This window comes from Massilia alkalitolerans DSM 17462, from assembly GCF_000427785.1.
Classification (GTDB): Bacteria; Pseudomonadota; Gammaproteobacteria; order Burkholderiales; family Burkholderiaceae_D; genus Telluria; species Telluria alkalitolerans.
Genome location: NZ_ATYR01000018.1, coordinates 1 through 57,064, shown reverse-complemented (window position 1 = coordinate 57,064; position 57,064 = coordinate 1). Strand labels below are relative to the sequence as shown.

Annotated in this window: 48 protein-coding genes (1 of these 48 cut by a window edge); 15 read left to right on the top strand and 33 right to left on the bottom strand. The window is 66.4% G+C overall.

Features of this window, described 5'->3' with window-relative positions; translation table 11 throughout:
- The 3 genes from pyrR to YWC_RS0118095 all read right to left on the bottom strand — a co-directional run.
- On the bottom strand, positions 1 to 221 hold the 5' portion of the coding sequence (gene pyrR, locus YWC_RS0118105; RefSeq protein ID WP_027866653.1) for a bifunctional pyr operon transcriptional regulator/uracil phosphoribosyltransferase PyrR. 310 nt of this gene lie to the left of the window's left edge; 221 of the gene's 531 nt are visible here — the first part of the coding sequence; it begins with the start codon at positions 219 to 221; its stop codon lies beyond the left edge, outside the window.
- Complete coding sequence (gene ruvX / locus YWC_RS29945) at positions 208 to 546, bottom strand: Holliday junction resolvase RuvX (RefSeq protein WP_051306548.1); 339 nt, start codon at positions 544 to 546, stop codon at positions 208 to 210. Before ruvX ends, pyrR begins: the two co-directional genes overlap by 14 nt.
- A gap of 83 nt (positions 547 to 629) precedes the next feature.
- Entirely contained in the window at positions 630 to 1,286 is a 657-nt protein-coding gene (locus tag YWC_RS0118095; protein WP_027866652.1) for a YqgE/AlgH family protein, read from the bottom strand.
- A 246-nt stretch (positions 1,287 to 1,532) separates the two neighbouring features.
- On the opposite strand from YWC_RS0118095, the gene YWC_RS0118090 reads away from it, so the two are divergent.
- Complete coding sequence (locus YWC_RS0118090) at positions 1,533 to 2,987, top strand: cryptochrome/photolyase family protein (protein ID WP_036214965.1); 1,455 nt, start codon at positions 1,533 to 1,535, stop codon at positions 2,985 to 2,987.
- Between the two features lie 158 nt (positions 2,988 to 3,145).
- Here YWC_RS0118090 and YWC_RS0118085 read toward each other — a convergent pair whose 3' ends face one another.
- The 6 genes from YWC_RS0118085 to YWC_RS0118060 all read right to left on the bottom strand — a co-directional run bounded on the left by YWC_RS0118085 (position 3,146) and on the right by YWC_RS0118060 (position 12,343).
- Positions 3,146 to 8,389: a hybrid sensor histidine kinase/response regulator gene (locus tag YWC_RS0118085; protein WP_027866650.1), complete on the bottom strand. Its 5,244-nt coding sequence runs from the start codon at positions 8,387 to 8,389 to the stop codon at positions 3,146 to 3,148.
- 28 nt (positions 8,390 to 8,417) lie between these two features.
- Positions 8,418 to 10,658, bottom strand: a complete 2,241-nt coding sequence (locus YWC_RS0118080; protein WP_229413132.1) for a methyl-accepting chemotaxis protein — start codon at positions 10,656 to 10,658, stop codon at positions 8,418 to 8,420.
- A 56-nt stretch (positions 10,659 to 10,714) separates the two neighbouring features.
- A complete protein-coding gene (locus tag YWC_RS0118075; protein ID WP_027866648.1) occupies positions 10,715 to 11,251 on the bottom strand; it encodes a chemotaxis protein CheW in 537 nt (178 codons plus the stop codon).
- The gene (locus tag YWC_RS0118070) at positions 11,248 to 11,637 is read right to left on the bottom strand and encodes a response regulator transcription factor (protein WP_027866647.1); all 390 of its coding nucleotides are present in this window, start codon (positions 11,635 to 11,637) and stop codon (positions 11,248 to 11,250) included. The genes YWC_RS0118075 and YWC_RS0118070 overlap by 4 nt, the downstream gene beginning before the upstream one ends.
- Positions 11,638 to 11,661: 24 nt before the next feature.
- Positions 11,662 to 12,057, bottom strand: coding sequence for a response regulator (locus tag YWC_RS0118065; protein WP_027866646.1), 396 nt, complete (start codon positions 12,055 to 12,057; stop codon positions 11,662 to 11,664).
- 133 nt (positions 12,058 to 12,190) lie between these two features.
- Positions 12,191 to 12,343: a rubredoxin gene (locus YWC_RS0118060; RefSeq protein WP_029755924.1), complete on the bottom strand. Its 153-nt coding sequence runs from the start codon at positions 12,341 to 12,343 to the stop codon at positions 12,191 to 12,193.
- A 91-nt stretch (positions 12,344 to 12,434) separates the two neighbouring features.
- Between YWC_RS0118060 and thiD the strand changes: the two genes are divergently transcribed.
- On the top strand, positions 12,435 to 13,253 hold the full coding sequence (thiD, locus tag YWC_RS0118055; protein ID WP_027866644.1) for a bifunctional hydroxymethylpyrimidine kinase/phosphomethylpyrimidine kinase: 819 nt from the start codon (positions 12,435 to 12,437) through the stop codon (positions 13,251 to 13,253).
- A 19-nt stretch (positions 13,254 to 13,272) separates the two neighbouring features.
- Positions 13,273 to 14,565, top strand: a complete 1,293-nt coding sequence (hemL, locus tag YWC_RS0118050) for a glutamate-1-semialdehyde 2,1-aminomutase (protein ID WP_027866643.1) — start codon at positions 13,273 to 13,275, stop codon at positions 14,563 to 14,565.
- 72 nt (positions 14,566 to 14,637) lie between these two features.
- Here hemL and corA read toward each other — a convergent pair whose 3' ends face one another.
- From corA to mpl, 9 genes are all read right to left on the bottom strand, one after another.
- Positions 14,638 to 15,603 (bottom strand): magnesium/cobalt transporter CorA, encoded by a 966-nt coding sequence (gene corA / locus YWC_RS0118045; protein ID WP_027866642.1) that lies wholly within the window; start codon positions 15,601 to 15,603, stop codon positions 14,638 to 14,640.
- Between the two features lie 99 nt (positions 15,604 to 15,702).
- On the bottom strand, positions 15,703 to 17,508 hold the full coding sequence (locus tag YWC_RS31695) for a DUF4214 domain-containing protein (RefSeq protein ID WP_027866641.1): 1,806 nt from the start codon (positions 17,506 to 17,508) through the stop codon (positions 15,703 to 15,705).
- A 95-nt stretch (positions 17,509 to 17,603) separates the two neighbouring features.
- Positions 17,604 to 18,323 (bottom strand): monofunctional biosynthetic peptidoglycan transglycosylase, encoded by a 720-nt coding sequence (gene mtgA, locus YWC_RS0118035; RefSeq protein WP_027866640.1) that lies wholly within the window; start codon positions 18,321 to 18,323, stop codon positions 17,604 to 17,606.
- A gap of 34 nt (positions 18,324 to 18,357) precedes the next feature.
- Positions 18,358 to 19,167 carry a shikimate dehydrogenase gene (gene aroE / locus YWC_RS0118030; RefSeq protein ID WP_027866639.1) on the bottom strand — a complete coding sequence of 270 codons (810 nt, stop codon included), beginning with the start codon at positions 19,165 to 19,167 and terminating at the stop codon, positions 18,358 to 18,360.
- Complete coding sequence (locus YWC_RS0118025; protein WP_051306547.1) at positions 19,164 to 20,018, bottom strand: TonB family protein; 855 nt, start codon at positions 20,016 to 20,018, stop codon at positions 19,164 to 19,166. Before YWC_RS0118025 ends, aroE begins: the two co-directional genes overlap by 4 nt.
- A 139-nt stretch (positions 20,019 to 20,157) precedes the next feature.
- The gene (locus tag YWC_RS0118020; protein WP_027866637.1) at positions 20,158 to 22,209 is read right to left on the bottom strand and encodes a ribonuclease catalytic domain-containing protein; all 2,052 of its coding nucleotides are present in this window, start codon (positions 22,207 to 22,209) and stop codon (positions 20,158 to 20,160) included.
- 1 nt (position 22,210) lies between these two features.
- Positions 22,211 to 22,807 carry a chorismate--pyruvate lyase family protein gene (locus tag YWC_RS0118015; RefSeq protein WP_027866636.1) on the bottom strand — a complete coding sequence of 199 codons (597 nt, stop codon included), beginning with the start codon at positions 22,805 to 22,807 and terminating at the stop codon, positions 22,211 to 22,213.
- Entirely contained in the window at positions 22,804 to 23,385 is a 582-nt protein-coding gene (locus tag YWC_RS0118010; protein WP_027866635.1) for a YqiA/YcfP family alpha/beta fold hydrolase, read from the bottom strand. The genes YWC_RS0118015 and YWC_RS0118010 overlap by 4 nt, the downstream gene beginning before the upstream one ends.
- Complete coding sequence (gene mpl / locus YWC_RS0118005) at positions 23,382 to 24,749, bottom strand: UDP-N-acetylmuramate:L-alanyl-gamma-D-glutamyl-meso-diaminopimelate ligase (RefSeq protein ID WP_084416481.1); 1,368 nt, start codon at positions 24,747 to 24,749, stop codon at positions 23,382 to 23,384. Before mpl ends, YWC_RS0118010 begins: the two co-directional genes overlap by 4 nt.
- 89 nt (positions 24,750 to 24,838) lie before the next feature.
- On the opposite strand from mpl, the gene YWC_RS0118000 reads away from it, so the two are divergent.
- From YWC_RS0118000 to YWC_RS0117965, 8 genes are all read left to right on the top strand, one after another.
- On the top strand, positions 24,839 to 25,468 hold the full coding sequence (locus YWC_RS0118000; RefSeq protein ID WP_027866633.1) for a hypothetical protein: 630 nt from the start codon (positions 24,839 to 24,841) through the stop codon (positions 25,466 to 25,468).
- Positions 25,465 to 26,019, top strand: coding sequence for a TlpA family protein disulfide reductase (locus YWC_RS0117995; protein WP_027866632.1), 555 nt, complete (start codon positions 25,465 to 25,467; stop codon positions 26,017 to 26,019). Before YWC_RS0118000 ends, YWC_RS0117995 begins: the two co-directional genes overlap by 4 nt.
- Positions 26,020 to 26,283: 264 nt before the next feature.
- The gene (aroQ, locus tag YWC_RS0117990; protein WP_027866631.1) at positions 26,284 to 26,721 is read left to right on the top strand and encodes a type II 3-dehydroquinate dehydratase; all 438 of its coding nucleotides are present in this window, start codon (positions 26,284 to 26,286) and stop codon (positions 26,719 to 26,721) included.
- Positions 26,722 to 26,812: 91 nt separating this feature from the next.
- The gene (gene accB / locus YWC_RS0117985; protein ID WP_027866630.1) at positions 26,813 to 27,283 is read left to right on the top strand and encodes an acetyl-CoA carboxylase biotin carboxyl carrier protein; all 471 of its coding nucleotides are present in this window, start codon (positions 26,813 to 26,815) and stop codon (positions 27,281 to 27,283) included.
- Positions 27,284 to 27,391: 108 nt separating this feature from the next.
- Positions 27,392 to 28,807, top strand: a complete 1,416-nt coding sequence (gene accC, locus YWC_RS0117980) for an acetyl-CoA carboxylase biotin carboxylase subunit (RefSeq protein WP_027866629.1) — start codon at positions 27,392 to 27,394, stop codon at positions 28,805 to 28,807.
- Positions 28,804 to 29,760, top strand: coding sequence for a 50S ribosomal protein L11 methyltransferase (gene prmA, locus YWC_RS0117975; protein ID WP_027866628.1), 957 nt, complete (start codon positions 28,804 to 28,806; stop codon positions 29,758 to 29,760). Before accC ends, prmA begins: the two co-directional genes overlap by 4 nt.
- A 3-nt stretch (positions 29,761 to 29,763) precedes the next feature.
- The gene (locus YWC_RS0117970) at positions 29,764 to 31,182 is read left to right on the top strand and encodes a DUF3426 domain-containing protein (RefSeq protein ID WP_084416480.1); all 1,419 of its coding nucleotides are present in this window, start codon (positions 29,764 to 29,766) and stop codon (positions 31,180 to 31,182) included.
- 18 nt (positions 31,183 to 31,200) lie between these two features.
- Positions 31,201 to 32,142 (top strand): carbohydrate kinase family protein, encoded by a 942-nt coding sequence (locus YWC_RS0117965; protein WP_027866626.1) that lies wholly within the window; start codon positions 31,201 to 31,203, stop codon positions 32,140 to 32,142.
- Between the two features lie 73 nt (positions 32,143 to 32,215).
- Here the strand turns inward: YWC_RS0117965 and YWC_RS0117960 are convergent, their stop codons facing one another.
- The 3 genes from YWC_RS0117960 to YWC_RS0117945 form a co-directional block, all read right to left on the bottom strand.
- Positions 32,216 to 32,743, bottom strand: a complete 528-nt coding sequence (locus YWC_RS0117960; RefSeq protein WP_027866625.1) for a YggT family protein — start codon at positions 32,741 to 32,743, stop codon at positions 32,216 to 32,218.
- A gap of 87 nt (positions 32,744 to 32,830) precedes the next feature.
- Positions 32,831 to 34,240, bottom strand: a complete 1,410-nt coding sequence (locus YWC_RS34120; RefSeq protein ID WP_084416479.1) for a hypothetical protein — start codon at positions 34,238 to 34,240, stop codon at positions 32,831 to 32,833.
- Positions 34,241 to 34,911: 671 nt separating this feature from the next.
- On the bottom strand, positions 34,912 to 36,558 hold the full coding sequence (locus YWC_RS0117945; RefSeq protein WP_027866623.1) for a glycosyltransferase family 4 protein: 1,647 nt from the start codon (positions 36,556 to 36,558) through the stop codon (positions 34,912 to 34,914).
- A 174-nt stretch (positions 36,559 to 36,732) separates the two neighbouring features.
- On the opposite strand from YWC_RS0117945, the gene YWC_RS33370 reads away from it, so the two are divergent.
- Positions 36,733 to 37,134, top strand: coding sequence for a response regulator (locus YWC_RS33370; RefSeq protein WP_027866622.1), 402 nt, complete (start codon positions 36,733 to 36,735; stop codon positions 37,132 to 37,134).
- Here YWC_RS33370 and YWC_RS0117935 read toward each other — a convergent pair.
- Together YWC_RS0117935 and YWC_RS0117930 are read right to left on the bottom strand one after the other, a co-directional pair.
- Entirely contained in the window at positions 37,131 to 37,775 is a 645-nt protein-coding gene (locus tag YWC_RS0117935) for a hypothetical protein (protein WP_027866621.1), read from the bottom strand. The genes YWC_RS33370 and YWC_RS0117935 overlap by 4 nt on opposite strands.
- 111 nt (positions 37,776 to 37,886) lie before the next feature.
- Positions 37,887 to 39,572, bottom strand: a complete 1,686-nt coding sequence (locus YWC_RS0117930) for a PQQ-dependent sugar dehydrogenase (protein ID WP_027866620.1) — start codon at positions 39,570 to 39,572, stop codon at positions 37,887 to 37,889.
- Between the two features lie 164 nt (positions 39,573 to 39,736).
- Between YWC_RS0117930 and YWC_RS31680 the strand changes: the two genes are divergently transcribed.
- Positions 39,737 to 42,193, top strand: a complete 2,457-nt coding sequence (locus YWC_RS31680) for a PAS domain S-box protein (protein ID WP_051306546.1) — start codon at positions 39,737 to 39,739, stop codon at positions 42,191 to 42,193.
- A gap of 4 nt (positions 42,194 to 42,197) precedes the next feature.
- Here YWC_RS31680 and YWC_RS0117920 read toward each other — a convergent pair whose 3' ends face one another.
- The 10 genes from YWC_RS0117920 to YWC_RS0117875 form a co-directional block, all read right to left on the bottom strand.
- Complete coding sequence (locus tag YWC_RS0117920; protein WP_027866619.1) at positions 42,198 to 42,743, bottom strand: DUF4256 domain-containing protein; 546 nt, start codon at positions 42,741 to 42,743, stop codon at positions 42,198 to 42,200.
- A gap of 129 nt (positions 42,744 to 42,872) precedes the next feature.
- Positions 42,873 to 43,982: a ribonucleotide-diphosphate reductase subunit beta gene (locus YWC_RS0117915; protein ID WP_027866618.1), complete on the bottom strand. Its 1,110-nt coding sequence runs from the start codon at positions 43,980 to 43,982 to the stop codon at positions 42,873 to 42,875.
- Positions 43,983 to 44,173: 191 nt separating this feature from the next.
- Entirely contained in the window at positions 44,174 to 47,122 is a 2,949-nt protein-coding gene (locus YWC_RS0117910; protein ID WP_027866617.1) for a ribonucleoside-diphosphate reductase subunit alpha, read from the bottom strand.
- Between the two features lie 498 nt (positions 47,123 to 47,620).
- The gene (locus tag YWC_RS0117905) at positions 47,621 to 49,087 is read right to left on the bottom strand and encodes a sigma-54-dependent transcriptional regulator (RefSeq protein ID WP_027866616.1); all 1,467 of its coding nucleotides are present in this window, start codon (positions 49,085 to 49,087) and stop codon (positions 47,621 to 47,623) included.
- Positions 49,088 to 49,120: 33 nt separating this feature from the next.
- On the bottom strand, positions 49,121 to 50,773 hold the full coding sequence (locus tag YWC_RS0117900) for a two-component system sensor histidine kinase NtrB (protein ID WP_027866615.1): 1,653 nt from the start codon (positions 50,771 to 50,773) through the stop codon (positions 49,121 to 49,123).
- Between the two features lie 8 nt (positions 50,774 to 50,781).
- Positions 50,782 to 51,033: a PP0621 family protein gene (locus YWC_RS0117895; protein WP_027866614.1), complete on the bottom strand. Its 252-nt coding sequence runs from the start codon at positions 51,031 to 51,033 to the stop codon at positions 50,782 to 50,784.
- Positions 51,030 to 51,833 carry a cytochrome C assembly family protein gene (locus tag YWC_RS0117890; protein ID WP_027866613.1) on the bottom strand — a complete coding sequence of 268 codons (804 nt, stop codon included), beginning with the start codon at positions 51,831 to 51,833 and terminating at the stop codon, positions 51,030 to 51,032. Before YWC_RS0117890 ends, YWC_RS0117895 begins: the two co-directional genes overlap by 4 nt.
- 80 nt (positions 51,834 to 51,913) lie before the next feature.
- Positions 51,914 to 52,741, bottom strand: coding sequence for an ABC transporter ATP-binding protein (locus tag YWC_RS0117885; RefSeq protein WP_051306545.1), 828 nt, complete (start codon positions 52,739 to 52,741; stop codon positions 51,914 to 51,916).
- 1 nt (position 52,742) lies between these two features.
- The gene (locus tag YWC_RS0117880; RefSeq protein WP_027866611.1) at positions 52,743 to 53,591 is read right to left on the bottom strand and encodes an ABC transporter permease; all 849 of its coding nucleotides are present in this window, start codon (positions 53,589 to 53,591) and stop codon (positions 52,743 to 52,745) included.
- A gap of 11 nt (positions 53,592 to 53,602) precedes the next feature.
- Entirely contained in the window at positions 53,603 to 54,574 is a 972-nt protein-coding gene (locus YWC_RS0117875; protein ID WP_027866610.1) for an ABC transporter substrate-binding protein, read from the bottom strand.
- Between the two features lie 265 nt (positions 54,575 to 54,839).
- Between YWC_RS0117875 and ffh the strand changes: the two genes are divergently transcribed.
- Complete coding sequence (gene ffh, locus YWC_RS0117870; RefSeq protein WP_027866609.1) at positions 54,840 to 56,207, top strand: signal recognition particle protein; 1,368 nt, start codon at positions 54,840 to 54,842, stop codon at positions 56,205 to 56,207.
- Between the two features lie 232 nt (positions 56,208 to 56,439).
- Positions 56,440 to 56,832, top strand: a complete 393-nt coding sequence (locus YWC_RS32165; protein ID WP_027866608.1) for an SWIB/MDM2 domain-containing protein — start codon at positions 56,440 to 56,442, stop codon at positions 56,830 to 56,832.
- The last annotated feature ends 232 nt before the right edge of the window (positions 56,833 to 57,064 follow it).

Genomic DNA, 57,064 nt, shown 5'->3' with positions numbered 1-57,064 from the left:
AGGCCCTTCTTGGCGTAGTCGTCGCGGTAGAACGAGACGTCGATGGTGCCGAAGCGGCCAGTCAGGTCGAGGTCGCGCGCGAGGCGTTCGGCCAGCCAGGCGCCGCCCGAGTGGATGCCGACGATGGCGGCGTCGGGCACGCCGTCCAGGCCGGCGCGGACCTGGCCCAGCAGCTCGCGGTACAGCGCTTCCGCATCGTAGTCTTGATTAGATGTTGGCATGAGCGTCAAAGTATTGTTGCAAAATGATGGCGGCCGCCTTGGCGTCGATGATCTCGCCGCGCCGTTGCGGGATGACAGCGGACGAATAGCGCTCGTCGACGAGTTCGACGGGCAGGTTGAAGCGGCCGTGGAGCTGGTTGGCGAAGCGCCGGCTGCGCAGGGTCATGTCGTGCTCGGCGCCGTCGGGATGGCGCGGCTCGCCGACCACGAGGCGGGCCGGCTTCCATTCGTTGATGAGCTCGCCGATGACCTGGAAACGGGTGGCGTTGTCGACCGCCTTGATGACGGTCAAGGGCTGGGCTTGGCCCGTGAGGGTGTTGCCCATGGCAATGCCGATACGTTTGACCCCGAAGTCAAATCCAAAAACGATATCAACCACAAGCCATCTCGACCACGCGAGCCCTTTCTTTATGCATGGCCGGCTTCAGTAGCAAGCATCAAGGGATCGATTCCCAGCAATTTGATGGCGGCGGTGTAGCGTTCCTCGATCGGCAGGTCGAACAGGACCTTGGCGTCGGCGCCCACGGTGAGCCAGCCGTTGCGCGAGAGTTCTTCCTCGAGCTGTCCCGGGCTCCAGCCGGCATAGCCGATCGAGACCAGCATGCGGGCCGGGCCGGAGCCGCTGGCGACGGCTTCCAGCACGTCGATCGAGGTGGTGAAGGCGACGTCGTCGGTGACGGAGAGCGAGGACGAAAAGCGTCCGCCCGGCGAATGCAGCACGAAGCCGCGGTCGTCCTGCACCGGGCCGCCGAACATGATGGGCTGGTCCACCACCGAGGAGCGCAAGCCCGGGGCGAGCTTCAGGTCGACGCGGTCGAACAGGACTTCCATCGTCATGTCGGTCGGCTTGTTGATGACCACGCCAAGCACGCCCTTCTCGTTGTGCTCGCAGACATAGACGACGGTGCCGCCGAAGATCGGATCCTGGATCGAGGGCATTGCGATCAAGAAATGGTTGGCGAGGTTCAGCCCTGAAGAAGCCGGGCTGATCTTACCGAGCGTTTCACTTTGTTCCGGTGGCATGCCGGGCATCGGTAGAGTGCTGCCAACTTTGCTTTTTTTCATACGCTTACTCTCACATGGGCCCACTCAGGTTTGACCGCGAAGTGTCCACAAAACAACGTTACGCTTTTCGATAGTTTACACCGAATCGCTCCGGAGCCGATGGAAGCGGCCCGATAGGCCCTCGATGCATACCCTGAAAAGTCCGCCAGGCCGACCCGGATCTGTCCCGCCCAGCTGCAAACGCAGTCCTGTTAGGAGGAATCCTACCCAGTAAAATCGGCCGCCACCTTGACCCTGCACACGATGATGAATATGAGCAACTCCCTGGTCTGGTTCCGGCGTGACTTGCGGGCATTCGACCATGCCGCCCTTCACCAGGCCTTGACCTCGTCTAATTGTGTGTACTGCGTTTTCGTGTATGACAGCGACATTCTCGACCCGCTGCCGCGCGATGACCGCCGTGTGCGGTTCATCCACGCCAGCCTGGCCAGCCTTGAGGCCGAGCTGCGTCGGCTCGGCGCTTATTTGATCGTGCGGCAGGGCCGCCCTCTTGAAGTGGTCCCGGCGCTCGCCACCGAATTGGGTGTCGACGCGGTGTTCGTATGTGCCGATTATGAACCCGAGGCGGTGGATCGCGACGCACGGATGAAAGCCCGCCTGGCGGCCGATGGTAGGAAATTTCTGAGCTTCAAGGACCAGGTCGTCTTCGAACAGGACGAGGTGCTGACCTTGGCCAAGGGACCGTTCTCGGTGTTCACTCCCTACAAGAACGCCTGGCTCAAGCGCCTGGCCGGCATGCCCGAGGCGCTGGCGGCGTATCCGGTCGATCCGTATGCGCAGGCCTTCGCGCCCGCGCCGCTTGAGGCGCCGCCCCTGCCCTCGCTGGCCGAGATCGGCTTCGAAGCGGGCGAGCCGCCGCTGCCGGCCGGCATGGAGGGCGCCGAGGAACTGTTCGAAGGCTTCATCGCGCACATTGCCGATTACGGCCGGGCGCGCGATTTCCCCTCGGAGGACGGCACCTCGCGCCTGTCCACCCACCTGCGCTTCGGCACCACCTCGATCCGCCACCTGGTGCGCACGGCGCGCCAGATGATCGAGAACGGCGCCGGCGGCTCCGGCGCCTCGGTGTGGCTGTCGGAACTCATCTGGCGCGATTTCTATTCGATGATCCTGGCGCGCCACCCGCACGTGGTCACGCGCTCGTTCAAGCCGGCCTTCGATGCGCTGGCCTGGGAAACGGGAGAGGAGGCCGATGCGCTGTTCGCGGCCTGGTGCGAGGGACGCACCGGCTATCCGCTGGTGGACGCGGCGATGGCGCAACTCAACCGCACGGGCTTCATGCACAACCGGCTGCGCATGGTGACGGCCAGCTTCCTCACCAAGGACCTCGGGATCGACTGGCGGCGCGGGGAACGCTATTTCGCGCTCAAGCTGAACGACTACGAGCTGGCCTCGAACAACGGCGGCTGGCAGTGGGCGGCGTCGACCGGCTGCGACGCGCAGCCGTGGTTCCGGATCTTCAATCCGGTGGCGCAGTCGCAGCGTTTCGATGCGCACGGGGAGTTCATTCGCGAGTGGGTGCCGGCCTTGGAACGATTGGGCGCGAAGGAGATTCATGCGCCCTGGCTGGTCGATGCGGAGGTGCTGGCGGAACGCGGCGTGGTGCTCGGAAGGGATTATCCGCTGCCGGTGGTCGAGCATGACGCAGCGCGGAAGCGGACGCTGGAGAGGTTTGCGGTGGTAAAGAAGGCTAGCGGCTGATCATGCAAAACTGGGTTCCCGCCTTCGCCGGAAGTCGTAGGCGCCAGTGGCGCGTACGACGGTCTTTAGGGTAGCGCTACTAAGCTTGCCAACTATATTCGTTAGCTTCAAAACCGTCATCCCCGCGTAGGCGGGGATCCAAGTTCGCTCCGCAGCCTTCAGCTCCTCACTTTATTCAGCAAACTCTCGATCGCCGCCAGCAGCACCGGCTCCTGGTAGGGCTTGCCGAAGTAGGCATTCACGCCCAGCCCCAGCGCCACATTACGGTGCTTGTCCGCCGTCCGCGAGGTGATCATGATGATCGGAATCGCCCTGGTCGCCTCCCTGCTGCGCAGCTCGCGCGTCAGGTCGAAGCCATCCATGCGCGGCATCTCGATATCCACCAGCATCAAGTCCGGCCGCTGCCCCTCGATCTGCTCGAGGGCGTCGACGCCGTCCTTGGCCAGCATCACCCGGTAGCCCTCGCGCTCCAGCAGGCGCTGGGTCACGCGGCGCACGGTGATCGAGTCGTCCACCACCATGATGGCCGGTTTCTGTTCCGGCTGCGCCTCTTCGACGCCGGCCGCTGGCAACGCCGCGGGCCGCTGGGCCAGCGCCACCGGATCGAGGATCAGCACGATCTCGCCCGTGCCCAGCACCGTGGCGCCGGCGATGCCCGGCAGCTTCGAGAGCTGCGGGCCGATGTTCTTGACCACCACTTCGCGGTTGCCCAGCACCTCGTCCACGCGCAGCGCGATGCGCCCGCCGGCGCCGTGCACGACCAGCACCGGGTTCAGGCGCTGCAGCGCGCCGCCCTTGCCTTCGCCCAGCAGCACGGCGAGCGTGTGCAGGGCGTGCGGCTGGCCGGCCACGGCGATCGCGCCGGCAGCCTGCGCCGCGCCCAGTTCGGCATCGCGCACCTGTAGCACCTGCTCGACCAGGGTCGCCGGCAAGGCATGGGTGCGCCCGCCGCTCGCGACCAGCACCACCTGGGCCACCGCCAGCGTCAGGGGCAGGTGGATGGCGAAGCGCGTGCCCTTGCCTGGCTCGGTCGAGACCAGCACGCGGCCGCCCAGCGCCTGCGCCTCGGAGCGCACCACGTCCATGCCGACGCCGCGTCCGGCCAGCTCGGTGAGCGTGTCGGCGGTCGAGAAGCCCGGCTCGAAAATCAGTTCGGCCGCTTCCTGGTCGTTCACGACCTGGTCCGGCCCCAGCAGGCCCAGGTCGCGCGCCTTGGCGCGGATGCGCTCCAGGTCGAGCCCGGCGCCGTCGTCGCTGAAGACGATCGCCACTTCGTTGCCGTGCTGGCTCACCTGCACCAGCACCTCGCCGGTTTCGGGCTTGCCGGCCTCCGCGCGTGCGGCGCGCGCCTCGATGCCGTGCACGATTGCATTGCGCAGCAGGTGCTCGAAGGGCGCCGCCATCTGTTCCAGCACGCTGCGGTCGATTTCCACCGAGCCGCCGCGGATGTCGAGGTTGACGCGTTTCTCGAGTTCCTTCGCGGTCTGGCGCGCGATCCGGAACAGGCGCTCGGCCAGGTTCGCAAATGGCACCATGCGCACCCGCATCAGGTCGCGCTGCAGGTCGCGCGTCATGCGCGATTGCGCCGCCAGGTCTTCGGCGGCGCTGTCCACCGTGCGCGACAGGCTTTCGTGGAAGGCTTCGACGTCGTTGACGCTCTCGGCCATCATGCGCGTCAGTTCCTGCAGGCGCGTGAAGCGGTCGAACTCGAGCGGGTCGAATTTCTCCTCGCCGGCGATCGACAGGGTGGATGCGATCTGCGACTCGGCCTGCATCTCGATCTCGCGCATCTGGCGGCGCAGGCGGTCGAGGTTGTCCGAGAAGTCGGACAAGGCGCCCTTGAGCACGCCGACCTGGTTTTCCAGGCGCGAGCGCGAGATCGACACCTCGCCGGCCTGGTTGACGACGCGGTCGAGGATGTCGGCGCGCACCCGCACCAGCGGCGCGCGGCTGCCCGGCTGCTCGGCGGCCGCCGGTACCGGCCCCGGCGCTGGCGCCAGGGCCGCGGGCTGCTGCAGCTGTTCGAACAGCAGCAGGGCCCCGTCATAGTTGGCCAGCAGTTCGTCGAACGCTGCGGGGGTGGTGGTGCCGGCGTGCACCATGTTCTCGATCTGGGTTTCCAGCTCGTGGGCGTGCTGGCCGAGGCGCATCGCGCCGGCCATGCGGGCGCTGCCCTTCACCGTGTGCAGCGCGCGCAGCAAGCCCTGGGCGATGGCATGGTCCTGCGGGTTCTGCTGCCACTGGCGCAGGCCGTTGCCGATCTGCGGGAACAGGTCGGCGCCCTCTTCCAGGAACACCGGCAGCAGGTCCGGATCGAGTTCGTCGGTGAAGGCCGGGCTGGTGGCCAGCACGCTGTCGGCCGTGGCAGGCGCCAGCGCCGGCGCGGGTTCCGGCGCCGGCGCAGCGTCAAGGACCATGTCCGGCGCCGCCGCCACGCTTTCCGGCGCCGCATCGAGCACCGCCTCGTCCGGCGTGACCGCGACAAAAGCAGGCTCCGGCTGCGCCGGCGCGGCCTGGTCGAGGGCCGGGGCGGCAAACGGGTCGTCGAGGAAGCTGTCGAACAGGTCGTCGATCTCGTCGGCCACGCGCTCCTGCTTCTGTTCTTCGCGCGGCGCAGCTAGCTGCTCGGGCGGCGGCGGCGGCGGCGGCGGCGGCGGCGGCGGCGGCGGCGCGGCCAGGATCTCGCCGTAGGCGGAGGCGAACAAGGCGTCGAGCGTCACGGCCAGGTCCGGATCGACCTCGCCGTACAGGCTTGCCGCCTGCTGGCTGGCCAGGCGCGCCAGCAGCGTGTCGAGCTGGGCGATCAGCTCCGGCTGGGCCGGGGGCAGTTCGCCGAGGGCGAACACCTGCAGCATCGTGCGCACGCGCGACAGGGTCGACTCCAGCAGTTCACGGCCGTCCTCGTCGAGCACCGGGCCCGGCGCCGCCAGTTTTTCCAGCACCAGCTCGAGCGCATGGGCGACGTCGCGCAGCGCGCTGTAGCCCACCGTGGACGAGGTGCCGGCCAGGGTGTGCGCCGCCTTCAGGGCCTCCGGCGAAGCGCGCCGGTCCGGTTCCGCGCGCCAGTCCTCGAAGTCCTGCGCCAGCAGCTGCACCAGGGTCTCGGCCTCGTCGAGGTAGATCGTGTACAGGCCGAGCGGGATGTCCAGGCCGCCGATGCGTTTCGTGTCCGCCAAGGGTTCGGGTTCGGGTTCGGGCTCGAGGATATCCTCGAGCACCGGCACCGGGAGCTCGTCAGGCGCGCCGCCCTCCAGCACGCGCGCCGCGGCCGCCACCAGCGCCGCGCTGTCGCGCTGCGATGCGCCGCCGGCGGCCAGTTCGGCCACCCAGGCCGACAGTTCCGCATGCGCCTGGCGCAGCAGGTCCAGGAGCTCGGGCGTGGCGCTGCGCGCCTCGGCCAGCCACAGGTTCATCACGCGCTCGACCGCGGCGGCGCCTTCGGCAAAGCTGTCCAGGCTCACCATGCGGCTGCTGCCCTTGAGCGTGTGGAAGCCCCGGCGCAGCAGGGTCAAGGTCTCCTGGCTGTCCGGATTGCGCTCGGCCTGGGGCAGCGCTTCCAGCACGAAGCCCAGCACTTCCTGGGCTTCCAGGATGAAGATCTCGAGCAGTTCGGACTCGATGGTCGCTTCCTGCTGCCGTGCTTCCTGCGTCGCGGGTTCCTGGGCGAGGACGGGCGCCGGCGCCGCCTCGACGAATTCGAAGGGCAGCTCGCGCAGCAGGCGTTTCTCGAGGTCGAAGGTGAAGCGCCCCCTGGCCGCCTCGCTGTCCTGCGCCAGCAGGTCGGTGAAGAAGCCGAGCGCGCCGATGTTCTGGGCGATGTTGTGCAGCACGGCGGACTGCGTGCTCACCTCGCCGGCGCTGGCCTCCAGGGTCCGCACCTCGCCGGCGACGTGGCGCACGGCCTGCACGGCCTGTTCCTGGTCGAGGATGGCCAGCGCGCCCTGCAGCTGATGCAGCACCGGCTCGGCCTGGGCCAGCACCTCGCGCCTGGCCGGGTTGTCGTAGTAATCGTCGAGCAGCTTCTCGACCTGGCGCAGGCCGGCCTTGATTTCGCCGGCCAGCACCGCCACGGTCTGGCCCTGCTGGATCTGGCGCGCCAGCTCTCCCTGCCACTGCGGCGCATCGGGCGGGGTCTCGCCGGCGGCCAGCGCCAGCAGGCGCGCGCCGACCGCTTCGGCATTCTCGGCAAAATCCTCGGGCAGCTGGCGCAGCTGGTCCAGGCCGTTCTCGACGAACAGCATGGCGGTGGCCATCTCGAGCTTGACCTCGTCGCTGCGGCCGGCCTGCATGGCGTCGGTCGCGGCGCGGCCGAGTTCGCGCATCAGCTGGGCCAGGGCCGGGGCGCCCAGCTTTTCGCTGGCGCCGGCCAGGCGCGAGAGCTGCTCGTTGAAATCTTCCTTGACCTCGAGGTCGCCCTCGGTGGCGATGCGGTCCCAGTCCGACTTGGTGCGGGCCAGCGCCTCGCGCGCCTCCTGCAAGGTGGCCTGGTCGATGCGGCCGTAGCGGCGCGCGGAATAATCGTGCGGCACCAGGCCGTCCAGGCCGCAGGCCTGGCGCAGGCGCCGGGCGTCCGGGTTCGGCTGGGCGGCTGCGGCGACGAAGAACAGCGCATCGCGCAGCATCGCATCCGGCGTGCCGCCCTGCCCCTGCGCCAGGCGGCGCAGCTGCAGGTTGGCCTGGCCGAGCAGCTGCTTCACATACAGGTCGCTGTCGATCTGGCCGTCGGCCACCACGCCGGCAAAGGCGTGCAGCGCCTGCCAGAACAGGCGCGCGCGCGGCTCGGCCTGGCTGGCCGCGATGGGCGCCAGCGCGTCGCGCATGCCGGCCGCGTGCTGCGCTTCGCCGCTCTTGAGGTAGGGCAGCAGCGCCTTTTCGAAACGCGCGCGGCAGGCCGCGACGTCCGGTTGCTCGCCGGATGCGGGCGTATCGGGTTCGACACCCTTGCCGAGGTCGGCCGGCAGCAGGTCGGACGGGTGGATGCGCTCCACGCCCAGCTGCTCCTGCAGGTCGCGGTAATAGGGGAACAGGCGCGCCGGCTGCTGCGGACTGCCGGCCAGTAGCTCGTCGAGGTATTCGACCAGGGCCTGGTAGGCGTCCTGCACGGTTTTGACCGATTCGGGCGTGCACGTGGCCCGCCCCTCCTTGAAGGCGTCGATCAGCTGTTCGGCCGCGCCACCCAGCACCGCGGCGCCTTCCACGTCCACCAGCTGCAGGGCGCCGTCGGCCTGGTGCAGGTGGGTCTTCGCGTGCAGCAGCAGGGTCGGCTGCGCGTCAAGGCTGCGCCCGGCCGCATCGCGCAGGGCCGCGCCCGAGCGCCCCAATGCATCCCTGATCTCGCCGATCACCCAGGACAGGGGACCGGTATCGAAGGCTGGCATGCGTTGGGAGGATGGGTTCGTCATGGGCTCGGGCTACAGGTGATGATGCTGGTTATGCCGTCACGCGGAAGCGCGACACGGAATCCTTCAGTTCCTGGGCCAGCAGCGCCAGCTCGCGGATCGACTGCGCCGTCTGGCGCGTGCCGCCCTGGGTCTGCTCGGTCACCGAGAGGATATGCTGCATATTATGGGCCACACCGTTGGCGGACGTCGCCTGCCGTTCAGCGGCGCCGGAAATCTCCTGGATCAGCTCCGCCAGGCGGTTCGACACGCGCGAGATGTCGATCAGCGCCGCACCGGCCGCATCGGACAGGCGCGCGCCCTCGACCACGCCCTGGGTCGACTTTTCCATCGCCGCCACCGCGTCGTGGGTGTCGGCCTGGATGGTGCGCACCAGCGCGCCGATGCCCTTGGCCGCCTCGGCCGAGCGCTCCGCCAGGCGCTGCACCTCTTCCGCCACCACCGAGAAGCCGCGCCCGGCCTCGCCCGCCGACGCGGCCTGGATCGCCGCGTTCAGCGCCAGCACATTGGTCTGTTCGGTGATGTCCGAGATCAGGTCGGTAATTTCTCCGATCTCCTGCGAGGATTCGCCCAGGCGCTTGATGCGCTTCGAGGTTTCCTGAATCTGCTCGCGGATCTCGTTCATGCCCAGGATCGCGTTCTGCACGGCGCGCGCGCCCTGCTCCGCCGCCGCCACCGACTGGCGCGCCACGTCGGCCGATTCGGTGGCCGAACGCGACACCTCGGAAATCTCGGTGGCCATGCGCAGCACCGTGCTCGATGCTTCCTGGATCTCGTGCGACTGGGCCTCGGCCGCGCCCAGCAGCTCGGTCGACACCGCCTGGGCGCCGCCGGCGGCGCGCGTCACCTGCTCGGTGGTTTTGATGACGCGCAGCACCAGCTCGCGCAGTTCCTCGACCGTGTAGTTGACCGAGTCGGCGATCGCGCCGGTGATGTCTTCCGAGACGGTGGCGTGCACGGTCAGGTCGCCGTCCGCCACTTCCTGCAGTTCGTTCATCAGGCGCAGGATCGCCGCCTGGTTCTGGTCGTTGGTGGCCTTGGCTTCCTCTTCCTTGGCCTGGGCCAGCTGGCGCATCGCCTCGGCCTCGCGGCGGCGCGCTTCGGCGCCGCGCGCGCGGTTGCGCGAGTCCAGCAGCATCACGCGGCTGATGCTGCCGCCCATGGCCAGGGTGAAGATCGAGGCGCCGACCAGCAGCCAGAACCAGCCGCTCCTGGTGTCCAGCGCGCTGCGGTACTGGAGCTGCACCCGCGCCAGCGTCGAGCGCAGGCCCTCGTTGTCGCGCGCGATGACCTGCTCGGCGGCGTGGGAGGCGTTGAAGTTGTGCCCGTTGGTGGACAGCGGCGCCAGGCCTTCCTGCCAGCCCTTGTAGGCGGTGCGCGCATCGACGACACGCTCGCGCAGCACAGGATCGATGCCGGCGCCGTCGGCCAGGCTGTCGAGCAGCGCGCCCAGTTCGGCGCCGTCGCGCACGATGGCGCGGGCGGCCTCGCGCTGGGCCGCGCCCGGCGCCAGGAAGGCATGGGTCGACACCGACAGGCGCTCGGCCAGCGCGGCCAGGCGGACAAGGGCAGCGTTGCCGGGCTGCCTGCCGGCGATCGATTGCAGTTCCTTCGCGAGCGGCTCGAACTTGTCGACGCTGGCGCCGAAGCCGACCAGGTGGCGCTTGTTGCCGACGATGGTGGTGGCGGCCGCGTTCGAGGCGACCCAGGCCGAGCGCGCCTTGGCCAGCAGGGATTGCAGCTCGCCGGAGGTCGCAGGGATGGCCTTGCCGTCGGCCTGGCCGCCGCGCGCCAGCAGCTGCAGCAGGCGGCCGACTTCGGCGCGGCTGTCGTCGAGTTCGTTGAAGGCGCCCATCTCGCCGCGCAGGGCGTTCGGTGCGGCCTTGGCCACGCGCTGGGCATGCATCAGGGCGTCGGAGGCGATCTGACCCTGGTTCGAGACCACGTCGGTGCGCGCCGCGTTCTGCCACATCGACAGCACGGTCAGCAGGATGCCGGCCACGAAGGCGGCCAGCACCAGGCGCAGCTGGCGCGACAGCGACAGGTGGCCGATCAGCGGCAGGCGCAGCTCGTCGCCGTCGCCGGCGGCATCAATCGCGCCCGGCTGGGATTTGCGGGGGCGGGTACTGCCGAGGCGGCGCGCGGCGGCGTCGGCCGAGCCATGCGCGGCGCCGTCATGGGAAGGCGGCGCCAGCACGCCGGCGCCGAACTGGGTGTCGGGCGAGGCCAGCACGGTGTCGTCGTCCGCGCTGTCCTTCGAGAATACGTTCATGCTGAGTTTCGAGGCGAATCCCATACCGGCTCCTGGTCCTGCTTTTGTCGTATTGGTTAGCTGCGTCCGTCCGGTTGCTGCGCCACGTGCAGGAAGCGTTCATCCCGCACCAGGGCTGCCAGCGAGAGCGGCGTCCACAACTGGTCGTCGGCGTCGCGCAGGACCTCGCCCTCGCGTTGCATGCCGGCCGCCTGGCGCAGGCCGTACACGCGGTCGGCCAGCAGCGCGCAGTTGAAGCCGAGCGTGGGGGCGAAAGTGACGAGACGGGCGGACGGCCCCGAGGCAGATTGCCCCTCCTCGCCGAGGTAGCGCGCCAGGTCGATGACGCCGACCAGGGTGCCGCGCACGTTGGCCAGGCCCAGGTACCAGGGCTGGGTCAGGGGCACGCGCGCCAGCGGCACCGGCGACACGATTTCACCGGCTTCCAGCAGGTCGAGCAGGTAGCGGGTGCCGCCCACCTGCATGCCGAGCTGCTGGATCGGCGCGCCGCCGCCGCCCTTGGCCGCCTGCATGCGCTCGAGGAGCTGCTCCTGGTATTCGCGCAGGCGGGTGCGGCGTGCCGCAGGGTCGAGCCTGGCCTCGCCCCCGTTCATGCTGCAGCGGCCGCCGGCCCGGCGTCGAGCGAGGCGATGCTGGCCAGCAGCAGCGCCGGGTCGACCGGCTTGATCAGGTAGTCCTTGGCGCCCTGGCGCATGCCCCAGATGCGGTCGGTTTCCTGGTTCTTGCTGCTGCAGATGATGACCGGGATCGTGCTGAGCTCCGGGTCGCGCGCGATCGAGCGCGTCACCTGGAAACCGTTCGCGCCGGGCATGACCACGTCCATCAGGATCAGTTGCGGGCGCTCGGTGCGGATCTTGTCGATCGCCTCTTCGCCGTTGACGGCGGTGCTCACGGCATAGCCGGCGCGCGCCAGGATGTCGGTCAGGTAGAAGCGTTCGGTCGGGGAATCGTCGACGATCAGGATGTGTTGAATGGCCACTTGGGCTCCGGGGTCGGTAATCGGTCAAGCCTTCGCCGCCGTGTGCTCGCGCACCGCGGTCAGCAGGCTGTCCTTGGAAAATGGTTTGGTGAGGTAGGCGCTGGCGCCAACCATGGCGCCGCGCGCACGGTCGAACAGGCCGTCCTTGGACGACAGCATCAGCACCGGGGTGGCGTGGAAACGCGCGCTCTTCTTGATCAGGGCGCAGGTCTGGTAGCCATCGAGGCGCGGCATCAGGATGTCGCAGAACACCAGCGCGGGGTGGTGGTCGTTGATCTTGGCCAGCGCATCGAAGCCGTCATCGGCCAGCACCACCTGGTAGCCGGCCTGGGTCAGGAAGATTTCGGCGGAGCGGCGGATCGTGCTGCTGTCGTCGATCACCATGATGGTCAGGCCGGTCGGGTGCGGCGATGTCGTCATTTTCGTTTCACTTCAGCATGAAGCGCCACGATAGCACAGGGTTTTCGCCTTGTGCGTGATGTGTTGCAATACGTCAACTATGGAGTTCACATCCTCGTAACATCCTGCAAACACACATGTTTTTGACACAATCTTAAATAGCGGTCATCTCGAAATCGTCCTTGCGGGCGCCGCATTCGGGGCAGGTCCAGTTCATCGGCACATCGGCCCAGCGGGTGCCCGGTGCAATGCCGTCGTCCGGGGCGCCGGCGGCCTCGTCATAGACCCAGCCGCAGATCAGGCACATCCAGGTCTGGAAGGGGGCCGTCGATTCGTTACTCACAATATGCTTCCTCGGTAAAGTAAAATGGAGAGTCGCGTATATTAATCCAGGCGTCGTGCAAAACCAAACCTTACCCCTGATCCTGACATTTGGCGTGTCCGACCCGGTCGGCGCGCTCGGCGTGCAGGCCGACCTGGCCGCCTTCGCCGCGCACGGATGCCACGGCTTGTCGGTGGTCGCCGGGCTGCTGGTGGCCGACAGCGCCAAGGTGGAAAACCTGCACGAAGTCGACAGCGACTGGATGGCCGACCAGGCCCGGGTCCTGCTCGAAGACATGCCGGTGGCCGCCTTCAAGGTCGGCGCCGTGGCCACCGTGCTGCAGCTGGCGGCGATCGCCGAGATCGTGTCCGACTATCCGGACGCGCCCCTGGTCCTCGACCCCTTCCTTTCCGCCCTGCCCGACTCGGGCCTGGCCGACGAGGAAATGCTGTCCGCGATCCGCTCGATCCTGGCGCCGCAGACCACGGTGCTGATGCTGTCGCAGTCGGAACTGGGCCGCATGGCCGAGACCTGGCGCGACGTGCCCGACGAGGGCGAAGAGAGCGCGGATGCCCTGTTGGCGGACGTCGCCGAACTGACCAATGCCGGCTGCCAGTACGTGCTCGTCACCGGCACCCGCGACGAGAACGGCACCTGCTCCAACACCCTGTTCGACGCCGACGGCGTGGTCGCCAAGGTCGAATACCAGCACCTGCCGGGTCCGTTCGTGGGCGCCGGCAACACCTATTCGGCGGCCTTCACCGCCCTGATGGCCTGCGGCATGGAAGCGCCGCAGGCGCTGTTCGCCGCCCAGGAGTACACCACCGGCGCGCTCGAACACGCCCAGCGCTTCGGCATGGGCAAGTTCATTCCCAACAAATTCTACCGGGGCTGAACAAGTCCCCTTCGCTACCATGACTGACAACACCTCGAAGAACGACCAACTGTTCGCCCGCGCCCAGCAAACCACGCCGGGCGGCGTGAATTCGCCGGTGCGCGCCTTCCGCTCGGTGGGCGGCACGCCGCGCTTCATCACCCGCGCCGACGGCCCGTATTTCTGGGACGCCGACGGCAAACGCTACATCGACTACATCGGTTCCTGGGGCCCGGCCATCGTCGGCCACGCGCACCCGCAGGTGATCAAGGCGGTGCAGGAAGCGGCCGCCAGGGGCCTGTCCTTCGGCGCCCCGACCGAGGGCGAGATCGAGATCGCCGAAGAGATCTGCCGCCTGGTGCCCTCGATCGAGCAGGTGCGCCTGGTCTCGTCGGGCACCGAGGCGACCATGAGCGCGCTGCGCCTGGCGCGCGGCGCCACCGGACGCGACAAGATCGTCAAGTTCGAAGGCTGCTATCACGGCCACGCCGATTCGCTGCTGGTGAAGGCCGGTTCCGGCCTGCTCACCTTCGGCAATCCGACCTCGGCCGGCGTGCCGGAAGACTTCGTGAAGCACACCCTGGTCCTCGACTACAACAACATCCCGCAGCTGGAAGACGCCTTTGCCTCGATGGGCGACACCATCGCCTGCGTGATCGTGGAGCCGGTGGCCGGCAACATGAACCTGATCCGCGCCACGCCGGAATTCCTGCAGCGCATGCGCGAACTCTGTACCGAGTACGGCACGGTCCTGATCTTCGACGAAGTGATGTGCGGCTTCCGCGTGGGCCTGGGCGGCGCCCAGGAGATGTACGGCATCACGCCGGACCTGACCGCGCTGGGCAAGGTGATCGGCGGCGGCCTGCCGGTGGCGGCCTTCGGCGGCCACGCGGAGCTGATGCAGAAGATGGCGCCGCTCGGCCCGGTGTACCAGGCCGGCACCCTGTCGGGCAACCCGGTGGCGGTGGCGGCCGGCATGACGACCCTGAAGCTGATCCAGGAGCCGGGCTTCTACGAGAAGCTGGGCGCAGCCAGCGCACGCCTGGTGCAGGGCCTGACCGAGGCGGCGCGGGAGAACGACATTGCCTTCTGCGGCGACGCGGTGGGCGGCATGTTCGGCTTCTACTTCTCGAACAGCATCCCGTCGACCTACGGCCAGATGATGGCGGGCGACAAGGAACGCTTCAACCGCTTCTTCCACGGCATGCTGGACGAGGGCGTGTATTTTGCGCCGGCCATGTTCGAAGCCGGTTTCGTGTCGGCACAGCACAGCGATGCGGTGATCGACGAGACGGTCGAGGCGGCGCGCCGGGTGTTCAAGCGCATCGGCTGATCAGGCTGTAAAAAGCGAAACGGGCGGTGAAATAATATTTCACCGCCCGTTTCTTTTTGAAATTTTATTTCATCAGCGCAGCCAGCCGCGACGCTGGAAGTACAGCAGTGGCGCCGCGATCGCGGCCACCATCAGGCCCAGCGCGAAGGGATAGCCGTAGGTCCATTCGATCTCCGGGAAGACCTTGAAGTTCATGCCGTAGATGCTGGCGATCAAGGTCGGCGGCAGGAAGGCCACCGAGGCCACCGAGAAGATCTTGATGATCTTGTTCTGGTTGATGTTGATGAAACCGACGGTGGCATCCATCAGGAAGTTCACCTTGTCGAACAGGAAGGACGTGTGGCCGTCCAGCGATTCGATGTCGCGCAGGATCTGGCGCGCTTCCTCGAACTGGTCGGCGTTCAGCAGCCGGCCGCGCATCAGGAAGCTGACCGCGCGTCGCGTGTCCATCATGTTGCGGCGGATCCGGCCGTTCAAGTCTTCCTCGTGCGCGATCGCGTTCAGCGCGGCGGCCGCGTCCTGGTCGGTGAATTCCTTCTGCAGCACGCGGGTGGAGACTTCTTCCAGCGCTTCGTAGATGCCCTCGAGCGCGTCCGCCGAGTATTCGGCGTCGGTCGCGTACAGGTCGAGCAGCACGTCCATGTAGTCTTCGATCGAGCCGGGACGCGAGCGCGCGCGCAGGCGCACCAGGCGGAACACCGGCAGGTCGTCGTTGTGCACCGAGAACAGGATTTTCCCGGACAGGATGAACGCGACCGTGACCACGCGCGAGGGCCCATCCTCTTCTTCGAGCAGGAAGTCGGTGCGCAGGTGCAGGTCGCCGTTCTCGGCTTCGTAGTAGCGGGCCGAGGCCTCGATGTCCGACACCTCGTCCTCGCCCGGCAGCGTCACCCCATAGGTCGTCTTGACCAGGATGCGTTCCTCGTCGGTGGGCTCGTTCAGGTCGACCCAGACCGGCGTCACATTCTCCAGGTCTTCGCGCGAGTCGACGCTGACCTGGTTCAGGCGGCCATTTTGTAGGACAAATACGTTGATCATGCGCTTTTCTCGGCCGGGATTCGAAAACTGCGCAAGTGTAACCGACTGGCCGTGCGAGAGGCCACCCCGTAACGACAAATTGTCGCGAGAAGCGCGGACTCAGGGCGGCGTGTAGTCGATCCCGTGCCCGATGGCGCCGACCAGCTGCGCCACGTTCTCCGGACTTTCGCTGAATTCCACCAGCAGCTCGCTGCGGTCCAGGGCGCCACGACCCAGGACGCCGACCCAGAAGTCCAGCCCGGCCGCATCGGGCTGGCGGTGCAGCACGTTGTCGTACAGCGCCGCGACGAAATCGCGGTCGCTGGCGGCGGCGCCGGTGAGGTCGATGAACTCCTTGCTGGCGACGAAGTAGCCGGCGATCCGTTCCAGCGAATCGCCCGCGTCCATGCGTCCGAGCCAATGGCCGAAGCCGCTCGAGTCGGGGGCGCGGTCGAAAGCGGCCTGGTAGAGGCGGTACAGCTGCCCCGCCGCGCCCTCCGTGTCGAGCGCCACGTGACCGTCGTCGAAGGCAAGGCGCTCGATGTTCACCAGGCGCACCGCGTCGCCGGATAATGTACGGTACATCAGGAAGCCATCGCCGGATTGGGTGATGGCGTAGTCGCTGCGCGACAGATGCAGCCGCAGGGTATCGAGGCCACCCCCGCCGTCCATGAGCTCGGGCAGGTTCCACCAGCGCTCGACGAAGTCGGCCGCGTCGGTACCCCGGAAGTAGTCGACGACAGGGTTCGCGCCCGTCTGCCGGTGCTCGACGCCGTTGATCGTGAAACCCAGGAAGCCCAGGGACAGCTCCGTCATCGGGGTCACCTGGCTCATGCTCACGGCGATGCCGGTGCCGGGGCCGATGCCGGTGACGTTCCTGCCCACGATCATCAGGCCGTAGTCGTCCTCGACGACACTGAGCTCGCCCGTGGCGCCGCCGGTCAGGGCAAAGCCCTCCAGGTCGCTGGCCCGGATGTCACGCTGGAGCCGCACGGCGAAAATATCGACCGGTCCCGTGCCCCAGCTCTCCGGCGTGACCGTCATGACCACGCCCTGTTCGGACATCGCCCAGGACAGGGCGGCCATGGGCGGAACCGGTGGATGCTCGACCTGGTTGCCGGTGACCGTGATCGCCGTGCCGACGCCCAGGGCCTGCAACTCGGCGGCGGAATAATCGCGCGCGTTGTCCTGGAAGTCGGTAACCCGGACCTTGGTGATGTTGTACACGCCCGGCGCGGCCTTGCCCGACAGCGCGGGGGCGGCCTTGAGCTGGGCAAGGACCGCATCCGCGACCCGCATGTCGGTCGTCAGCTGCAGTTCGGTCGTCAGCTGCACTTCGGCCGCCTCGTTCCATCCCAGGAAGATCGGTTTGTCGAGCGTGATGGTCAGCGCGCGCACGCCGGCGCCACCAGCGTCGCGCGCCCTTCCCTCGACCTCGAAGTTTTGCGCAAAACCGGTGCTCAGGTCTACGCTGGCCGGAAACTTGAGGCCGACCAGGGTCGGCGCCACCGTATCCACCAGCCCGTTCTTTACCGTGATCGCACTGGGGATGCCGAGCGCCTGCAGCCGGCCGGTGTCGTAGGTATTGGCGTTGCCGCTCCAATCCGTGATCGTGACCCGGGCGATCTCGTAGCTGCCGGAGCGCGTCAGATCGCTTATCTGCAGGGTCCGGAAGGAGGAGCCAGGCGTCTCGTCGTGAAAATTGTCTTTATTCCATTGATCATCGAAATAGACAAATTTGTTGCTGCCGATGAAGCCTTCGACCCGGTAGGCGTCCTTGAACTCCACCGACACCCAGCGTACGCCACTGCCGCCGGGCTCGTCCTGCACCTGTACGCCGAGGTCGAAGCTGGTATTGCCGGCAGCAAGGTCGATGACGGACGGCAGGGTCAAGCCCAGCAATACGGGCGCGGTCGTGTCGCTCATGGCAGCTCCATCCAATCGTCGAGATGGACCGATTGTGACACGCCCGCCGGGCGCATGGTTCACCAATTCCCACACCGGCCCGACGCCGGTCCGGTTCAGGGCAGTTCGGCGAAGCGCATCTGGCGCTGGATCGCGTTGGCGCGGCGCGCAAGGTAGTTGGTCACGCCGCGCTTGTCGTAGTAGCGCGGGTTGGGCAGCATCACCGCCAGGCGCGCCGCCTGGGCTGGGCCCAGGTTGGCGGCCGAGCTGCGGTAGTAATAGCGGGCGGCGGCTTCGGCGCCGAACACGCCGCGGCCAAATTCGACCACGTTCAGGTAGATCTCGAGGATGCGGCGCTTGGGCATCACGGTCTCGAGCATGAAGGCGATGATCATCTCCTGCCCCTTGCGCAGGTAGCTGCGCGAGCCGCTCAGGAACAGGTTCTTGGCCAGCTGCTGGGTGATGGTCGAGCCGCCGCCGACCACCTTGCTGCGGCGGTTGTTCTTCTCGTACGCCTTCTCCAGCGCTTCCCAGTCGACGCCGTCGTGCTCGTTGAAGCGCGCGTCTTCCGAGGCGATCACGGCGCGCTTCAGGTTGTTCGAGATGCGCTCGTAGGGCACCCACTGGTGCTTGAGCTGTGCCTTCGGGTTCTTTTCCTGCAGCGCCGCCAGCTGCTGGCGCATGAAACTGGTCGAGGATGGGTTGAATACCGCATACCAGCAGACCATGACGAAGAAGTAGAGCTGGACCAGCAGCACCAGCAGGATCGGCCCGAGGATCAGCCATTTGAGCCAGCGGCGCGAGGACTTCGCGCCTGCCTTGCGGGTTTTACCCATCGTTATTGTCGTTGTGCTCATCGTTGTGATGGTTTTATGGGCGCATTTTCCTGAAGACCTCCGCCGTGTCGGGCCGCACGCCGCGCCAGATGGCGAAGGCTTCGGCCGCCTGCTCCACCAGCATGCCCAGGCCGTCGCGGGTGGCGGCGCCGTGGCCGGCCGCGAATGCCATGAACACGGTGGGCTGGTTCCCGTACATCATGTCCAGGGCCAGCGCGCCCGGGCCGAACACGCTCGCCGCTACCGGCGGCACCTCGCCCGCCAGGCTGCCGGAGGTGGCGTTGACGACGATGTCGAAGCTGCCCGCCACCGTATCGAAGCCGGTGCCGTGCACCGGGATGCCGTAGGGAGCGAAGTCGCGCGCCAGCTGCTCGGCGGTGGCCACGGTGCGGTTGGCGATCACGATCTCGCGCGGGCCCTGCTGGATGAAAGGCAGCAGCGCACCGCGCGCGGCGCCGCCCGCGCCCAGCAGCAGGATGCGCTTGCCGCGCATCGCGACGCCCGCGTTGCGGGTGATGTCGGCCACCAGGCCCGGTCCGTCGGTATTGTCGCCGACGATCTCGCCCTCCGCGAACACCAGGGTGTTGACGGCGCCGGCGGCCCGGGCCCGCTCTTCCAGCCGGGTGCAGACCGCGACGGCTTCGATCTTGAACGGCAGCGTGACATTGGCGCCCTTGTAGCCTTCGGCCACCAGGCGCTGTACGGTCGCGGCAAAAGCCTCGAGCGGCGCGAGGCAGCGTTCATAGACCAGGGCCTGGCCGGTCTGGCGCGCGAAGATGGGGTGGATCTCGGGAGATTTGCTGTGGGCGATCGGGTTGCCGATCACGCAATACTTGTCAGTCAACCGTTCTCTCCTCGCAGTTCCGTCTGCATCTTTTCTTCGCGGGTAAAGCGGAAGCGCGTGATTACTTCCCACAGGTCGTCCTTGCCCTGCGTGCGCATGTTGGCCGGGAAGTTCCCGAAGGGCGCGGCCTGGCGCACGATCCGCAAGGCCGCCGCATCCAGGGCCGGGTTGCCGGAGCTGCGTTCGACGCGCGGGCCGCCATCCTTCGTATAGAGGGTCCCGTCCTGGAACACCGGAATGTAGACCACCAGTTCGCCGTACAGCTTCTTGCCGTTCTGCTGGGGGAAGTTGAGCGTGCCGACTTCCTCGATCCGCTTCTGCATCTCCTTGTAGTAGAGCGCGTAGCCGACCTGGCGCGTGCTGGGGGTGATCTGGGTGCGCTTGGGGCGCTTGTTCTGGTCTTCGATGCGCTCGATGACTTCGGCCGCGGCGCGCGAGATGGCGCGGCTGGTGTCCAGCGCGTCGGCACCTAGGCGGGTGGGGTCGGGCTTGTCCTGCTCGGTCTTGGGTGGCGCCTGGAAGCTCGATGAACGCACCCGGGTCAGGACGTTCTGCTGTTGCTGTTCCAGTTCGGCGATGCGGCGCTGCAGGGCCTTGATGCTTTCGCCGTTCTCGACTTTGCGCAGGTCGGGCAGCGGGGAACGGGCGCGCCCGGCGTCCGCGGTGCCGCCGCCTTCCAGGTTGGCCTGGGCCAGCGCGTCGGCCTTCACCGGAGCCTTGGCATGCTTGGCGTTGACCAGGATGACTTCGAGCCCCGGGTCGGCCGGCTGCTGGCGAAAGGCATCCGGCGCGGCAAAACGCAGCGCCAGCAGCCCCGCGTGCGCGAGCACGGAGACGCCGAGGGCGATCATCAGGGGACGGTTATCTTGCAAATACTTCACTGCGCGTGCCCGGACGGGCTGTTGGATCAGGGATGGGGCATTCTAACCTGCAACTGCAGCGTGTGGCGATGTTCGTACGATGGCCGGCCGGGCCGGCCATCGTACGATATCAGGCGGTGCCGGCGTTCGCGGGAACTTCCACGCCATCCTCGGTCGTGACAGCGGCCACGACACCCTCGGCTTCCACGACTTCGGCCAGCGCCGCCTCGCCGGTATCGCCCTCTTCCTCTTCCTCCAGCTCCAGCGACGCATCCGGCGCCACCGCCGCCACCTCGAGCAGGCGCGCCTCGAGCGACAGGTCGACTTCGTCCCAGCGCACGATATCGAGCCTGACCTGGGCGCCGCGCGCCAGCTGCGGCATGCCGGCCAGGCGCGCCACCAGCGGGATCTCGACCAGGCGCACCACGTCTTCCTTCAGCACCACGGCATCGACCTGCTTGGCGTTCTCCTGACCCAGCCAGCGCAGGCACCAGTAGCGCTCCATGTTCTGCTGGAAGTCGTTGTAGGCCGCGTAGGCCGCATCAAACGCCGAGACGATCGAGAACAGGGTCGCGTCGCGGTGCTTGAACGGCGCCACCAGCGGCGCGGTCACGCCATGCGAGGCGCAGGCCAGGATCTGCCACTGGTTCACCAGGTCGGTGTAGCGGCGCAGCGGCGAGGTGCTCCACGCGTACTGGTCGACGCCCAGGCCCTGGTGCGGGGCCGCGTGCGTGACCATGCGCACCTGGATCTTGGCGTTCCAGCCGCCCGCGCCCGGCCCCTGCGAGCGGTAGATGCCCGGCACGCCCGAGTCGTGCAGCAGCTTGCCCCAGGTGCTGTTCGCGAAGATCATCAGCTCGGCCACGATCTTGTCGAGCGGCGCGCCGCGCTTGCGGCGCACGATGCTCACCACGTCGTCGTCCACGTAGAAGTTGAAGTCGACCCGGTTGGCCTGCTCCGGCTTGAGGCCGAAGGCTTCGCGCTTCTGCATGCGGCCCGCTTCCAGGTGCAATGCCCACTGCCACAGCAGGGCCAGCTCCTTCTTGTGCTCATACTCGCCGCTGCCCGTGTTCAGCGCGTCTTCGGTCACGATGGCGTCGAGCTCGTTCAGGCGCAGGTTGCGCTTGATCGGCACGCGCTCGGCGCGGGTGGTGGTCGACACCACGCTCCAGTCGGCGGGATTGAGCACCGCGTACAGCGACAGCGCCGGGCAGTCCTTGCCCTCGGACAGGGTGAAGGCATCCACCACCTCGTCCGGCAACATGGTGATCTTGTCGCCCGGCATATAGACAGTGGACATGCGCGCGCGCGCGATCTTGTCGATCGCATCGTCCGGACGGATGCCCAGGCCCGGCGCCGCGATGTGGATACCCACCTGCACGGTGCCGTCGTCCCGCCAGACCACCGACATGGCGTCGTCGATCTCGGTGGTGGTGACGTCGTCGATCGAGAAGGCGGCGACGTCCGCCAGCGGCAGGTCGCCTGGTGCCTTCGGCACCTCGACCGCCGGGAAGCCGGCGCCGCGCGGGAAGTGCTCGAACAGGAAGCGCGACATGTGCAGTTCCTTCGGCGAAGCCAGTCCGCCCGTGCTCAGCATCAGGCGCGGCGCCGTGGTCTGCAGCTCGGAGGCGGCCGCTTCCAGCGCCTTGTACTCGATGGTGTTCTTGTCCGGCTTGAACAGCAGCTGCTGCACGATCGACTGCATCGATTGCGGCAGCTTGCCGGCCTTGAGCTCGTCGACGTAGCCGGCCTGCACGATGGCCTGCTGCTTCTTTTTTTCGATGCCGGCCAGCGCCGCCTTCAGGGTCTGCTCGGGGGCGGCCTTGTAGCGCCCGCGGCCCTTTTTATGGAAGTAGATCGGCGCGGCGTGCAGCGCCAGCACCAGGCCGGCGGCCTCACTCGGCAGCGGCGCATGGCCGAAATACTCAAGGCCGAGCTCGGCGAAGCCGAATTCTTCCTGGCCCGCGACCTCCCACAGGAAGTCCAGGTCCACCTCGGCGGCGATGCCCTTGGCGGCGGCCAGCAGCGCTTCCGGCTCGGGTTTGTCGAACTGGATCAGCACGTCCTTGGACTTGACCTTGCTGCGCTTGCCGCTGGCCAGCTCCACCTGGTAGGCCTCGCCGGCCTGCGACAATACCGTGCCGACCTTGAAATCGCCCGACTCTTCAAAAAATACGTTCATGTTATTTCGTGTTCTGTTGTGTTCCGGTCGGCTTCAGGTCCAGCACCGAGGGCAAGAATACCTCGGTGACCAGCAGCAGGCCTTGACGGCGGCGGTAGACGCAGCGCCGCGCATAATAAAGAGTCTCGTCACGAACATGTTCGTGACCCCCGCCGAGGGCCGCGCGCACGCGCTCCATCAGCGGATGGCCCGCGCGGATGCGCGCGTATTCCAGCTGGCCACGGCGCACCAGCGGGTCGTAAAACAGCGTGGTGCCGAGCGAACGCTCGCCCAGCGCCGAAAACAGCGGCCAGTCGCTGGCGGTGCAGCCCGTCGGGACCACCGTATGGCCGAACACCCGCGGTCGGCCGTCGCATTCGAGCAGCACTTCGCGCTCCCACACCCGGCCCGGACGCGGCAGGCCGATCGCCCGTGCCTCGTCCGCCAGGCAGGTAGCGGCGTTCTGATGCAGGCGGCGCACGCGAAACACCTCGCTGTGCGCCATCAGGCGCGCCGTCAGCGAGCCCTCGGTGGTCAGCCAGTCGCGCATGCCTGCCGGCGCGCGCACGGCGCCGGCATGCGGCTGCCAGGCCGCCAGTCTCAGCGAACTTCCCCTCACTGCGCCATGCCCGCGTTGGTACAGAAGGCCAGGACGTCGTCGACATACTGCGGGAATTCCGAGATCGCATGGTCGCTACCCTGGATCACATGCTGCTTCGCCCCGGCGTAGTGCGCCACCATGTCGCGGTAGTCCAGCACTTCGTCGCCGGTCGCCGCGATCAGGAAGTAACGTTCCGGCCTGGTGATCTTCTCGATACGCAACGCGGCCAGTTCGTCGATGTACTCGCGGCGGAACTCGAAGGGCTCATCCGAGTGCCAGGCCGTGGTCACGCCGACGTGGCGCTCGAGGTTCTTCAGGGGATTCACGGACGGGTTGAGCAGCACCGCCGGCACGTCCAGGCGCTCGGCCAGCCAGGTGGCATAGAAGCCGCCCAGCGAGGAGCCGATGATGGACAAGTTGCCGGGCGCATGGCGCTCGGCCAGCAGCAGGCAGAGCGCCATCGCCTCCTTCGGCGAGGCCGGCAGCTGCGGGCAGATCAGCTCGTGCACGCGCCCGGCCTCTTCCAGCGCCTTGTGTACCACGCGCGCCTTGAAGGACTTGGGCGAGGAGCGGAATCCGTGCAAATACAGAATCATGGGGCCAGCGCGTCCAGCAGTTTCTGGTGCACGCCGCCGAAGCCGCCATTGCTCATCACCAGGATGTGGTCGCCCGGCTGGGCCGCCTGCACGATCGCCTGCACCATGTAGTCGAGCTGGTCGAAGCTGTGGGCAATGCCGCCCAGCGGCTTCAAGGCATCGGCCAGCGACCAGCCCAGCGCCTGCTGGCTGCCGAAGCCGAACACCAGGTCGGCGTCCTTCAGGCTGCCCGGCAGCGCATCCTTCATGGCGCCCAGCTTCATGGTGTTCGAGCGCGGCTCGAGCACGGCCAGGATGCGCCCGCTCGTCCCGATCTTCTGGCGCAGGCCGCCGACGGTGGTGGCGATCGCGGTCGGATGGTGTGCGAAGTCGTCATACACGGTCACGCCACCCACGACCCCGCGCACTTCCATGCGCCGCTTGACGCTCTGGAAGCGCGCCAGGGAAGCGATCGCCTGCGAGGTCGGCACGCCCACGTGGCGCGCGGCGGCGATCGCGGCCAGCGCGTTCGAGCGGTTGTGGTGGCCGGTCAGCTCCCAGTGCACGGTGCCCTGGACGTCGCCGTTGAACAGGACGTCGAAGCTGCCGCCCTGGTGCTCGACCAGGCTCCAGTTCGCGCCTTCGGACAGGCCGAAGCTCTCCTTCTCGCTCCAGCAGCCGCGCTTGATCACGCGTCCCAGCGAGGCTTCGTCGCCGTTGACGACCAGGCGGCCCACGCCCGGCACGGTGCGCACCAGGTGGTGGAACTGGGTCTCGATGGCGCCGATGTCCGGGAAGATGTCGGCGTGGTCGTATTCCAGGTTGTTCAGCACCGCGGTCTTGGCGTGGTAGTGCACGAACTTGCTGCGCTTGTCGAAGAAGGCGGTGTCGTATTCGTCCGCCTCGATCACGAAGAAGTCGCTCGGCTTGTCGCCGTGCAGGCGCGCCGAGATACCGAAGTTCATCGGCACGCCGCCGATCAGGAAGCCCGGCGCATAGCCGGCGTCTTCCAGGATCCAGGCCAGCATCGAGGTGGTCGTGGTCTTGCCGTGGGTACCGGCGACGGCCAGCACCCATTTCTCGCGCAGGATGTGCTCGCCGATCCATTGCGGACCAGAGACGTAAGGCAGGCCGCGGTTCAGGATTTCCTCGATCAGCGGGTTCCCGCGCGTCATGACATTGCCGATTACATACAGGTCGGGATTCAGCGACACCTGTTCCGGACCATAGCCCTGGATCAGCTCGATGCCCTGGGCTTCCAGCTGGGTGCTCATCGGGGGATAGACGTTGGCGTCGCATCCGGTGACGCGGTGGCCGGCTTCCTTGGCCAGGACCGCCAGGCCACCCATGAAGGTGCCGCAAATACCGAGGATATGAATATGCATGGTCGAGGAAGAAATAGCTGCGCTTGTTGTCCGAAAGCGCGATTTTACCCGACCCGCTGTTATTTTCCGCTTAAGAGTATGATTCAAGCATGCCTACACCGAACAAGGACACACTCCAGTTGCGCGCCGAAATTGCTGCCCTTGCTGCGCGCATGATCGCCCAGGATGGCGCCGATTACGACACCGCGCGCCGCAAGGCGGCCCGCCAGGTGCTCGGGGTGGACCGCCCCAGCCCCAACCAGATGCCCGACAACATGCAGATCGAGGACCAGGTCCGTCAATACCAGGCCCTGTTCGGCGGTCCCGGCCAGGCCGCGCGCCTGAATGCCATGCGCGAAACCGCCCTGCAGGTCATGGACCAGCTCGCTGACTTTCGCCCCTACCTCACCGGCGCCGTCCTGAACGGCACGGCGGGAGAGCACGACGACATCCACCTGCAGCTGTTCGCCGACAGCGCCAAGGAAGTCGAGATCTACCTGCTCAACCGCAACGTCAATATAGAGATCTCCGAAACGCCCCATTTCAAGGGCGGACGGCACGATCCGGTTGAAACGGTCAGCTTTATGTGGCATAAGGAAACTATCCATGCCGAGTTGTACGACTTTCATGACTTGCGCGGGGCCTTGAAGCCGCGCACCGGTGGCCGCCTGCAGCGGGTCGACGCAGCTGGGCTGCGCGCGCTGATGGCGGATGATCAAACCCTGGAACAGGACGAATGAACAAGAAACACGTGGCCGTGTATGCGGCCGTTGCCGCCATGTTCGGCATCATGGGCGCCCTGGTGGCGATCAACAAGAAAGACCCTCCCCCGATTACCACTGCCATCGCCCCGACCGGCGGCCAGCCGCACACGGCGGTCGACAAGCTGTTCGCGCAGTCGCTGAACGACCTGCAGGGCGCGCCGCAGCCGCTGGCGAAGTGGCGCGGCAAGCCGTTGCTGGTGAACTTCTGGGCAACCTGGTGCGCGCCCTGTGTGCAGGAGATGCCGGAGCTGTCCGAGCTGGCAGGCAAGGATGGCGGCAAGACCTTCAACGTGATCGGCATCGGCATCGATTCGCCGTCGAACATGCAGGAATTCGCGGCCAAGCTGAAGATCGCCTACCCGCTGTATGTGGCGGGGATGGGCGGGACCGAATTGTCGCGGGAGTTCGGCAATACGGCCGGGGGCCTGCCGTATACAGTATTGATCGGCGCGGATGGGCAGGTGCGCAAGACTTACCTGGGCAAGCTGAAGTTCGACGAACTGCGCGCGGACCTGGCGAAACTGTAGGGTGGACGGCTTTGCCGTCCGCGCGTTCAAACCACGGTTGAAACCACGCGACCGATGATTCATGGTGTAGTTGAACGCGCGGACGTTTGTACTTCAGGCCACTGGCCTGAAGTACCCCGTCCACCCTACGAAAAGCACGTCAGCGAACGACCGTTCTTTTCCGAATTTCTTCGAACATGCCTTCATCAACTGGCAATTTTACTGCTTGCCAATAGCCGAGCTTGGCGGCACAATGCCTTCCTTTCGGGCGTTCAGACTCTAAACATGGCGAAAAAGCTACTGCTGCTTAATGGCCCCAACCTCAATTTATTGGGGACCCGGGAGCCTGCGGTGTACGGCGCGACGACGCTGGCCGACATCGAACAGGCAGCCATGGCACAGGCGGCAAGCGCGGGCGCAAGCCTCGACTGCTTCCAGAGCAACCATGAAGGAGCGCTGATCGATCGCATCCATGCCGCGCGCAGCGAAGGCGTGGAAGCGATCGTCATCAATCCGGGCGGCCTGACCCATACCAGCGTGGCCCTGCGCGATGCGCTTGCCGCGGTGGCAATCCCGTTCGTGGAGGTACACATCTCGAATGTCCATGCCCGCGAGCCCTTCCGGCACCACTCGTACTTGTCTGCAATTGCGCAAGGCGTAATCTGCGGCTTGGGTCCGGACGGATACCGGTTTGCCATCGACTTCGCGCTTAAATCGCGTTAATCTACGTCAACTTCATGTAACAGCAGCGACGCGACCACCCACCAACGCGACGCCCGCTCTCTAAAACGAATAAAACACCAAGGGGTTTCACATGGATCTCAGAAAACTCAAGACCTTGATCGACCTGGTCGCCGAATCGGACATCGCTGAACTCGAAGTGACCGAAGGCGAAAGCAAGGTCCGCATCGTCAAGTCGTCCGCAAACCCGCAAGGCCAGATGATGATGATGCCGCAGCAGGCCGTGCAGCACTACGCCGCGCCGGCCGTGCAGGCCGCACCGGCACCAGCCGCCGCTCCGGCAGCCGCCCCGGCCGCCGCCGAGCAGACCGGCCACGTGGTCAAGTCGCCGATGGTCGGCACCTTCTACCGCTCGTCGGCTCCAGGCGCCCCGGCGTTTGTCGAAGTCGGCCAGAGCATCAAGTCGGGCGATACCCTGTGCATCATCGAAGCGATGAAGCTCCTGAACGAGATCGATGCCGACGTCGCCGGCACGGTCACCAAGATTCTCGTGGAAAACGGCCAGCCGGTCGAGTTCGGCCAGCCGCTGTTCGTCATCGGTTAAGAACCCTCGGCCCGGCGGCGTCCTGCCGCCAGCCCATCCCATGTCGTGTCCGGCGCGCTTTCTGATCCAGACTGTTGCGCCGGTTTTCACTGAAACACCGAACCTACCATGTTTGAAAAAATCCTCATCGCCAACCGTGGTGAAATCGCGCTGCGTATCCAGCGCGCCTGCCGCGAACTGGGCATCAAGACGGTCGTCGTTCACTCCGAGGCGGACAAGGACGCCAAGTACGTGAAGCTGGCGGACGAATCCGTCTGCATCGGCCCGGCCCAGTCGGCGCTCAGCTACCTGAACATGCCGGCGATTATCAGCGCCGCCGAAGTGACGGACGCCGAGGCTATCCACCCGGGCTACGGCTTCCTGTCGGAGAACGCCGACTTCGCCGAGCGCGTCGAGAAATCGGGCTTCGTCTTCATCGGCCCGCGTTCGGACTCGATCCGCCTGATGGGCGACAAGGTCTCGGCCAAGCAGGCCATGATCAAGGCCGGCGTGCCCTGCGTGCCCGGTTCGGACGGCGCCCTGCCGGACGATCCGAAGGAAATCATCACGACCGCGCGCAAGATCGGCTACCCGGTCATCATCAAGGCCGCCGGCGGCGGCGGCGGCCGCGGCATGCGCGTGGTGCATACCGAAGCCGCGCTGCTGGGCGCCGTGCAGATGACCAAGACCGAAGCGGGCACCGCCTTCGGCAATCCGGAAGTCTACATGGAGAAGTTCCTGGAAAATCCGCGCCACGTGGAGATCCAGATCCTCGCCGACGAGCACAAGAACGCCGTCTGGCTGGGCGAGCGCGACTGCTCGATGCAGCGCCGCCACCAGAAGGTCATCGAAGAAGCGCCGGCGCCGGGCATCCCGCGCAAGCTGATCGAGAAGATCGGCGACCGCTGCGCCGAAGCCTGCCGCAAGATCGGCTACCGCGGCGCCGGCACCTTCGAATTCCTGTACGAGAACGGCGAGTTCTACTTCATCGAGATGAACACCCGCGTGCAGGTGGAACACCCGGTCACCGAGATGATTACCGGGATCGACATCGTGCAGGAACAGATCCGCATCGCCTGCGGCGAGAAGCTGCGCTTCCGCCAGCGCGACATCATGCTGTCGGGTCACGCGATCGAGTGCCGCATCAACGCCGAAGACCCGTTCAAGTTCACCCCGTCGCCGGGCCGCATCACCGGCTGGCACCCGCCGGGCGGTCCCGGCATCCGTGTCGATTCGCACTCGTATGCAGGATATTATGTTCCACCTCATTACGACTCGATGATCGGCAAGGTAATTTCCTACGGTGCGACACGCGAGCAGGCAATTCGCCGCATGCAAATCGCGCTCTCGGAAATGGTGGTTGAAGGTATTCTCACCAATATCCCGTTGCACCGTGAGCTGATGGTCGACGCCCGCTTCATCGAGGGCGGCACCAACATCCACTACCTGGAGCACAAGCTGGCCTCCAAGCCGGACCTGCCGAAGGAAACGGGACTCGGCGCCAAATCGGAAACCAAGGTAGCGGACGTTAAGGCTGATCTATGAGCTGGACCGAAGTCGTCATCGAAGTAGCGCGAGACCACGCGGAGGCCCTGTCGGACGCCCTGATGGAAGCGGGCGCCCTGTCGGTCTCGGTGGAAGACGCGGACGAAGGCACGGATGCGGAGAAGCCGCTGTTCGGCGAGCCGGGCATGGAACCCACCGAAACGGCGTGGGACCACAGCCGGGTGGTGGCTTTGACCGATGCGGACGCCGACCAGTTCGCGATCGTGCAGGAAGCCGCCAACGCCATCAAGCTGCCCGTCGTGCCCTCCTTCACCACCCGCGCGGTGGCGGACGCCGACTGGGTGCGCCTGACGCAGTCGCAGTTCGAGCCCATCCACATCGGCAAGAACATCTGGGTCGTGCCGAGCTGGCACGAGGCGCCGGACCCGAATGGGCTCATCCTCGAGCTGGATCCGGGCCTGGCCTTCGGCACCGGCAGCCATCCGACCACCCGCCTGTGCATGGAGTGGCTGGAAGCGCACCCTGCGCCCGGCAAATCGGTGCTGGACTACGGCTGCGGCTCGGGCATCCTGGCGATGGTCGCGAAGAAGCTCGGCGCTCTTGATGTCGCCGGCGTCGACATCGACCCGCAGGCGATCGAATCGGCACGCAGCAATGCCGAGCGCAACAAGGTCAGCATCGACTTCTACCTGCCGGACGACTTCGCCGGCGCTCCCAACGAGCGCCATGCGAAGGGCCAGTTCGACATCGTCGTGGCCAACATCCTGTCGAGCCCATTGAAGCTGATGGCGCCGATGCTGTCCGGCCGCGTGGCGCCGGGAGGCTCCCTGATCCTGTCGGGCGTGCTGGCACGCCAGGCGGAAGAAGTGGCTGCCGCCTACGCACCTTTCATCAAGCTGGGCGTCTGGGCCGAGCAGGACGGCTGGGTCGCCCTTCACGGGACGCTCGGCCAGGACACCGCACCCGCGCCGCGTTCCGCCATCACCGGCTGACGCATGGCGCTCGCCACCCAATGCCCCCACTGCGGCACGATGTTCCGCGTCGCCGCGGACCAGCTCAAGCTGCGTGGGGGCATCGTCCGTTGCGGCGCCTGCACCGAAATCTTTGACGGCAACGCCGCGCTGGTCGACCTGGCCAGCGCGGCGCCGCACCCTTCCCCACGGCGCCGGCGCGCGTCGGACGCCGACACCGCCGTAATCCCTGCGCCTGCCGCCGCTCCCCTGCCTGACGCGCCTGTCCCTCCCGCACCGGAAGCGGACGAAGACCCGATCTACACCCTCGAATTCGACCGCACCTTCTCGCCCTACGGCATCCTGCCCAAGGCAAGCAGTGGCGACGAGGTGAACGAGGCTGCGCCGCAGGAACGCCGCGATGATGCGGCGCCGGAACCGGCCGCAGCGCAGCCCCCGGCGGACGAGGTACAGCCAGAGCCCGTCGCCGAGCCGGCCCCCGAAGCAAGCGCTGAGCCTAGTCCTGAGGCTATCCCTGAGCTTATCCCTGACGCCATTCCGGAAGCCGCGCCGGAACCGGTCCGCGCACCCGAGCCGGCGTCGATGGCGCAGGCATCCGCCGACGCACCGGTGGCGCTTGCGGCGGAGCTGCAGGTCGACGAAGAACTGGTGGCCGCACCGGCCCCGGACCATGCCGATTATCCGGAACAGCCTGCGCCGGCCCTTGCCACAGCACCCGCCCCTGCCGCCGCAAAGGCGGCCGTGCCTCCGCTGCTGCTGCGCGAATCCGGCCCCGCCACGGTCACCATGCCGGCCCCGCCGAGCGCGCCCCCGGTGGCGCCAAGGACGCCGCGCACCCGGGCCGCGGAAGCACGCGCCGCGCGCAAGTCCAAGCTGACGCCGACCAGGATCGAACCGCCCAAGCTGCGCGTGCCGGAACCCGACGAGCCGGAATTCGTGCGGCGCGGCCGCCGGCGCGAACGCTCGGGCAAGGCCATGCGCATCGCGATGCTGCTTGGTAGCGTGCTGCTGCTGCTGGTCCTGGCGGCGCAGGTCGTCATGCACTTCCGTACCCCGCTGGCGGCGCGCTATCCCGGGCTGAAGCCGACGCTGGTCTCGCTGTGCGGCGTGCTGGGCTGCCGCGTCGAGCTGCCGGCCCGGATCGACCAGCTGGTGATCGACACCGGCGAACTGACCACGCTGGGCGGCAACGCCTATACCTTCAGCACGCAGCTGCGCAACCAGGGCGATTCGATCCAGGCCTGGCCCAGCATCGAACTGACCCTCTCGGACGCCGACGACAAGCCGCTGGTGCGGCGCGTGTTCGGCCCGCGCGATTACCTGCCGGCCGGCCCGCTGCTGGACCTTGGCTTCGCCGCGCACGCCGAGCAGCCCGTGAAGCTGCACTTCCGTGTCGCGGAACCGGCGCCATCCGGCTACCATATCGCCGTCTTTTATCCCTAATCCCTTGAAGGCATCTCCATGACCAAGACCGCCCTGATCTGCGGCTCGATCGCATTCGACAAGATCATGCAGTACCACGGCCGCTTCGCCGAGACCCTGCTGGCCGACCAGCTGCACCGCGTGAACGTCTCCTTCCTGGTGCCGACCATGCGCCTGGAGTACGGCGGCTGCGCGGTGAACATCGCCTACAACCTCAAGCTGCTCGGCGGCGAACCGCTGGTCATGGGCACCATCGGCCAGGACGGCGGCGACTACCTCGAGCGCATGAAAAAACAGGGCATCGAGACCCGCGCCATCCGCACCATCGGCGACGCCTACACCGCGCAGTGCTTCGTCACCGCGGACCAGGACAACAACCAGATCAACGCCTTCCACCCGGGCGCGATGCAGTACTCGCACGAGAACAACGTGGCCGACCAGGGCGCATTGCGCGTGGCGATCATCTCGCCGGACGGCCGCGACGGCATGCTCAAGCACGCCGCCGACTGCGCCGCCCAGGGCATCCCCTTCATGTTCGACCCGGGCCAGCAGCTGCCGATGTTCTCGGGCGAAGAGCTGATCCGCTTCATCGACGGAGCCAGCTACCTGGCCTGCAACGACTATGAATTCGAAGTGGTAATGGACCGCACCGGCCTGAGCCTGGCCGACATCGCCGGCCGCCTCGAGGCGCTGATCGTCACGCGCGGCGGCGAGGGTTCGGACATCCATGCCGGCGGCGAGCACTATCGCATTCCGGCCGTGAAGGCCGACGAGATCGTCGACCCGACCGGCTGCGGCGACGCCTACCGTGCCGGCCTGCTGTACGGGATCACGAATGGCCTGGACTGGCCAACCACCGGCCGCATCGCCAGCCTGCTGGGCGCGATCAAGATCGGCAGCACCGGAGGCCAGAACCACAGCTTTACGCAGGAAGAGATCGAACAGAAATTTGAAGCGGCGTTCGGATACAAGTTCCGCTGAAACGACGCGCTCAGGCTGCACAAATGAATTGGGGTCCCCGCGGGGACCCCAATTTTTTTATGCGCTCACGCCATCAGCCGTAAAACACCTGCCTCAGCACGAACTGGATAATCTGGATCAGCACCAGCGCCACCAGCACCGATAAATCGATCCCGCCGATCGGCGGCACCACGCGCCGGATCGGCCGCAGGATCGGCGTATTCAGCGCATGCACGAAAGGCGCCAGCGGCGCGTTCGGGTTCACCCAGCTGAAGATCGCGTCGATGATCAGGAGCGCCATGAAGCCGTACAGGATCCAGGTCAGGAACCGGTACAGCGCGTGCAGCAGCACCATCTGCGCATCCGCCCCCGCCACCAGCAGCAGCGAACTGGCCAGCAGCACCACCAGGAAAGCGCCGATCAGGCTCGCCCAGTCATAACCACCCATGCCGGGCACCAGGCGCCGCAGCGGCAGCACCAGCCAGTCGGTCAGGGTGAAGGTGAATTGCCCGATCTGCTGCGGCGGACGCACGCGCGTGGCCTGCATCCAGAAGCGCAGCAGGAGCAGCCCTCCCAGCAAGGCGGCAGCGGTATCGACGATAAACTGGAGAATAGACAGCACGTAGGCTCCTCAAAAAAAAACCGCCGTGTGAACGATCACACAGCGGTATTTTGCCTGATCCAGGCAAGACTCGCTATCGAGCCGGAATTACGGGCGGCTGCTGGTCGGGAACGGCCATGCGGCTGCCGGCGACAGCGTGGTTTTCGCTGCTGCAGCAGGTGCGGCTGCCTTGCTGTCCGATTTCGAATCGGTTTTTGCTTCCGGCTTTGCTTCGGCTTTCGATTCCGATTTGCTATCGGTTTTCGAATCCGATTTGCTGTCGGCCTTGCTATCGGCTTTCACTTCCGGTTTTGCTTCGGCCTTGGCTTCCGGTTTCGCTTCGGCTTTCATTTCCGGCTTGGCTTCGGCTTTTGCGGCAGGCTTTGCAGCCGGCTTGGCGGCTGCCGATTTGGTGGCAGCCGATTTGGTAGCAGCGGATTTAGCTGGAGCGGCCGCTTTTGCCGGAGTAGTGACTTTTTTTTCGGCCGATTTTGCCGGAGCAGCGGCTTTAGCCGGTGCAGCGGCTTTCTTTGCAGCCGATTTAGCCGGTGCAGCGGATTTAGCCGGTGCAGCAGCTTTAGCCGGAGCGGCAGCTTTCTTTGCAGCAGCAGGCTTAGCGGCGGCTTTGGTTGCGGTCGCTTTCTTTGCTGCCGGCTTTGCGGCCGATTTGGTCGCGGTCGATTTGGTAGCGGCGGTTTTGGTCGCGGCTGCCTTCTTTGCTACTGGCTTGACAGCTGCTTTCTTGGCGGCCGGTTTTGCGGCTGCTTTTTTAGCGGCTGGCTTGGCAGCAGGTTTAGCGGCGGCTTTCTTTGCTGCCGGCTTGGCTGCCGATTTGGTAGCGGCGGCCTTGGCTGCCGGTTTGGCAGCAGCTTTCTTGGCTGCAGGCTTAGCGGCGGCTTTCTTTGCTGCCGGCTTGGCTGCCGACTTGGTCGCAGCGGCCTTGGCTGCCGGTTTAGCAGCGGCTTTCTTTGCAGCAGGCTTGGCTGCCGGCTTGGCAGCGGCTTTCTTCGCTGCTGGCTTGGCTGCGGCTTTCTTGGCTGCCGGCTTTGCTGCCGACTTGGTTGCGGCCTTTGCTGCCGGCTTGGCGGCGGCGCTCGACTTCGACACTGCCGAAGCTCGCTTTGCTGCTGGCTTGGCTGCTGGCTTTGCAGCAGCTTTCTTCGCTGCTGGCTTGGCAGCGGCTTTCTTTGCTGCCGGCTTGGTCGCTGCCTTGGTGGCGGTGGTCTTGCTTGCTGCGGTCTTGCTTGCTGCAGCTTTCTTTGCAGCAGGCTTAGCTGCCGGCTTGGCCGCCGCCTTGGTAGCGGTGGTCTTGCTTGCGGCGGTCTTGCTTGCTGCAGCTTTCTTTGCAGCAGGCTTAGCTGCGGTTTTCGCTGCCGGCTTGGCGGCGGTCTTAGCTGCCGGCTTGGCAGCTGCTTTGGCCGGAGCGGCCTTGGCTGCCGGTTTAGCGGCGGCGGCGGCTTTCTTTGCTGCCGGTTTCTCGGTTGCAGCCTTTGCTGCTGGTTTCTTAGCGGTTGCCATTTGATTCTCCTTCATCTGCGATGAGAAATACGCTCAAGGTTTAAAACCCGCCCACCCTCAGCGTGGCGGGCGAATTATTCATCGGACCAAACCGCCAGGCGATTTGGGCCAATGAATCCGGCACCGGCTGAACTGCTGCAACTCCTCACAATTGCAGCGCTTCAGCCAACGTCGCTAGGTAACCGATTCAATGCGTTCTCACATCGCTACCCTTGCGGGCGCGAAAAGAAAAAGCCGCCTTGCCTGAACTCGGTCAGGCAGTGCGGCTTGTTCTTTTCGCTTCGCTTAAGTGCATACTGATTGAATCAGTGTCCTATTATTCGATCGATTACTGCCCGGATGGACGCGACAATATCACATGTTCACGTTTTGACAAATTCAAACACGTAAAGTACACGAAAACTTTGTGAGCGCGCAACCCGAACACCTCAAAGTGAATCACGATTTTCGTACTTAAACATGCGATTGCGCATTCATCACCGAAATCGCATTTCAACTGATCGCCAAACCAGGATGCGCTTTCAATTGGAGCCGCGCCCGCGCAGCGCGGTGAGGTGCGAACGACGGTCAGTACCAGCTGCACATGCTTGGACATCGCGATACGCGAAACAGTGCCTTTGATTTTGCGGGCGCGCTGACTGCGTAAGCGGAAAGGAGCAGGCGCCAGCCGTTTATTCGACGACCCTGAGCAGGTCCATCTTGCACAGCCACGCCAGCCCGCGCAACAACGTCGGCCGGTCGCACGGTCCCAGCGTGTCGATCAGTTCTTCCACTTCCACCGGCCGCGGGCCGATGGCGCCGAACAGGCGGCCGAAATCCTCGAGCGTCGGCAGCGAGCTTGAAGCGAAGCGGTTGATCGCCAGGTCCCGATACCCGTTCACCAGCGCCAGCGAGGCATCCGGCGCCAGCTCCACCAGCGAAGCGGCCGTGAGCGGACGCGTCGCGTAGCTCGCGAACAGCCGGAACGGATCGGGACGGTCCGGGGCGCGCGAAGGGAGCGGCGGCGCCAGCACCGGGTCGGCGCGCCGCCGTTCGGCGAGTTCGTCCCACAAGGCGCGGTAGCGTCCGAAAATGACGGTCCAGTCGAATGTCGTCTGCGCCCTTTGCCGCGCCTGTTCTCCGAGCCTGCGGCGCAGTTCCGCGTCGCGCACCAGGCGTCCATAGGCCTGCGCCAGCAGCGCGCCGTCCACCGCCACCGCCTGGCTGGCGTGGCCGCAGTACATGTCGAAACTGTCCACCCCGTCGTCGTAGCGCAGCGCCAGGTCGAGTCCCGCGCCCGCGCCCGGCATCACGGTCGGGATGCGGTAGCCGTCGATGCCGTCGCGCACCGTGTCGCGGTAGCCGTTCCAGTCCGAGACCACGCAGGGCAACCCGGCCGCCATCGCCTCCACCGGGGTCAGGCCGAAGGTCTCCTGCACATTGTCGGCCAGCGAGGTGAACACGTCGGCGGCGGCCCAGGCGTCGAGCTGGTTGGCGGGCACGCGGCCATCGAGTTCGACCAGGCGCACGGATGGACACAGGAGCGCCGCGGCCTCGCGGAAGGCCTGCTCGATGGCTTCCCCGGCGAACCAGCCGGCCAGGATCAGGTGCACGCGCCGCCCGTCCTTCTCGGCGCGCTCGAGCGCGGTGAACATCTGCTGCGGATGGGACTTGGCATGCACCGACAGCCGGCCGAGATAAAGGAAGGCCACGTCCTCGTCCCCGATGCCGAGCCGGGCGCGCGCCTGCACGCGGCGGCCGGCGTCGGGGCGCAGCTCCGCAGCATGGACGCCGAGCGGAATCAGGGGCAGTTGCGGCAGCTCGAAGCGCTGCGCGGCCAAGCGGGTGCGCAGGTAGTCGGCCTGCTGCTCGACCAGCACCCGCACGCTGTCGCGCACCGCGCGCGAGGTGCAGACGATCGCGTCCCAGCTGCGCACCGGCGCCACCAGCAGACTGCTCACCATGCTCATCATCTCGTGCGAGGCGGTGGCGTGGGTGATGCCGCACAGGCTGTAGCGGTGCTCGCCCGCCGCCAGCCTGCGCCAGGCCAGGCGCTCGATACCGGGTCCCGGGTGGTACAGGCAGCCGAAGCGGTCGAGCTCCTGCGGGCTTGATCGCGGTATCCACGCCACCTCGCCGCCGAAACCCTCGCCGCGCAGGGTGGCTGCGAATGCGTCCGCATGGCCGCGGTCGGCGGCGAGGCAGCCGACTTCGCGCAAGCCGGCGTCGCGGGCAATCGCCCCCAGCAGGCCGACGCCGGCCGACTGCCGTCCCATCAGCTTCTGGCCGGCCACGGAAAAGGATTCGGGGATGTAATGCAGTGCGAAGCTGTCGGGCATGCGGTCTCCTGCGGCCAATACGCCCGCGAAGCTGCGGAACCAGATGGCCGGTCTGCCCATCATAGTGGCGACGCCGGTCGGACGGCGCAAGGGTGGCGGCGGCGCGCCTCGGCATTCACCCATCTCATCAATTGTGCGCGGCTGCTTTGTTGGCACCGCTACAATTGTCCGCTTATGTCCGACAATATCCTGCTCATCGAGGACCGTCCCCTGGACGCGGAGCTGACTGTCCACGCGCTGCGGCGCTCAGGCATTCACAATCCGGTCGTCCATGTCCATGACGGCGATGAAGCCCTGGTGCTGCTGCGCCGCGTGGAAGCGGCCGGCACCGCCGGACAGTTCGCACTGATCCTGCTGGACGTGCGGCTGCCGAAGATCGACGGCTTCGGCGTGCTCAAGCACATCCGCTCCTCCCCCTGCCTGCAGGCCATTCCGGCCGTCGTGGTGACCTCGCTGCCGGTGGAATCGGACCGCGTGCGCGCCTCGCTGCTGGGCGCCTCGAACTACCTCGCCAAGGCGATGGACCTCGACGAGTTCGCCATCCTGCTGAAGATCTCGCTCAGGCCATTCATCTAGCCGACGCAGGCCTCGGCATATTCCGCGTCGCTCACCAGGCCCGCAAGACGCAGGGCCTCGGGCTTCAAGCTGCCGGGGAAGTCCACCTTGGCGTCAAGATTGCCCAACTCGTCCAGGGGCGAACAGGCGACCAGGCCGCCAATGACGCGGTAGCCGGCGCCGCGCGGCATGCCCAGCTGGGCGTCCAGCCCGAACAGCCGCGGGAGGTGGCTGCCCGCCGCCGGCTGCGAGGCGCGGCGCCGCGCCTGCACCAGGCAGACGGCCAGCGCCCTGTCCAACTCCCCTTCCCGCATGTGCTCCACACGCGGGACGGCGCGGCCGACATGGCGGATGCAAAAAGCGTCGAGGCCTGCGGCATCCAGGCGCGTCCACGCATGCCAGACCGAATCCGCCGCGCGCGAAGGCAGCGCACAGGTCCCGGCCGCTGCGGCCGCGCAATCGAAGAACATCATCAGGCCTTCGGCCGACTGGGCATAGAAGGAAGCGTCGCGCGGGATGCCGGGAAAGGCCTCGTGCGCGCTCCTGGCCCAGTAAGGGAACAGTGCGGCGGGCACGTCGGCCAGCACGGAAGCGTAGATGGACTGGGCGAATTCCCATTCCACCGTGTGCGCCGGCGCGCGCGGGGTTTCCCTGACATTCATCGCTCTCTCCCTTGTCGATCCTCCTCACCTTAGTGCAGGGACACCGGGCGGATGATGAGCGAGCTCAACAATGAAAAAACCCGTCTCGCGACGGGTTTCAGGAGAGAGGCTTCAGCGCTGCGGGGCGATCCGCCAGACGGTGCCGCCGGCGTCGTCGACCACCAGCAGGGCGCCATCCTGCGCCACCTCGACGGCGGCGGGGCGGCCCCAGACGTCGCGGTCGCTCAGCACCATGCCGCTCATGAAGTCCTGGTACTGGCCGGTCGGCACGCCGTCATTCATGAAGACGCGCACCACCTTGTAGCCGGTGCGCACGCCGCGGTTCCAGGAACCGTGCAGGGCCACGAACACGTCACCCTCGTACTCCTTCGGGAAGGCGTTCTTCGCGCCCTTCGGCGCCTGGTACACCACCATGCCGAGCGGCGCCGAGTGCGACTGGATCAGCACGTCCGGCACGATGCTCTTGCCCTTCAGGTCCGGGCGCTGGCCCTTCAGGCGCGGGTCTTCGTTGTCGCCGATGTAGTACCACGGCCAGCCGTAGAAGCCGCCCTGCTTCACGCGCGTCAGGTAGTCCGGCGGCAGGTTGTCGCCCAGCGCATCGCGCTCGTTCACGGTGCACATCACGTCGCCCGTGCCCGGGTAGACCAGCATGCCGACGCAGTTGCGCAGACCGGTGGCATAGGTGCGGCGGTTCTTGCCATCCACGTCGAAGGCCATGACGGTGGCGCGGTCGGTCTCCACGCCCCAGCTGGCGCCGACGCCGTGCCTGGCTTCCCACTGCGCGATCGGTTCGGGCGGCTGCGGGCCGATCTCGGTGGCCACGTTGGTGGCCGAGCCGATCGACAGCAGCATGGTCTTGCCGTCCTTCGAGAACGCCAGGGTACGGGTGGTGTGGCCGCCGCTGGTGTCGGACAGCTCGGGCACGATGACTTCCGCCGCGCCGCGCGCCTTCAGGTCGCCGTTGCGGTAAGGGATACGCACCACCGAATTGACATTGGCGACGTACAGGTACTGCGGGTTTGCGCCCGACGGCCAGAAGGCGATGCCGTAGGGGCGACTCAAGCCAGTGGCGAAGACGTCTACCTTGTCGGCGGCCTGGCCGTTCTTCGCGCGCGCCACCTTGATCTCGCCCTTGGCGGTGGCCGCCAGGAAGACGTCGCCGTTCGGCGCGCGCAACGCCACTCGCGGCTTGTCGGCATCAACGGCGAACACGCTGACCGCGAAGCCCTGCGGCACGACCGGCATGCTGCCGTTCGGACGCGCCTCGACGCGCGGGCCGTTGCCGGCGCTGCTCGTGGCAAACGGCGGCGGCATGTCGGTGACCTTGATGTGGTGGATGCGGCCGGGCTGGTTGTCGTCCCAGGAACCCTGGCGCTCGGCCGCCGTGGCCGGCTTCGCAGCTGCCGCTGCCGTGACGGCGCCCTGCAGGCTGGCGAGGTAGGCGACCAGCGCGGCGCGGGCCTGCTTGTCCGGCACGCCGACCGGCATGGTGGTGCCCGGCACGTTCTTCGCCGGGTCAGCCAGGAAAACGTCCAGCTCTTCGCGGGTCCAGGTCTTGCCGGCGGCGCCGGCTTTCACCAGGGCCGCTGAGTAGTTGAAGCCGGGGACGCCGGCCGCCTTGCGCCCGACGACGCCGAACAGGCCCGGACCGGCGCGCGAGGACAGGTTCGCGTCCACGCTGTGGCAGCTGGCGCAGTTGTTCTGGAAGGTAGTCTGGCCGGCCGTCGTCGACGGTGCGGCGTGGGCAGCGGATGCGGCTGCCAGGCTGGCGAGCAGCGCCAGGGTCTTGGCTTGCAAAGGCGTTCTCCTGTTGTGAGCAATGCGGAACTGGACGGTTCGACATCATAGGGCAACTCGGCCACGTGCGCTGAGCAAAGTGCGTCAGGGCTATAATCGCGCACCGACCTCTCCCGCACCAGCGCGCGGAGCCCATGACAAGCAGTTAACGAATACTGACACCAATGCCGATGCCCCCGGCCGATGCGGACTCCCTGGCGCATGCCGAACTTGCCCGCTATCGCTTCATCACCGGACTCGACGACGCGATCCGCCTGCTCACCGATCCCGAACAGATTGCCCAGACCGCCGCGCGCCTGCTCGGCGAGCACCTTGGCGCGGACCGCTGCGCATACGCCTACGTCAGCGAAGACCAGGGCAGCTTCACCCTCACCGGCAACTACACCAGGGACGTTCCCAGCATCGTCGGGCACTACCGGCTGGCCGCCTTCGGCGCCGAGTTCGTCCGCCTGAACCGCCTGGGCCAGCCCTATGTCGTGGAGGACGCCGAGCTGGACGCCCGTGTCGGCGACGTGCTGCAGGCCTACCGCGACACCGGCATCCGCGCCGTGATCTCCGTCCCCGTCATCAAGGGCGACCAGTGGGTGGCCGGCATGGCCCTGCACCAGTCGGCGCCGCGCCAGTGGCAGGCGCATGAGGTGCGGCTGCTGGAAGCGGTCGCGAACCGCTGCTGGGAATCGATCGAGCGCAGCCGCATCGCGATCGAACTGGGCGCGGCCGAGGAGCGGGTGCGCGGCAGCCACGACTACCTGCGCCTGCTGCTCGACTGCACCGAGGAAGGTTTCTATTCGGTGGACCGCGACGGCGTCACCATCATGTGCAACGCCGCCTTCCTGAAGATACTGGGATTCCGGAGCGAAGACGAGGTGATCGGCAGGAAGCTGCATGGCGTGATCCACCACGCGCACCCGGACGGCGCGCATTACTGCGTCGAGGATTGCCCGATCTACCGCGCCGCGCGCGACGGCGTGCCGGCGCTGGTGGACGACGAGATGTTCTTCCGCGTGGACGGCAGCGCCTTTCCGGTCGAGTACCGCGCCCGCCCGGTCTGGCGCGACGGCCAGCTGCAAGGGGCGGTCTGCACCTTCGTCGACCTGACCGAGCGCCGGCGCACCGAGGATGCGCTGCGCAAGAGCGAGGCCCATCTGCAGTCGGTGTTCGGGCAGACCGCCGCCGGCATCTGCGAAACCGACCTGCAAGGCCGCATCGTGAAGATCAACGAGCGTTTTTGCGACATCGTGGGGCGCACGCACGAAGCGCTGCTCGGGACACCGATGCAGGAGATCACGCATCCGGACGACCTGGCGCTGAACCTGCCGCTGTTCAAGCGCACCGTCGCGACCGGCGAGCCGTTCGAGATCGAAAAGCGCTACCTGCGCCCGGACGGCAGCAGCGTGTGGATCAACAACACGGTGAGCCTGATCCGTGCTCCGGGAGGAAACGGCTCGGACAGCATCCTCGCGGTCTGCATCGACATTACCAAGCGCAAGCACGCCGAGGAAGCCCTGCACGAGGCCGACCGCCGCAAGGACGAATTCCTGGCGATGCTGGCGCACGAACTGCGCAACCCGATGGCGCCGATCCGCGCGGCCGCCGACCTGCTGGAGTCGCGCGACCTGGCGCCCGAGCAGCGCCGCCGCACCAGCCAGATCATCTCGCGCCAAGTCAGGCACATGACCGGCCTGGTGGACGACCTGCTGGACGTCTCGCGCGTCACGCGCGGCCTGGTCGAGCTGCAACAGGCGCGGCTCGACGTGAAGCAGGTCATCGCCGACGCCGTCGAGCAGACCCGCCCCCTGATGGAAGCGAAGCGCCACCGCCTGGTGGTGGAACTGGCTTTTGACGCCGCCCAGGTGCTGGGCGACCACAAGCGCCTGGTGCAGGTGCTGAGCAACCTGCTGGGCAACGCGGCCAAGTATACGCCGGCGGAAGGCCGCATCGAAGTGAGGATGGGAGCGAGCGCATCGGAGGTGGTCCTGGAAGTGGCGGACAACGGCATCGGCATCGCCCAGGAACTGCAGGCGCGCATCTTCGACCTGTTCGCCCAGGCCGACCGCAGTCCCGACCGCTCGCAGGGCGGCCTCGGCATCGGCCTGGCCCTGGTGAAAAGCCTGGTGGAGCTGCACGGCGGCGTCGTCGCCTGCCACAGCGACGGCCCGGGCCGGGGCAGCCGTTTCGTCGTGACCCTGCCGCGCGCCGCCGAGGCGGATGTGCCGGAGGCTCCGCAGGGTGAGGCCGCGCCGCTTGCACCGTCCGCCGCGCGGCGCGTGCTGGTGGTCGACGACAATGTCGATGCGGCCCAGATGCTGGGCATGTGCCTGGAGGCGGCGGGACACGTCGTCATGGTCGAATACGGCCCGCAGCAGGCGCTCGAGCGGGCCCGGACCTGGCTGCCCGAGGTGTGCATCCTCGATATCGGGCTGCCGGGGATGGATGGGAACGAGCTGGCGCGCCGGCTGCGTGCCCAGCCGGAGACAAGCGGGGCGACCCTGATCGCCTTGACGGGCTACGGACAGGAGCAGGACCGGCGGAACGCCATGGCGGCGGGATTCGACCATCACCTGGTCAAGCCGGTGGCGGCGCCGGACTTGCTGGCGCTGGTGGCGCAGGCGCGGCGCTAATTCCTCACACGATCAGCAGGCCGCGAAAGCCGCGCGCAGCGTAATAAGACTCGGCGCCGTTGTGGTAGACGAACACCCGGCCGTAGCGGCGGTCGCAGAACAACGCGCCGCCCAGCTTGCGCACGTCCATGGGCGTCGCGATCCAGCTCGAGGTCTTGCGGTCGAATTCGCCGAGCGTTTGCAGGTGGCGGTATTGTTCTTCGGTCAGCAACGCGATGCCCATGCCGGCGGCCACCTCCTCCGCACTGCTGCGCGGCTTGTTTTCCTTGCGCGCCTCCAAAGCGGCGCGGTCGTAGCAGATGCTGCGGCGGCCTGCCGGCGATTCCGGGGAACAGTCGCAGAAGACGATGCTGCCAGTCGCCTCCTCAATGCCGACGACGTCCGGTTCGCCGCCGGTGGCTTCCATCTGTGCCAGCGCATCCAGCGCGGCGGGATGGTCTGCGAGTCTTGCCTCTACCTCGGACCAGTCAACTCCCGCGTGGCGGTGCATGTTCTTGTCGAAGCGGGTTCTCAATGTCTGCAGCAGTTCCTTGGCTTGTTCCGGGGGCATGGCTGGTCTTGTCCTCTCATGGTGATGACTGCGATCAGGAACGCAAACTTAGCATAGCTCCGGACTCGGGCATGAAAAAACCCGGCTGCCGTTGCCGGCAGCCGGGTTTCGTGTGTCCGATGCGGGAGATCAGTCCCAGCTCAGCGCCCCACCGGTCTGATACTCCGTCACGCGCGTCTCGAAGAAGTTACGTTCCTTCTTCAGGTCGATCATCTCGCTCATCCACGGGAACGGGTTCTCTTCGTTCGGGAACAGCGGATCCAGGCCGATCTGCACGGCGCGGCGGTTGGCGATGAAGCGCAGGTAGCCCTTGAACATCGGGGCGTTCAGGCCCAGCACGCCGCGCGGCATGGTGTCTTCGGCGTAGCGGTACTCGAGTTCGACGGCCTGCAGGAACAGGGCCTTGAGCTCTTCGCGGAAGGCCGGGGTCCACAGCTGCGGGTTTTCCATCTTGATCGTGTTGATCAGGTCGATGCCGAAGTTCACGTGCATCGACTCGTCGCGCAGGATGTACTGGTACTGCTCGGCGGCGCCGGTCATTTTATTTTGACGACCGAGCGCCAGGATCTGGGTGAAGCCGACGTAGAAGAACAGGCCTTCCATCAGGCAGGCGAACACGATGATCGACTTCAGCAGCTTCTGGTCGTTTTCCAGGGTGCCGGTCTTGAACTCAGGGTCGGTCAGGACGTTGATGAACGGGATCAGGAACTGGTCCTTGTCGTGGATCGACGCGATCTCGTTGTAGGCGTTGAAGATCTCGCGCTCGTCCAGGCCCAGCGACTCGACGATGTACTGGTAGGCGTGGGTGTGGATCGCTTCCTCGAAGGCCTGGCGCAGCAGGTACTGGCGGCATTCCGGGGCGGTGATGTGGCGGTAGGTGCCCAGCACGATGTTGTTCGCGGCCAGCGAGTCGGCGGTGACGAAGAAGCCGAGGTTGCGCTTGACCAGGCGGCGCTCGTCTTCCGACAGGCCGTTCGGGCTCTTCCACAGCTCGATGTCGCGCTGCATGTTCACTTCCTGCGGCATCCAGTGGTTCGCGCAGCCGGCCAGGTACTTGTCCCATGCCCACTTGTACTTGAACGGCACCAGCTGGTTCACGTCGGTCTGGCCGTTGATGATGCGCTTGTCGTCGGCGTTGACGCGCTTGGCGACTTCGGCGGCGGCAGGTGCGGCGTCGCCGGCGGCTTGCGGTGCGCGCGGGGCTGGTGCGGTGCTTGGTTCGTCGTCCCAGGAGAGCATGTGTTCGTTCCTTCTTTCGTGACTGCGTCCGCGCGGGGCGGACGGTCAAATTCGTTTGTTCAGTAAGCGTCGTCTTGAGGACCCAAGCGCTGGCGGAATGCTGCGAACTTGGATTCCCGCCTTCGCGGGAATGACGATTCATAAGTTACTGGTGCAGGCGAGCCTCGACTCGCCTGCACCTCACTTGCCGATTATTGGCAGGCTTCGCACTCGTCGAAGCCGGCGTCGCCCGGACGCAGGTAGCAGGCGGCGCCTTCCACCACTTCCGCGCTTGCAGCCGCCGGTGCTGCGGCAGGTGTTGCCGATGCGGCAGCCACCGGGCCGTTCGCTGCCGGAGCGGCATGGCCGGCCACCAGGCCGCCCGAGACCGGCACCGCGTTCAGCGCGCCGGTACGGGTGGTCGACTTCTCCATGTGCGTCGCCGCGATGGTGCGCAGGTAGTAGGTGGTCTTCAGGCCGCGCAGCCAGGCCAGTTTATAGGTCTCGTCCAGCTTCTTGCCCGAGGCGCCGGCCATGTAGATGTTCAGCGACTGGGCCTGGTCGATCCACTTCTGGCGGCGCGAGGCGGCTTCCACCAGCCACTTCGGCTCGACTTCGAACGCGGTGGCGTAGATGTCGCGCAGGTCTTGCGGCACGCGGTCGATCTTGGAGAGCGAACCGTCGAAGTATTTCAGGTCGGCGATCATCACTTCGTCCCACAGGTCGCGCGCCTTCAGGTCGCGCACCAGGTAGGAGTTGATCTCGGTGAACTCGCCCGACAGGTTCGACTTCACGTACAGGTTCTGGAAGGTCGGCTCGATGCAGGCCGACACGCCGATGATGTTCGAGATGGTCGCGGTCGGGGCGATCGCCACGCAGTTCGAGTTACGCATGCCGAACTGCTTGATGCGCTCGCGCACCACGGTCCAGTCCATCGATTCGCTGGTGTCCTGTTCCAGGTAGCCGCCGCGTTCTTCCGCCAGCAGCTTGATCGAATCCTGCGGCAGGATGCCGCGGTCCCACAGCGAACCTTCGTAGGTCTCGTAGCGGCCGCGCTCTTCGGCCAGCTCGGTCGAGGCCAGGTAGGCGTAGTAGCAGACGGCTTCCATCGACTTGTCGGCGAATTCCACGGCCTTGTCCGAGGCGAACGGCACGCGCATCATGTGCAGGCAGTCCTGGTGACCCATGATGCCCATGCCCACCGGGCGGTGGCGCAGGTTCGAGTTGCGCGCCTTGTCCACGGCGTAGTAGTTGATGTCGATGACGTTGTCCAGCATGCGCATCGCGGTGCGGATGGTCTTCTGCAGCTTGGCGTGGTCCAGGCCCTCGCCCTTCATGTGCTGCGGCAGGTTCACCGAGCCCAGGTTGCAGACGGCGATCTCGTCGGCGCTGGTGTTCAGGGTGATCTCGGTGCACAGGTTCGACGAGTGCACCACGCCGACGTGCTGCTGCGGCGAGCGGATGTTGCACGGATCCTTGAAGGTGATCCACGGGTGGCCGGTCTCGAACAGCATCGACAGCATCTTGCGCCACAGGTCGAGGGCTTCGACCTTCTTGTACACGGTCATTTCGCCGCGGGCGGCCTTGGCTTCATAGGCCACGTAGGCTTCTTCGAAGGCCTTGCCGACCTTGTCGTGCAGGTCCGGGGTTTCGCTCGGCGAGAACAGGCTCCAGTGGCCCTTTTCCATCACGCGCTTCATGAACAGGTCGGGAATCCAGTTCGCGGTGTTCATGTCGTGGGTGCGGCGGCGGTCGTCGCCGGTGTTCTTGCGCAGGTCGAGGAATTCCTCGATGTCCATGTGCCAGGTTTCCAGGTAGGCGCAGACCGCGCCCTTGCGCTTGCCGCCCTGGTTCACCGCCACGGCGGTGTCGTTGACCACTTTCAGGAACGGGACCACGCCCTGCGACTTGCCGTTGGTGCCCTTGATGCGCGAGCCCAGTGCACGGACCGGGGTCCAGTCGTTGCCCAGGCCGCCGGCGAACTTCGACAGCAGCGCGTTTTCCTTGATCGCGTCGTAGATGCCTTCCAGGTCGTCGCCGACGGTGGTCAGGTAGCACGAGGACAGCTGCGAGCGGCGGGTGCCCGAGTTGAACAGGGTCGGGGTCGAGCTCATGAAGTCGAACGACGACAGCAGGTTGTAGAACTCGATGGCGCGCGCTTCGCGGTCGGCTTCGCGCAGGGCCAGGCCCATCGCGACGCGCATGTAGAAGGCCTGCGGCATCTCGATGCGGGTTTCGCGCACGTGCAGGAAGTAGCGGTCGTACAGCGTCTGCAGGCCGATGTAGCCGAACTGCAGGTCGCGGTCGGCGACGATGGCCTTGGCCAGGCGCTCGAGGTCGTATTTGCCCAGCTCTTCGTCCAGCAGTTCGTTCTGGATGCCCTTGGCGACGTACTGCGGGAAGTAGGTGATGTACTCGGCAGCGGCGCCGGCTTGCGGCACTTCATGGCCGAAGACCTCCTTGCGGATGGTGTGCAGCAGGATGCGCGCGGTGACCTGGCTGTAGGCCGGGTCGGTTTCCATCAGGGCGCGGGCGGCCAGGATGGCCGACTTGTGCAGCTCTTCGACCGGCACGCCGTCGTACAGGTTCTTCAGGGTCTCGGCGACGATGGCGTCGGCGTCGACGTGCTTTTCCAGGCCCGAGCAGGCGGCGTTCACGAGGGCGTGGACGTCGCCCACGTCCAGCGGACGGCGCTCGCCGCCGTCGACCACATGGATCTGCGGCGCGGCGACCGGGGCACCGCCGGCGGCTTCCTTGGCGGCCTTGCGCTCTTCCATGCGCTTGGCGCGGTACAGCACGTATTCGCGGGCGACGTCATGCTCGCCCGAGCGCATCAGCGACAGTTCGACCTGGTCCTGCACGTCTTCGATATGGAAGGTGCCGCCGTTCGGCTGGCGGCGCACCAGGGCGGCCACCACGTTGCCCGTCAGCTGCTCGACCAGCTCGCGGATGCGGGCCGATGCGGCGCCCTGCCCGCCGGCGACGGCGAGGAAGGCCTTGGTCATCGCGACCGAGATCTTGTGCGGCTCGAAAGCGACCACGGCGCCGTTGCGGCGGATAACCCGGTAGTCACCACGTGCGACGATTTCTGCGGGCGTGGCGGTGGCCGACGCGCCAGGGGTGACGTGCGGATTGATCGAAATGTCTTGTGCTGTTTGCATTGAGCCTCCAGTGAGCAGCGGATTTGCCGTTGTTGTCTTGAGCCGGACTTGTCAACCGGACAAAATTTTAAGCAAAGCGATACCCCGCCAGCTGGAACTCCTCACTGGCAACCAAGGATGAGATCAATGCGGCAGGGTAGAAATCGTTGTTAATTCAGTAGCTTGCGGAGCAAGCTTCAAGTCGAACGTGAATCTAGTTTCTTCTGATCCACTACCACTATATCTAGTGTTCGAACTTGATATGAGACTAATTGTAGTGCCTGACCTAGGTCAGGGCAAGTGACGAAGCCCGTAATTTTTTTTGTTTTTTTTGGTGCGCTGGCTTGACAAGCCCATAGGGCAAGAACGACGGGCGGTATGCGGTGAGTGAGCACTAACCCTGTTCCGGAACGCTGCCCAAGGCTTAATCAGCTGCATGCGCGGCGCATCGTTCTTGTGCATTTTGCACTGGCGAAAAGACAACACGATGACATGCCAACTAGCGCTTTTGCAGGAGACTCACGCATGGTCGTCCGGCGCGCAGATCTCCAGCTTCTGCATCTGGTAGCGCAGCTGGCGCACGCTGATGCCGAGCAGGCTCGCCGCCTGGGTGCGGTTGAACTGGGTCTGCTGCAGGGCGCGTTCGATGATGTCGCGCTCGACCTGGCTCAGGTACTCGGGCAGGTTGACGGGCAGGCCGTTGGGGCCCAGCATGGCGGATGCGGGCGCCGCCTCCACCGGGGCAGGCGCAGGCGTCGGCGCCGGTTCCGGCAGGGGCGCGGGCGCCGACATGGGTGCCGGCGCGCTCGCGGCCGGTTCGCGCCGCAGCGCGTCGCCCGGCCGCGCCGCCTTGAGCGACAGGTCGCCCACTTCGATCACGCCGTCGTTGGCAAAGGCCAGCGCCCGCTCCAGCACGTTTTCGAGTTCGCGGATATTCCCTGGGAAGGAATAGGCCCGCAGCGCATCGAGCACGCCCGGCCCGAGCGCGGCCTGGGCCGGGCCGGCCAGGCGCGCCAGGATCGCGTCCACCAGCGGCGCCAGGTCGTCGATGCGTTCGCGCAGCGGCGGCAGCGACAGCTCGATTACGTTCAGGCGGTAGAACAAGTCCTGCCTGAACCTGCCCTGCTCCACGCATTTCGCCAGGTCCTGGTGGGTGGCGCTGATGATGCGTACGTCCACCGGTTCTTCCGTGGTGGCGCCGATCTTGCGCACGCGCCGCTCCTGGATGGCGCGCAGCAGCTTGACCTGCATCGGCAGCGGCAGGTCGGCCACTTCGTCCAGCATCAGGGTGCCGCCGTTGGCGGCCTGGAAGAAGCCGTCGCGCTCTTCGGCCGCGCCGGTGAAGGCGCCCTTGCGGTAGCCGAAGAACTCGGCTTCCATCAGCGTTTCGGGAATGGCGCCGCAGTTCACCGCCACGAAAGGCTTGCCGGCGCGCGAACTCTGGGCGTGGATCTCGCGCGCGGCCAGTTCCTTGCCGCTGCCGGATTCGCCGGTGATCGAGATCGGCGCGTTCGAGCGCGCCAGTCGTCCGATCTGGGCGCGCAGCGCCGCCATCGCGCTTGACGTGCCGATCATGCGCGAACCGGGCGCCGCGCCATCCGGCCGGGGCGCCGGGGCTTCGGATAGTTTCAGGGCCGAGCGCACCATCACGCGCAGCGCATCCAGGGCCACCGGCTTGGAGATGTAGTCGAAGGCGCCGGCCTTGAGCGCCACCACCGCGTTCTCGGCGCTGCCGTAGGCGGTGATGACGGCGATCGGCGTGCCCTTGTGCGAGGCGGTCACCTCGCGCACCAGTTCCAGCCCCAGGCCGTCCGGCAGGCGCATGTCGGTCAGGATCAGCGCGTAGTCGTGTTCCTCGACCAGGCCGCGCGCCTGGCGCAGCGTGGCGGCGCTGTCGACGTCCAGCCCCATCTTGAGCAGGGTGATCTCGAGCAGTTCGCGCAGGTCGGCTTCGTCGTCGACCACGAGGATGCGGGGTGCGGTCATGGTTCTCTCATACTATATATAAGCAACCGGATCCTAGGCCGGCTGCGAGAAGCTGATCACGAAACGCCCGCTCGCCCGGCGCGGTCCGGTGGCGGTGGGGTCGAAGCGGTATTCGTAATCGAGCTTCGCGTCGTTGTTCAGGCACAGCTCGCGCGCCAGGTACAGGCCCAGGCCCGTGCCCTTGCTCGAGGTAGTATAGAAGGGCTCGAACAGGTGGGCGCGCACTTCGGGCGTGATGCCGGGGCCGTCGTCCTGCACGTGCAGTTCGATGCGGCCGGCGGCGTCCAGGGCCGGGAAGATGCGGATGCTGGCAGGCTCGCGGCTGGCATAGCGCACCGCATTGCCCAGCAGGTTGAGCAGCACTTCGTGCAGGTGCAGCGGGTCGAAGCGCAGCGCGCTCGTCCCAGGGTCGCCCAGGTAGACTATATCATCCGCGAGCCCATGGGTTTCGCAGAATTCGGCCTTCAGCTCGGCGAGAAAGCTGGCCAGTTGCACCGGCTCGCCGTTCGGCTGCACCTTGCGCGACAGCTGCAGGATGTCCTCGACCATGCGGTTCACGCGCGCCACGTTGTCGCCCACGATCTTCAGCAGGCGCACCTCGGCCGGGCCGTGCAGGTCTTCGGCCAGCAGGGCGGTGGCGTGGCCGATCGCCGACAGCGGATTGCGCACCTCGTGTGCGATGCTGGCGGTGAGGCGCCCCATCGAGGCCAGCTTGAGCTGCTGCGCCTGGTTCTCGATGGCGCTGACGTCCTGCATGAACACCACGCTGCGTCCCAACGCGACATCCAGCGTGCCCACCCGCGCGAAGCGCAGCTTCAGGTGCACCGGCTCGTCGCGCCGGCCGCGCAAGGGACCTGCGTCTTCCTGGTAGGGCTTGACGGTCACGAACGCAGCGTCTTCGCCCGGCGCGCGCAGCCAGGCGCCGAAGGCTTGCGCCAGCGGTTCCAGTCCCGCCGCCTCGCCCAGCCGGAACGCCGCCACCTCCCCTTCCAGGCCCAGCATGCGCCGGGCCGCCGGGTTGCCGGTGAAGACCGCGCTGTCGTCGCCCACCACCAGGATGCCGTCGCCGACGTCGGCGATCACGATCGCGTTGATCGCCTGCTGGACGCGCAGGTCGACGCCGCGCTGCGCGGCCAGCTCTTCCTGCTTGATCAGGCGCGCCGCCAGTCGGTTCACCACCAGCACGCCGGCGAAGAAGGCGGCGCCATACAGGCCGGCCTGCATCGGCGAGCGCCCGTCGTCCTGCATGAAGACCTGCCAGGTGGTTTCAAGCAGCAGGAACAGGGTGGCGACCGCGCTCGCAAACAGGGCCAGCGTCAAGGGGGCCAGGATGGCGGCGCCGGCCAGCGGGAACAGGTACAGGATCCCGAGGCCGCTGCGCATGCCGCCGGCTTCCAGGTAGAGCAGCGAGATCACGGCCAGGTCGACCGCGATCTGGCAGCCGAGCTGCAACGCGAAGCGGCGCCGCCACCAGGCGCCGAACGCGCCGAATACGAGCGCCGCCGCCAGGTAGAATAGGCAGGCCGGGGTGTTGGCCGCGTCCAGGCGCACGCCCCCGTCGGTGATGCGCACGCCCAGGTAGAGCAGCAGCACCAGCGCGATGACGATGCGGGTGACGGTAAAGGTCTGGAGCGAGCGCCACAGGGTCATGCGCGCTTCGCGGGACAGCACCGCTGCTGGCGACATCGGCCGGCTTACTGCGGCGGCAGGCGCACGTGGCCCGGCGAGCAGTAGTCGTGGCCGTCGGCGTGCACCGCTTCGGAGGCCGGGAAGTGGATGCCGCAATGCGCGCACTGGGTCATGGTTTCGATTTCGGCCACCGGCGCCTGGCGCGGCGGTTCACGGTGCAGGGGCGGCTGCTGGCGTGCGCCCAGGCCCTTGAGCTTGGCGCGGATCGCCATGACGACCAGCCCGATCAGGAGGATCCAGAAGATGACGCGGCTCATGCCAGCCCCCTGTGCAGGACGACTTCGAGCACGAAGCGGCTGCCGACGTAGGCCAGCGCCAGCGTGGCGAAGCCCGCCAGCGTGAAGCGCAGCGCGGTCTTGCCGCGCCAGCCTTGAAAACGGCGGCCGGCCAGCAGCGCCGCGAACAGCAGCCAGGATAGCAGCGCGAACACGCTTTTATGGTCGAGGCGCAGGGCGCTGCCGAACAGCTGTTCGGAGAACACCACGCCCGACAGCACGGTGAGGCTGAGCAGGATGAAGCCGATCCAGATCACGCGGAACAGCAGCTTTTCCATGGTCAGCAGCGCCGGCAGCTGGTCCAGCGCGCTGCCCAGCCAGCCGCCGCTGGCGGCGCGCGTGTGCAGGCGCGCCTCCTGCAGGGCCATCAGCACGGCGTGGAAGGCGGCGATGGTGAGCGTGCTGTAGGCCAGCACCGCGACCACTACGTGCCAGCCGAAGGCGGGCGTCTGGCCGTTCAGCGGCAGCAGGCTGCCGGGGAAGACGACCGGCAGCGCCGCCGCCACCACGGCGAAAGGCATGACCAGGCGGCGCATGCCGTCGAGGGCGAAATTGCGGTTTTCCAGCCAGTAGGCGGCCACCGAGACCCACAGGGCGCTCGAGAGCATGATGGCGAAGCCGACGCGCAGCTGGCCCGGCTCGGCCACGTCGAGCCCGAGCGCGGCGCCATGCGCCGCCCAGGCCAGGGCGGTGGCGCCTGAGATGACGGCGCCCCGGCGCGACGGCAGCAGGGCGCACACCGCGTACAGCAGGGCCGCGGCGAGGAAGAGGGAGTTCTGCATAATAAGAGTCTACACCATCGGGAAATGGTGGGGGCGGGCCCTCCCCCGCCCCTAAGGCCTATTTAAGAGCGTATTTGCTACTAGTCCACCGCCGCCATCCGCAACTCCTCGGTATGGTGGCGCTGCTGCTCTTCCATCACCATCACTCCCAGCTCCCTTTTGAGCGCGTTGAATTCCGGCGCCGCCGGGTCGCGCATGCGCGGAATCTCGACCAGCAGGTCGCGCTTGATCGTTCCCGGCCGGTAGGTCATCACGACGATCCGGTCCGCCAGGTAGACCGCCTCTTCGATGCTGTGGGTGACGAACAGGATGGTCTTCTTCAGCTCGGACCAGATGCGCAGCAGCTCGTCCTGCAGGTTGCGGCGGGTGAGCGCATCCAGGGCGCCGAAGGGCTCGTCCATCAGCATGATCGGCGAATCGAGCGCCAGCACGCGCGCGATCGCGACGCGCTGGCGCATGCCGCCCGACAGGTCCTTGGGAAAGCGCTGGCGGAAGTCGCTCAGGGACAGCATGCCCAGCAGGTCGCCGACTCGCGCGCGGATCTCGGCCTTGCCCAGGCCCTTGATGTGCAGGCCGAAGCCGATGTTGTCCTCGACCGTCATCCAGGGGAACAGCGCATATTCCTGGAACACCATGCCGCGGTCCGGCCCCGGTGCTGTAACCGGATTGCCGTCGACCGTGATCGTGCCGCTGCTGGGCAGCGAGAAGCCCGCCACGGCGTTGAGCAGCGTGGACTTGCCGCAGCCGGATGGCCCCAGCAGGCAGGTGAACTGCCCGTGCGGGATGTCGAGGCGGATGTCCTGCAGCGCCGTGACCGTCCTGCCGCCGGTTTCGAACATCTTGTGGACGCCATCGACGCGGATATGCGGGTCCAGGACCTGCGCGGGGATACCATGCGGTGCATTCATGTCAGTGCTCCAGGCCGCGGTGCCAGCGCAGCAGGTAGTTGTTGAGGCGGTTCATGGCGATGTCGATGGCCAGGCCGAGCAGGCCGATGGTGATCATCCCGGCGATGATCTTGTCGGACCAGAAGTACTCGCGCGCCTCCAGGATGCGGAAACCCAGTCCGTTGTTCACGGCGATCATCTCCGACACGATCACCACGATGAAGGCGGTGCCGATCCCGATCCGCACGCCCGACAGGATGTAGGGCACCGCGGCCGGCAGGATCACGCGCAGGAACATGGTGACCCCGCCCGCCCCGAGGTTGCGCGCCGCGCGCAGGTAGATGCCGTCCACGTGGCGCACCCCGGCGATGGTGTTCATCAGGACCGGGAAGAAGGCCCCCAGTGCGATCAGGAACACGGCCGGCGGGTTGCCCAGCCCGAACCACAGGATGGCCAGCGGGATGTAGGCGATCGGCGGGATCGGGCGCAGCAGCTGCACCAGGGGGTTCATCCACGCGTACACGACGCGGCTCGCGCCCATCGCCAGCCCGAGCGGCAGGGCCAGGCCGGCGCCGATCGCGAAGCCCACCACTACCCGTACCATGCTGGTCCAGATGTCGATCGGCAGCTCGCCCGACAGCGCCCAGGACCACCAGCCGCCCTCGGTATAGTCCGCGTAGGGCGCCAGCGGCAGCAGGTAGGCCACCCACTTGCGCCAGACATCCAGCGGGGCCGGCAGCACCTGCGGGTTGACCCAGCCGTTCTTGGCGACCCACTGCCACAGCAGGACGGCGGCCACCGGCACCACCGCGCCGACCGCCATTTCCTTCCAACGTACACGTGATTGTTTGCGCCTGTCTGGAGTATGCATGTTCGTGTCCCTCATTTCACGCCCAGGCTGGTCTTGGCAGCCGCCAGCAGGTCGGTGCGCACCCATTCCTGCGCCACCGGCGGTTTCGCCATGCGCCCCACCCCGGTCCTGGCCATGATGTCGGTGGTGACCTGGATGTGCTCGGGCGTGATGTCGAAGGAGTACGGCGAATTGCGGATCGCGTCCTGGAAGTCGTCGCTCGTGATCTGGTTCTTGAAGATCGTCTCGCGCACGTATTTCTCGGCCACCGACGGGCTGTCGATGAAGGTCCTGGTGGCGTCGACGAAGCAGCGCATGAACTTTTCGGCCACCGGGCGCCGCTCGCGGTAGAACTTCTCGGTCATGACCATGGTCCGGATCGGCTCGCCGATCGGGGTGTCATACGGCTTGATCACTTCGACGCCGAAGCCCTTGTTGATCGCCTGCGAGGACTGCGGCTCGGACTGCATCATGGCGTCGATCTGCTTGCCGAGCAGGGCCTGGTTCAGGTCGGCGTAGGACAGGAACACCAGCTGCACGTCCTTGCCGGGCGCCGCATCGGCCTTCAATCCGTGCTTGGCCAGCTGCGCCATCAGGAGCACTTCCTGGATCGCGCCGCGGGTCACGCCGACCCTCCTGCCCTTGAGCCCTGCGACGCCGCGGATGCCCAGTTCGGGCCGCGCCACCAGGCGCGCGCCGCCCTTGGCGAAACCGGCCACCACGACGATCGGCGCCCCGCCGGCGCGGCCCGAGATCGCCGCCTCCGAAGCGGTGGCGCCGACGTCCAGCTCGCCGGCGATGATCGCCTGCATCACGTCCAGGCCCTTGGCGAAGACCTTTTCCTCGACCCGGATGCCGCACTTCGGCGCGATCTCCTTGATGTACGACACCGCGCCGAAATGGGCGAGCTTGAGGTTCCCGAGCCGGACCACCTCCTGGGCCCCGGCGCCGCCTGCTGCCAGCAGGGCGGCTGCGGCGAGGATGCTGCTGAATAGCTTGATCATGCCTGTTCTCCCTTATGCAAGACAAATGGTGTCGCTTGTGTCCGGCGCGATGAAACATGCGCAGGTACAGAGGTCGATGCTGCAGGGAAATGGACTATGAGTACGTGAGCTGTGTCAGAAACGGCAAGGTTTCCATATGATCGAACGCATCACACTTGAGGAAAAACTGCGTTATATCGCTGCTGTGGTCGAACTCGGCGGCTGCTGCAAGGTAGAATGTCGGTTTGTCGAATGCGACGTGCTGTCTTATATAGTCAGGTAGAACATGCTAGATAACCTTACCCAACGCCTAGCCAAGGTCGTCAAGACGATGCGCGGCGAGGCGCGTCTTACCGAGGCGAACACCGCCGAGATGCTGCGCGAAGTGCGCATGGCCCTGCTCGAGGCCGACGTGGCGCTGCCGGCGGTGCGCGAATTCATCGCCAAAGTCAAAGAGAAAGCGCTGGGCGAAGAAGTCATCGGCTCGCTCAGCCCCGGCCAGGCCCTGGTCGGCGTGGTGCAGCGCGAGCTGGCCGCCCTGATGGGCGCCGACCTCGGTCCCGACGCCACCCAGCTGTCCTTCGCCCAGCAGCCGCCGGCGATCATCCTGATGGCCGGCCTGCAGGGTGTGGGTAAAACCACCACCACCGGCAAGCTCGCCAAGTACCTCAAGGAACAGAAGAAAAAGAAGGTCCTGACCGTTTCGGCCGACGTCTACCGCCCTGCCGCGATCGCGCAGCTGGAGTCCGTCACCAAGCAGGTCGGCGCCGACTTCTTCCCGTCCACCGCCAACGACAAGCCGGTCGACATCGCGCGTAACGCGCTGGACTGGGCCAAGAAGCACTACCACGACGTCCTGATCATCGACACCGCCGGCCGCCTCGGCATCGACGAAGCGATGATGCAGGAGATCGCCGCGGTGCACGCCGCCGTCAATCCGGTCGAGACCCTGTTCGTGGTCGACGCCATGCTGGGCCAGGATGCGATCAATACCGCCAAGGCCTTCAACGACGCCCTGCCGCTTACCGGCGTGGTGCTGACCAAGCTCGATGGCGATTCGCGCGGCGGTGCGGCCCTGTCGGTGCGCCACGTGACCGGCAAGCCGATCAAGTTCGCCGGCGTATCCGAAAAGCTGGACGGCCTGGAAGCCTTCGACCCGACCCGCATGGCCAACCGCGTGCTGGGCATGGGCGACATCCTGGCGCTGGTGGAAGAAGCGCGCAAGGGCGTCGACGCCGAGGCCGCGACCGAGCTGGCCAACAAGATCAAGGGCGGCGGCAAGTTCGACATGAACGACTTCAAGGCCCAGCTGACCCAGATGAAGAAGATGGGCGGCATGTCCGGCCTGCTCGATAAACTGCCGGCCCAGTTCCAGCAGGCGGCGGCGGGCGCCAACATGGACCAGGCCGAAAAACAGGTGCGCCGCATGGTCGGCATCATCGATTCGATGACGCCTGGCGAGCGCGCAAAGCCCGAGCTGATCAAGGCCAACCGCAAGCGCCGCATCGCGGCCGGCGCCGGCGTGCAGGTGCAGGAAGTGAACCGCATGCTGAACCAGTACGACCAGATGCAGACCATGATGAAGAAGCTCAAAGGCGGCGGCCTGATGAAGATGATGCGCGGGATGAAGGGCATGATGCCCGGCCTGCGCTGACCGGTCGTCGTCGTCGAAGAAACCGCGCAGGCACGGGCTTTGCGCGGTTTTTTACATTCTGACAGGCGGTTTTTTCATTTGGGGAGTTCCTAGTGTGCGATAGCTCGCATATCGGGGCTTATAAGAATGAAAAAATTTCGAAAAAGACTTGCATGAACAGTAAAAGGCCACCAATATAAGCCGGTGCGTCAATAACGCAACTTTCCCTGTGATCGTTTTAGGAGGCTCGAAGATGGCAACAGCCAAAAAATCCACCGCAGCGCCAGCCAAGAAAGCAGCCGCCAAGCCGGCAGCAGCGGCCAAGCCTGCAGCAAAAAAAGCAGCAGCTCCAGCAAAAGCAGCAGCGAAACCAGCAGCGAAGCCGGCCGCGGCACGCAAGCCGAACGCCGCTTTCATGAAAGAGATGACGCCGTCGGGCGAACTGGCAGCAGTGGTCGGCAACAAGCCGCTGCCACGCACCGAAGTCACCAAGAAGGTCTGGGACTACATCAAGGCACAGAACCTGCAGGACGAATCGAACCGCCGCATGATCAACGCCGACGACAAGCTGAAGGCTGTCTTCGGTGGCAAGGCACAGGTCTCGATGTTCGAAATGACCAAGCTCATTTCGGACCACCTGAAGTAAGCACTGGCCGGCTGTCCAGTAGCCTTGCAAATGAAAAGCCCCGGGAGACCGGTAATGCCGTTCAGTTAAGACTGAACGGCATTTTTATTTTGTCGTTGTAAACGTTGCGCATCGCTGTTAACCTTCGCCGCCATGTTCGATGACACTCTTCATTTTCTAGCAAATCATCTCGAAGCTCCCGACTGGACAAGGTTGGGTGAGCATCTTCCTACTGAATGGATCGAACAGGCGC

Excerpts from the sequence above, each read along its gene's own strand:
- ruvX (WP_051306548.1), bottom strand. The coding sequence starts at position 546 with ATGGGCAACACCCTCACGGGCCAAGCCCAGCCCTTGACCGTCATCAAG.
- YWC_RS0118095 (WP_027866652.1), bottom strand. The coding sequence starts at position 1,286 with ATGAAAAAAAGCAAAGTTGGCAGCACTCTACCGATGCCCGGCATGCCA.
- YWC_RS0118090 (WP_036214965.1), top strand. The coding sequence starts at position 1,533 with ATGAATATGAGCAACTCCCTGGTCTGGTTCCGGCGTGACTTGCGGGCA.
- YWC_RS0118085 (WP_027866650.1), bottom strand. The coding sequence starts at position 8,389 with ATGACGAACCCATCCTCCCAACGCATGCCAGCCTTCGATACCGGTCCC.
- YWC_RS0118080 (WP_229413132.1), bottom strand. The coding sequence starts at position 10,658 with ATGAACGTATTCTCGAAGGACAGCGCGGACGACGACACCGTGCTGGCC.
- YWC_RS0118075 (WP_027866648.1), bottom strand. The coding sequence starts at position 11,251 with ATGAACGGGGGCGAGGCCAGGCTCGACCCTGCGGCACGCCGCACCCGC.
- YWC_RS0118065 (WP_027866646.1), bottom strand. The coding sequence starts at position 12,057 with ATGACGACATCGCCGCACCCGACCGGCCTGACCATCATGGTGATCGAC.
- YWC_RS0118060 (WP_029755924.1), bottom strand. The coding sequence starts at position 12,343 with ATGTGCCTGATCTGCGGCTGGGTCTATGACGAGGCCGCCGGCGCCCCG.
- hemL (WP_027866643.1), top strand. The coding sequence starts at position 13,273 with ATGACTGACAACACCTCGAAGAACGACCAACTGTTCGCCCGCGCCCAG.
- corA (WP_027866642.1), bottom strand. The coding sequence starts at position 15,603 with ATGATCAACGTATTTGTCCTACAAAATGGCCGCCTGAACCAGGTCAGC.
- YWC_RS31695 (WP_027866641.1), bottom strand. The coding sequence starts at position 17,508 with ATGAGCGACACGACCGCGCCCGTATTGCTGGGCTTGACCCTGCCGTCC.
- mtgA (WP_027866640.1), bottom strand. The coding sequence starts at position 18,323 with ATGGGTAAAACCCGCAAGGCAGGCGCGAAGTCCTCGCGCCGCTGGCTC.
- YWC_RS0118025 (WP_051306547.1), bottom strand. The coding sequence starts at position 20,018 with ATGATCGCCCTCGGCGTCTCCGTGCTCGCGCACGCGGGGCTGCTGGCG.
- YWC_RS0118020 (WP_027866637.1), bottom strand. The coding sequence starts at position 22,209 with ATGAACGTATTTTTTGAAGAGTCGGGCGATTTCAAGGTCGGCACGGTA.
- YWC_RS0118010 (WP_027866635.1), bottom strand. The coding sequence starts at position 23,385 with ATGATTCTGTATTTGCACGGATTCCGCTCCTCGCCCAAGTCCTTCAAG.
- mpl (WP_084416481.1), bottom strand. The coding sequence starts at position 24,749 with ATGCATATTCATATCCTCGGTATTTGCGGCACCTTCATGGGTGGCCTG.
- YWC_RS0118000 (WP_027866633.1), top strand. The coding sequence starts at position 24,839 with ATGCCTACACCGAACAAGGACACACTCCAGTTGCGCGCCGAAATTGCT.
- YWC_RS0117995 (WP_027866632.1), top strand. The coding sequence starts at position 25,465 with ATGAACAAGAAACACGTGGCCGTGTATGCGGCCGTTGCCGCCATGTTC.
- aroQ (WP_027866631.1), top strand. The coding sequence starts at position 26,284 with ATGGCGAAAAAGCTACTGCTGCTTAATGGCCCCAACCTCAATTTATTG.
- accB (WP_027866630.1), top strand. The coding sequence starts at position 26,813 with ATGGATCTCAGAAAACTCAAGACCTTGATCGACCTGGTCGCCGAATCG.
- accC (WP_027866629.1), top strand. The coding sequence starts at position 27,392 with ATGTTTGAAAAAATCCTCATCGCCAACCGTGGTGAAATCGCGCTGCGT.
- prmA (WP_027866628.1), top strand. The coding sequence starts at position 28,804 with ATGAGCTGGACCGAAGTCGTCATCGAAGTAGCGCGAGACCACGCGGAG.
- YWC_RS0117970 (WP_084416480.1), top strand. The coding sequence starts at position 29,764 with ATGGCGCTCGCCACCCAATGCCCCCACTGCGGCACGATGTTCCGCGTC.
- YWC_RS0117965 (WP_027866626.1), top strand. The coding sequence starts at position 31,201 with ATGACCAAGACCGCCCTGATCTGCGGCTCGATCGCATTCGACAAGATC.
- YWC_RS34120 (WP_084416479.1), bottom strand. The coding sequence starts at position 34,240 with ATGGCAACCGCTAAGAAACCAGCAGCAAAGGCTGCAACCGAGAAACCG.
- YWC_RS0117945 (WP_027866623.1), bottom strand. The coding sequence starts at position 36,558 with ATGCCCGACAGCTTCGCACTGCATTACATCCCCGAATCCTTTTCCGTG.
- YWC_RS33370 (WP_027866622.1), top strand. The coding sequence starts at position 36,733 with ATGTCCGACAATATCCTGCTCATCGAGGACCGTCCCCTGGACGCGGAG.
- YWC_RS0117935 (WP_027866621.1), bottom strand. The coding sequence starts at position 37,775 with ATGAATGTCAGGGAAACCCCGCGCGCGCCGGCGCACACGGTGGAATGG.
- YWC_RS31680 (WP_051306546.1), top strand. The coding sequence starts at position 39,737 with ATGCCGATGCCCCCGGCCGATGCGGACTCCCTGGCGCATGCCGAACTT.
- YWC_RS0117920 (WP_027866619.1), bottom strand. The coding sequence starts at position 42,743 with ATGCCCCCGGAACAAGCCAAGGAACTGCTGCAGACATTGAGAACCCGC.
- YWC_RS0117915 (WP_027866618.1), bottom strand. The coding sequence starts at position 43,982 with ATGCTCTCCTGGGACGACGAACCAAGCACCGCACCAGCCCCGCGCGCA.
- YWC_RS0117910 (WP_027866617.1), bottom strand. The coding sequence starts at position 47,122 with ATGCAAACAGCACAAGACATTTCGATCAATCCGCACGTCACCCCTGGC.
- YWC_RS0117905 (WP_027866616.1), bottom strand. The coding sequence starts at position 49,087 with ATGACCGCACCCCGCATCCTCGTGGTCGACGACGAAGCCGACCTGCGC.
- YWC_RS0117900 (WP_027866615.1), bottom strand. The coding sequence starts at position 50,773 with ATGTCGCCAGCAGCGGTGCTGTCCCGCGAAGCGCGCATGACCCTGTGG.
- YWC_RS0117895 (WP_027866614.1), bottom strand. The coding sequence starts at position 51,033 with ATGAGCCGCGTCATCTTCTGGATCCTCCTGATCGGGCTGGTCGTCATG.
- YWC_RS0117890 (WP_027866613.1), bottom strand. The coding sequence starts at position 51,833 with ATGCAGAACTCCCTCTTCCTCGCCGCGGCCCTGCTGTACGCGGTGTGC.
- YWC_RS0117885 (WP_051306545.1), bottom strand. The coding sequence starts at position 52,741 with ATGAATGCACCGCATGGTATCCCCGCGCAGGTCCTGGACCCGCATATC.
- YWC_RS0117880 (WP_027866611.1), bottom strand. The coding sequence starts at position 53,591 with ATGCATACTCCAGACAGGCGCAAACAATCACGTGTACGTTGGAAGGAA.
- YWC_RS0117875 (WP_027866610.1), bottom strand. The coding sequence starts at position 54,574 with ATGATCAAGCTATTCAGCAGCATCCTCGCCGCAGCCGCCCTGCTGGCA.
- ffh (WP_027866609.1), top strand. The coding sequence starts at position 54,840 with ATGCTAGATAACCTTACCCAACGCCTAGCCAAGGTCGTCAAGACGATG.
- YWC_RS32165 (WP_027866608.1), top strand. The coding sequence starts at position 56,440 with ATGGCAACAGCCAAAAAATCCACCGCAGCGCCAGCCAAGAAAGCAGCC.